The sequence below is a fragment of the Psychrobacter sp. 1044 genome, from assembly GCF_904846525.1.
Lineage (GTDB): Bacteria > Pseudomonadota > Gammaproteobacteria > Pseudomonadales > Moraxellaceae > Psychrobacter.
This window is the reverse complement of record NZ_CAJHAZ010000010.1, coordinates 57672-115342: the sequence shown is the minus strand read 5'-3', so window position 1 is coordinate 115342 and position 57671 is coordinate 57672. Positions and strand designations below refer to the sequence as shown.

Sequence of the window (57671 nt, the reverse complement as noted above, 5' to 3'; positions counted from 1 at the left end):
ATTGATAGCAGCTCTTTAGAGGGTGTTCCTGAGATTATTAAAGTGGTGACCGATCCTGAGCACTTTTTACGCAATGCCCAACAAGGCGGTGCAACCAAATCACCTAAGCAAGGCGTTAGTGAAATTTTTTATCATGGTCAGCCGATCGCGGTTGTCATTGCTGAGACGTTTGAGGCGGCGACCGAAGGTGCAAAAGCGCTCAAAGTGACTTATGAAGATGAGACTAATCAGGCGGCATTGAACTTTACGGCAGAGCTACCAAATGTTCATGACGTTAATGAAAAAAAAGGTTCGGATAAAAATTCAGAAAAGGGTAATCCAGAACAAAGCCTCGCAAATGCTGCGGTAACCCTTGACCGCTTTTATCATACGCCAAGTCAAAACAGCGCAGCGATGGAGCCTCATGCAACGCTTGCTCACTGGGAAGGTGAGAAGCTGATTATGTATTCGTCTAATCAAATGCTGTCCTCGTGCAAAAAGCAAATCGTGGATGCATTGGATTTGGATGCAGATAATGTGCAATTAATCGCTCGTTATGTCGGTGGCGGTTTTGGTAGCAAGCTTGGGATTTCTCCAGAATCGATAGCCGCCGCACTCGCCGCAAAGGACTTGGGTCGTCCCGTGTTAATTACCATGACGCGCCCGCAAGTGATGGAGGCGACGATTAGACGCTCAAACACGCGTCAACGCATCGCAATTGGCTGTAGTGAAGACGGTATTATTGACACCATGATTCATGAGACGGTCTCTAGTAATTTGCCAGGAGAAGCCTTTTTTGAGCCAGCAGCGCTCTCTACGCATTATCTGTATCGCGGCGACAATCGCCGAGTCAATTACCAACAAGTAGACATGAACCAAGTATTGTCAGGCTCGATGCGTGCCCCTGGCGAAGCAGTCGGACAGATTGCCCTTGAGTGTGCGATGGATGAATTGGCAGAGCAACTCAACCTAGACCCTGTCGAGCTGCGCCGTCGCAATGAGCCTGAGCAAGATCCTAGTAAAGACATTCCGTTTTCAACGCGTAAGCTTATCGCTTGTATCGATCAAGCGGCTGAACAGTTTGGCTGGAATCAACGCAATGCTAAGCCTGCCACTCGCTTAGAAGGTGATTGGTGGGTGGGTATGGGTATGGCAGCGGCAGCTCGCGGCAACAGCTTAGCGCCATCAGAAGCACGGGCGACCCTGCAAATAGATAACTCAAAAGCACTGGGCGTGAAGGCGGTAATCGAGACAGACATGACCGATATCGGTACAGGTTCTTATACCGTATTTACTCAGGTTGCTGCAGATTTATTAGGGCTACCAATAGATCATATTGAAATGAAGCTTGGTGATACCAGTTTGCCACCTGCGGTAGGCTCAGGGGGCAGTATGGGCGCTGCCAGTTCAGGCAGTAGTATTTATCTTGCTTGTCAGCAGCTACGTGAGATGATCGCAGAAAAAGTCGGTCTATACCCTGACACCATTCAGCTGGATAACGGTCAAATTAAGCAGATAGGTGAGCATGATGCTAATTTGGTAGAAACAGTGGTAGAAACCGTTATAGAAGCAGGAAAAGAAAAAGTAGCAGGTTTGGGCGATAACATCGTAGATAAAGTGGCTGATTTAAAAGATAAATTAGCTGAAATAACGGGAATCTCACTAACTGAATCGAAAGAATATGACTTTAGTAATTTCCAGACTCATTCATTAGCCGGTATTGTCGCTCAATATGATGACCAAAAAGTCAGTGCAAAAGGTCAAATTGCACCGGGTAAAAATGCAAAAAGTCATCGCCAAGCGTCATTTGGTGCTAACTTTGCCGAGGTCGCTGTACACCGAGTGACTGGTGAAATACGCGTTAAACGTATGATTGGTGCCTTTGCAGCAGGGCGTATCCTCAATCACAAAACTGCGACCTCACAGTGCTATGGCGGCATGGTATTTGGTATTGGTTCGGCATTGATGGAGCAGGTGATTCACGATAAGCGTGACGGTCGGCTATGTAATCATAATCTTGCAGAATACCATGTCCCAGTCAATGCGGATGTTCCTCAGCTTGATGTTATCTTGGTAGAAGAGGACGATCCGTACACCAATCCAATGCATATAAAAGGTATTGGGGAAACGGCGATTGCAGGTGCTGCCGCTGCTATTGCTAATGCCGTTTACAACGCCGTGGGTGTACGAGTTTATGACTTTCCTATTACCCTCGACAAATTACTTTATGAGCTACCAGAATAGGTTTTTAGTCAAATAGATGGACAATATAAACCCGCTAATTGTAGTCGTTAGCGGGTTTTATAAGTGGGCTATGATGGATATAGACCGTATATAGACATCAATGATAGAGAGTATATAAGAGGCGTTATGAATCAAATTGCTGATATTCTTAAGCTGGCACGCGAGGCTCAGCAACAACAGGTTGACGCTGTACTAGCAACCGTCGTGCGTACCGAAGGGTCAGCCTATCGCCTCGCAGGCGCGATGATGCTCATCTGTGAAGATGGTCGTTCGGTCGGGATGATTAGCGGCGGCTGCTTGGAGCCACATATTATCAAACGTGCTTTCTGGCTCACGCGTGATGGTGCAAACGTGCAAGTTTACCAAACGGGTGACGACATCGAATATGCTGAAAATGGTAATGTGCCAGCGAGCATATCAGAAGATGATTTTGACTTTGATAGAGGTAGTGATATTAAAGGCATAGATAATAAATACGATGAACAAGATATTGACTCGGACGAATTGAATTTTGGATTAGGCTGTAATGGGCGCGTACACGTGTTGTTTGAACGGTTGGCAACGGCAATGCCTTTGTTAAATGTCATCAGTCAGGTTCGTCAGTCTCAGCAGCCAGTAACGGTAGCAACTTTAATTCGCTCTACAATCCATTTTAATAACCAAAATAATCCAAACTCTGAACTTCAAATTGGTTTGCGTCTTAACCTAGACAATTATATCAAGTTAGGAAAACTCACCGCTATCGACGCTAATAATTCAGGTAAAGTGGTATCTAATGCTTCAAGCACAGTTATCCATGCTGTTGACGTATTAGCGAAATATCAAATATTTGATAATAGTGCTAAATATATTAAAGTGGATGGCGAAGACGGTACCACAGAGTGGTTTGTACAAAGACTGGAACCACAGATACGTTTGCTGATTTGTGGTGCTGGCAATGATGTGATGCCGCTAGTTACGATGGCAAAGCTACAAGATTGGCATGTGACAGTGGTAGACAGTCGAGTGCAATATGCCACGCAGCGGCGTTTTCCTCAGGCAGATAGAGTGATGGTACTGGCGTTAGATGATAGTGACACTTTACTAAAACTAAGTAAAAATACCGCCGTTGCTTTGATGTCGCATAGTCTCAGCCAAGACCGTGCTCGCCTTGGCGTATTATTAGAGCATGCTAATCACTATAAATATCTTGGACAACTAGGACCACGCTACCGTACCGAGCGCTTAATCGAAGAAATTAGTACAAAGCTTACAAATCCTGCCAGTTTAAACCTAGGTATCAAAAAACTGCATTATCCGATTGGTTATAAGCTGGGCGGAGATGGACCTGAAGCCTTAGCACTGGGTATCATGGCACAAGTCAATGCGGTCGTGCACAATCAAAACCTATCAGCAGAAAACTCAGACACTCATCTTTCAAATACTAACTTTACAACGCTGTTTTCTACGCATATTGATTCTATAGAGACGACTGCGACAAGTGCTCGTGCCGCGATAAATTTATCATGAGCCGCGACGCATCTATTTTAGCATCTACGCAACTAAAGCCAATAAATCTATCAAAGCCACCAAACCATGTGGTCATTATTTTGGCCAGTGGACTGAGCCTGCGTTTAGGTCAAGCAAAACAGTTACTGTGTAAAGATGGCGAACCCTTAATTTGCTTCATGACCAAACTCGCACTTTCTACAAAACCGCAAGCAATTATTATAGTCATTCCTGATAATCAACCATCAATAGCCAGTGCGATGAATGAATTGGCTTTTCAGTACTCTATGATTCAAATGGTCGTAAATCCCACGCCTGAAATAGGTATGGCGTATAGTTTGAATTTGGCTATTGAGGCGGTCACGCAGTTAACAAGCTCATTAATCGAGCGCGTCGTCATTATGGGTGTTGATCAAGTTTTACTCGATGAGCAGCATTTGGCAAAACTGCTGGCAGATAAGCGGTCTGTAGTGGCAAGTACTTATGGTAGCTGGCAGCATTCAAATAATATGAATTTAAATGAAACGTCTGCTGCCACTGCATTAAAGCAAAATATTATCGGACTACCTTTAACGATTGATTCTGATTTACTCAGAGAGTGGCAAGCATTGCTGGTAGGCGATAAAGGGCTGCGTTATTTAATTAGAGGTTTGCCGCCCAGTCAGATAAGTACCGTTGTTAGTAATCAACTGAGCTATGATATCGATACTCCTGAGCAACTTGCTCATGCCAAGCAACAAGGCTGGCTGGATAAATAGTATCAACAGTGTCAATCCATAAGTGATAAAAATGATAAATGTGATAGAAACAGAACGTCTTTACCTTAGGCAATGGCAAGCAAGTGACTTTGCTGTTTTTGCTGAAATAAATGCTGATCCTAAGGTAATGAAGTATTTCCCCAAGTTATTAACGCCTAAAGTAAGTGACATCATCGCTAGTAAATGCCAGCAGCTTATCGCTAATCAAGGCTGGGGACTTTGGGCAGTATGTTTAAAAAATAGCACCAAAACATATGATGATTTTATCGGTTTTGTTGGCTTGAATGATACTCACGCAGATATGTCTTTTGCCCCTGCTGTCGAGATTGCATGGCGACTACATAAAGATTATTGGGGACAGGGTTATGCTACCGAGGCGGCACGTGCGGCGCTGAATTTCGCTTTTACTGAGCTGTCGCTCGATGAGGTTGTGTCATTCACAGCGGTTATCAATAAGCGCTCGCAATTGGTTATGGAGCGCCTTGGCATGATGAATACCCGCTCCAACTTCTATCATCCAGCCCTTGACCCTAACCATCGGCTGGCTGAGCATGTACTTTATAACATGACGCGGCAACAGTGGAACAATCAGTTAGCAGGCTTGTGACCACAAATCAATGCCCACACTCTGATATTAACAGGACTACTCGAAGATATTACTACCGTTATACAACATAAGGTAAGGTTTGCGATATAATTTATTTTCTATTAAATGTAAAATAAGGTCGTCTTATGAATCGTACATTATGGTTAGTCATTGGCATCATTAGTATTCTTGGCGGTATCTTTGCATTTTTTAATCCTCTTAGCGCCACTTTGGCCGCTGAGCAGTTAGCAGGTTTTATCTTCCTTTTAGTGGGTGTTTTACAGTTTATTGCCTTGTTCCGAGCACATAGTACTACTGGAAAAGTGCTGGCTGCCATCGGCGGTGTACTTGGTGTATTGATTGGTATTGAATTATTACAAGATCCGTTGCAAGGCATATTAACCTTGACCATGGTAATTGCTATTTTATTTATGGCAACAGGTATAGTCAGAGTTGTTGTTGCTTTCGGTCTACGTCGGACAGTGGCTTTTGTCCCAATATTACTCTCAGGTCTGCTCTCGATTATATTGGCTATCATGATATTTACCAGTTATCCGCAGTCAGCGACGTATATTCTTGGCATACTGTTAGCCGTCGAGTTGATATCTAACGGCATATCATTAATTATGTATTCACGTATACAATCAATTGTGGTGCGCAATATATAAGTTTAGCTATATAGTCAGAGCATTTTTAAACCGCTACGGTGTTACCCGCTCTAGATGTACTCAGTGTACTATCTGCGGTCGGTCGCCTTGTAGCGATTCTAAAATTCCTTGACTATAGCAATAAACAAAAAAGACGCTATTTACAGCGTCTTTTTTTTATTTCATAATTTATTTGAATATGACATCTTAACCATGCGTAAAGCCTAAGTGCAATTTGTAATACCTTATCCTTGTATACAAATCGTATTAAATCGGCTACAGCAGAAGATGAAAGAAAAAAAGATATTGAAAGTAAAGCAGATGTGAGAGATTGAAAGAAGTGCGCTTAGTTTGATATAAGCGCACTGGTCAGCAGCGTGTCATATTGATATTTAATGGTATATCAAGTGGTTTGGTTGAATTAGCTAAGAAATCTTAAGCCCGACGTTTTCAATGCCCATACCATCTCAACAAAGGCGCGGCTATTAGTTAAAGGCTCGCCATCGATGATGAGGGCGTAACCTGAACCGTCAATCCATAAGAACACAAAGCTGGTCTCAGGAATCAATAAGTCAACTTGTTGAAAAAACGAGATGGCTTGGCTTTCAACCGCCCAGCCGCGTTGTTTTTGGCGAATCATAAAACCTGAAAAGTCAGCAGCTGCAACACTTAGCATGTCCGCTTCTTCTTGGCTGTAACCGATTCGTGCTAGGCAAAACCCTTCATCAGAGCCAATAGCGGCACGGCGTTTACCAGATAAGCTGGCAACCACATACGGTAAAAACTGGTCTAACGGCAGATTGGGTGCGGGTAAAAACAAAGATAGCTTTTCAATCCAGCCATGTTCTATAAAGCTCTGTAGCCATTCGTCAGAATAACGTTCAAGCCAATCAGCGGCGAGCAATGTCTGCCCATAGGACATTAAGTCTTGTAATGACAGCTGTTCATCAGTGGGCTCACTTTGTGAAAATGCCTCAAAAATACCGGCTGGAGTGAGGGTTAGATACGTTTTATCAGCATTTAAGTAAGAGGACATAGCGGCTACCATTGTGATGAAAGGGTTAAATCGGCGATAAATTAGGTCTTGATGGTCTGATCAAGATGCTGTTGACAGTTGTTCCAGCGCTCATCGAACTGCCAGTCGCTTTTACCCAAGCGAAACCATACTAACGAGAAGGCAAGTCGATCATTGCGAGCAATACAGTGAGCAAAGAATTCGTTTTCGATCTGCTCAATCGTGCCCCAATCCTTATCTTCACGCGCCTGCATGAGCTCAGCGGTGATGTCTTTGGATATTTCTTTGGCGTCATCGCTACTGATAAGCAATCGCTGTTTTTGCTCATTGAGAGACGGCGATATCAGGACACTCCAGCGAGTCGCCAGCATACTATTGCGTTGAATATATCGCTTCTTACTAATACAGTCGCGAAACCCTTGCTGGACATGAGGGTACAAGCGATCTTTAATACGCGTAAACAGGTTATTTACATCGTAAGGAATGTCATACCAACAGCCATAAAAGAAGTCTGCGACGGCACCTTGCAGCGGCTCTTTTTCGGTCAAAAGTAATGCGGCATTGATACGTTGTTCATGAAAATGACGGTTATTGGGTGCCAAAAACACTTTACGCGAATATAAACGAAATACTCGGCGCGCCTCCATCTCATTTTCTTTGATAAGGTCTAAATCAGACATAATAGTGTCCTTTAAGTCATAGTGTCTATTATATGGCTAACAGCTTATGGCTAACAGCTTATGGCTAATATCGTATGGTCAAAATGATATAGCCACTATTGAGTGACAATAGGCTATGACTTCACTAAGCGAAACGGTGCAACGTGCCAATTAATAAGTAATAATTAATCAAGTAAAGTTTGCATCAAATCTATCATAAATTCAGCATCTTCTTCGTCCATGGCTTCAAAACCTTGAGGCATGCCAAGTTCAGCCAATGCTTCTTTACCATCGTCATCATTATGCAAGTTCAGGATCGCATTCATGAATATTTCTGTATCAGGAAAGCCATCTTTAATCAGTAATACATGGCTAATATCTGCCAAATCACTTTCGATTAGCACTGACAGCTGAGTTTTGGTCAAGCGTGAAAAGCTATGAAAAATCTCTGCCAAGAAGAAAGCCGCTTGAGCATCACCTTTGATGACTTTACGGGCAGCTGCCTGATAAGTCTCAGTGATATCCCAGTTAAGATCAGACTCTTCTATATCCACAGCTTCTAGCAAGCGTAAGCCAATCAGCTTAACATCACGGTTGTCTGCCATTGCTACGGTCGCACCCGCTTTAATGTCTTCTAAGCGCTTGATATCACTGTTTGCCGCAGCAGCAATGACCATCTCATCCGATTTGCCGATAGGGCGTGCAACAGCGCGATAGCCTTGTTCACGGATCAAAGTAGCTGCATCAAATGGGTTGGCATAGATAACTTGAATGTCACCTGCCTCAATGATTTTCTCTTGTTCAGCATGTGAGGTAGGTATGTTCAGATGCATATTTAGGTTGGCACGTTTTTGAATCAAAATATTAAGCATGTGCCAGCCTGCAAAACGCTCAGGAGAAAAATCAGGGGCGATTAACATATTGTGTGTCGTCATGATTTAGCCTTCCTCATTTTGATTCATTTGGGCATACTGAGCCATAGCAGCTTCGATTTTGCTACGCGATGGCTTACGGCGTACCGAGGTATAACCCACTGTTTCGCCGCGACGAATGTTTGGCACAACGGTCGCATAGACCCAATAGTGACTACCATCTTTGCATAAATTCTTAACGTAGCCATGCCATTTTTGCCCAGCCGCTGCAGTATCCCATAAATCTTTATAAGCGGCTTTTGGCATATCAGGATGGCGCAAAATAGATTGTGGCTGACCAATAAGCTCATCAACGCTGTAGCCACTGATTTCGACAAAAGCATCGTTGACGTGAGTCAGCACACCATCCAAATCGGTGCGAGATACAATCAGCTTGCCATCAGGATAAGGGCGTTCAATACCAGTATCATAGACAGTCCGTGATGTACCATCATAATAAGTCAGAGTAATCTGCTCAGCGGGCATATCAGGCTTATGTGCATCAGGGATTGGAGAACCCATCGTAATCTCCTTTATTTATCGTTATATTTATAATGATTAAAAAGCCAATCTGGTGTGGTAGTTGTCGATAACATCAGGTTGCCTTTCAACTCAGTCGTCGTCCCAATATTTATCAGGCCATTATTCCATACAAATAATGTGTGCCATCTTAAATATTTTTTATGAGACAGTCACTTCATTTTGATTTAAAGTCATATTTATCAGTCGCGCTATGTGCTATATGACGTTAAATAATAAAAAATGTGTTATCGACAAAAATCCAAATTTATCAATTAGATAAGTTTTGCAAGGGCTTCTGAGGCACGCTTGATATCTAAGAATATCAAACCAAGTTTTGCATTTGGTTTTGCCATGATAGTAAGTACCGCTTCATCTCCAGATGAGGTCATAATCACGTAGCCTTTTTCACCTTGAATCATAATACGATCGATACTACCACGTGCCAACTCACGACCTGCGCGGTCACCCAATGACAATAAAGCCGCTGACATAGCGCCAACACGGTCTTCATCAACGCCCGTTGGTAGTGCTGAGGCAATCATCAGACCATCGTTAGAAATAAGGGCAGATGCTTCAACATCGGCTGATGAGCTGTTTAGGTCTTCCAAGATTTGCTGGAATGAATCTGTACGCATATCGCTTTCTCTATGACGGGTTATTAAATTGATAAAATAACAGTGAGTAATGGTGGAGAATAAATGTTGACTAAGTCGGCTATTATAAACCCTTGCTGTTAATATTGATATACATCAGCTCGAGCAAAAAGCCAAGTTTTTGGGTTTTTTATACCGTTTGGTGTTGATTATTGACCTTTCGTCTTTACTTAACGGTTATCAATACACAAATTTCCATTAATATTTGATTTATTGACCGATTAGAAAAACGAAAATTTTTTAGTAATACAGGACTATTTTTAGCACAATCAATGAGATCTGTAAGCTCATCAGTCGGCATCTCAAGGTGCTATGCAAAGGCGTACTCTAGACTGTACCAATAAAAATCGCTTATAACTTTTCATGATGGTGATATTTACTAGACTTATACGCCTCAAAAATGATATATATTATGAGATAAAAAATGTTCTTGTCTCTGAATGTGGCGTCTAGGCATAAATTCAGTCAGCTTTTTTAATCCCATTTGTCTCTACACAAGCCAGCGTGTCGGGGCAATTTCAGTTTTACACCAGTGTCTACAATCCTCTCGTTTGTTGTCATACGACGTGACATCGGTGTAAGTAAGCACGTTCACCATTTTTACCCTAAGGAAAAGATATGAGTATCAGTCAGGCCATCGAAAAAGTCGAAGCGCGTTATGCACATCAACCTGAATTCGTTCAAGCGGTAAAAGAAGTTGCAATTACGATTGCGCCGTTATACGACGCCCACCCAGAATATGATACTTTTAAAATATTTGAGCGCCTCGTTGAGCCTGACCGCGTTATTGCTTTTCGTATTAACTGGGAAAATGACCAAGGTGAAGTTCAGGTTAACCGCGGCTGGCGTGTCCAGTTCAGCAATGCCTTAGGTCCTTATAAAGGTGGCGTGAGATTTCATCCGACTGTCAACCAATCTGTGTTGAAGTTTTTAGGCTTTGAGCAAATTTTCAAAAACGCTTTGACTGGATTGCCAATGGGCGGCGGTAAAGGTGGCTCTGATTTTGATCCCAAAGGCAAAACAGACAGTGAAATCCGCCGTTTTTGCTATGCCTTTATGCGTGAGCTACATCACTATGTGAATAAAGACATCGATGTGCCCGCTGGTGACATTGGCGTGGGTGGGCGTGAAGTCAGCTATATGTTTGCTATGTATAAGAATTTAACGCATGAATACGGCGGCGTTTTGACCGGTAAAGGCGTTGGCTTCGGTGGGAGCTTGATGCGTACTGAGGCGACAGGTTATGGCGCGGTGTATTTCTTAGAAAACATGCTTACGGCGCAAAATGACGATATCAAAGGTAAGAGAGTATTGGTTTCAGGTGCTGGTAACGTCTCATTACATGCTGCTGAAAAAGCCCATATGCTGGGTGGCATCGTCGTTACTGTGTCAGACTCACAAGGGACTTTGTATGATGAAGCGGGTCTAAATCAAGAAAAAATTGATTGGCTCAAGGCGCAAAAAGCAAAAAGCAAACCGTTGGCTGAGTACGTCGATGTTTATGGTGGAGAGTGGTTTGCGAAGCAAAAGCCGTGGCAATTCAAAGGTGACATCGCGATTCCATCAGCGACGCAAAACGAAGTCAATGAAGAAGATGCCAAGCTCATGGTTGAAAATGGCATCACATACGTTGTCGAAGGTGCCAACATGCCATTGACTGCTGAAGCCATCGACTATATTCGTTTGCACCGGGTGCATTATGCCCCAGGTAAAGCCGCCAACGCGGGCGGTGTAGCAGTCTCTGCGCTTGAGATGTCACAAAACTCAGTCCGTCAGTATAAGAGCTTTGAGCAAATCGACTTGCGCCTCAAAAATATCATGAGAAATATCCATGACTGCGCAGCTGATGCCTCAGAACAGTATGGTCAAACGGATAATGGCTATATCAACTATATGGCTGGTGCAAATATCGTTGGCTTTAAACGAGTTGCTGATGCATTGGTTGCTTACGGTATTTTAAACTAAGCACTTTTATCATAGCCACCTATTAACGAATAACGCGTCTGTTTTAACGATAGGCGCGTTTTTTATGGATTAACTCTACCGTGAATAGTCAAAGTGGTTTTTATGAAGTGATACGATTGACCTATTGATAATGTGTGTTTTTTAAAAGATAATAATTTTAGAACACTCAATAAGATTAATTTTGTGGAGACCGTTATGAGCAAGATTTTCAAGCCATTTTCGCTAACGACTTTGGGTACTCATGCTGCAGTAGTAGTGGGTGCGGCTATGTTAACTACGACAATCTATGCATCTACGCAGCAACCGCTAGCAAGTGAGGTGCAAGCCGCCAAAGCCAGTAGAATAAGCTTACAACAAGCAATAAATATTGCGGCGAAAAAGTCATCTGGTCTATTGATGAGTGCCAGCTTTGATCACGATGATGATAAAGCGCAAGGCGGTGTGTATGAGATGGAATTTGTAACCAGTAGCCGAAACTATGAAATCAAAATTGACGCCATGAATGGTAGAGTGATTAGTACGGATGTGGAACGATTAGACAGTGATGATCTGGTAGATTATAAGGCACTTAAACAAGCGAAGATTGATGTTAAACAGGCAATGAAAATTGCTGAAAAACAATCGGGCGGGCGTGTTATCGAGATTGAGTTTAAAAACGACCGAGATTATAGTGATCATGCGTCCTATTATGAAGCTGATATCCTCAAAGGTAATAGTATCATTTGGCTAAATGTTGATGCCAATACTGGCAGTGTATTTAACAATAAGTTTAAGAAATAGCTAAGTAAGTTAGACAGATAGATAGATAGATATGATAGGTATCGCTAATAGTCGTTTTTCTCGCTACTCAGTTTTTTTGAAAATGGGATAGCAAAGCTGTGCATTTATTATTAAAAAAGCCCCAATCATTCAATGACTGGGGCTTTTTTAATGTGAGTAGTTAGATAAATTCGCTATACTGTCTCACGCCACTTGCCTTGAACCATAATGCCGTTAATAGGGTTTAGTCCCATCTGATAAGCCAAATCCGCAGGGCGGGCGATATCCCATAGGACTAAATCTGCATCACAGCCAACTTCTATTTTACCTTTATTAGATAGCCCCAGCGCTTGTGCTGCATAAACGGTTGAGCCTGCCAGTACCTCTTCAGTCGTTAAGTAAAATAGCGTACAGCCCATGTTCATCGCAAGCAATAATGAGGTAAGCGGTGAGGTGCCAGGATTGCAGTCAGTTGAAATAGCCATAGGTACTTGGTGCCTGCGTAATGCCTCAATGGGTGGCAACTTAGTGTCACGTAGCGTATAAAATGCACCGGGCAATAGAACTGCAACGGTATTGCTTGCTGCCATTTTTTTAATGTCGTATTCTGATACATGCTCTAAATGGTCGCTTGATAAACCCTTATATTCAGCAACCAAGGCGCTGCCACCTATGTCAGATAATTGCTCAGAATGTAGTTTGACTGGTAGGTTTAATGAGCGTGCCACCTCAAAAACGCGTCTGATTTGATCGCTACTAAAGGCAATATTTTCACAAAAGCCATCGACCGCATCGACTAAGCCTTCTGAATGCAAGATGGGTAGCCACTCGCAGACTTGCTCGATGTATTCGTCTGTGCGGTCCTGCACGTGAGACTTGTATTCAGGTGGTAGGGCGTGCGCCGCTAGATACGTGGTGCTCACATGGATATTGTGCTTGTCACCAAGTTGGCGGGCAACCGTGAGCATTTTACGTTCGGTGTCTAAATCTAAACCGTAGCCCGATTTGATTTCGATACTGGTGACACCCTCTTTCATGAGTGCGATTAAGCGTTTTTCACTTTGTGCAAATAGCGATTCAATATCGGCAGCGCGGGTGGCAGTGACAGTTGAGACAATGCCGCCGCCTTGTGCCGCAATGTCTTGATAACTAGCACCTTGCAAACGTGCCTCGAACTCGTTACTGCGATTGCCACCATAAACGATGTGAGTGTGACAGTCGATAAGTCCAGGAGTTATCCATTTACCATCTACGTCTGTGATTTGGTGGTCTTGATAGTGAGTCAGATGAGCAGTGATTTGATTGTGCTCACCAATCCAAGCAATGCTGCCATTTTTAATACCGATAGCAGCATTGTTTAATTGACCATATGGGATGCTATTTGCATGTTCATCTGTATACATGCCAAAACTATACTGCGCTGAAAAAGTCGCAAGATTGGCATTGATAAAAATATGATCAAATGATGCCATGCTAGCATCGTCGAGCGTGATCTCTGTCGTATTATTGGAATCATCCATAATGTTCTCCTGATTATTTTGCAGGCAGTGATTTTTGTTAGTAAGACTTAGATGACCAGTAAATGCTGCTCTATAATAGTCGCTAATAGTCTTGCCGCAACTTTACAGCTACGTGCATCAATATCAAAGGTGGGATTAATCTCGGCAATGTCGGCCATTTTTACTTTACCAGTAGCCATAATAGTTTTTACCATGCGTTCAACAAAACCAAGCCCAATACCATAAGCCGCTGGGGCACTCACACCGGGTACAACACTGGCAGGCAAGCAGTCCATATCGATGGTCAGATAGACCACATCGACCTGATTGATAAAGCTGATAACCTGATCAGCAAGTATCTGCCAAGGCTGATAGTGACAGTCTTCATCACTGATAACATGCACACCCAATTGCTCAGCGCGATCGAAAAGCGCCGCCGTGTTAGAGAAGCGACTGACGCCAATACAGCAATAATGAAAGGGCTGACCATGTGCATCAAGGTGCTCGGCAATTTGGCGAAACGGTGTCCCAGAGGTCGCTACATCAGACTGACGAATATCAAGGTGGGCATCAAAATTAATAATTCCGATAGTAGGTGCTGTATGTGTGCTGATAGTTGTATCGTTTTGACTTTCTAAAGCCTGCCATAACCCTAAAAAGCTGCCGTAAGCGATGGCATGATCACCGCCCAATCCGATAGGCAAACCGCCTTGCTTGACGATAGCGCTCACTTCCTCAGCATATTTAATCTGAGCTTGTTCAAGAGTATTCGTGGCAAAGTCATCATCGTCGTGACAATGAATGTCACCAGCATCACCCAATAAGGTTGATAATTGTCCATCAAAGCGCTGTTGCAATTCAGCGATGACTGGCAGCGTAGCAAATGCTCGACGAATTAATGGCGGGGCTGCTCTAGCACCCACGCGGCCTTGATTACGTCTGACCCCTTGATCACATGCAAAGCCAATTAGCCCAATATTTTGACTCTCATAAGGCTGAGCAAGCTGATACCAATAGCGGGCGCGTACCGTCTCAAATGGCTCGGCGCGCCCTGTCCATTGGGTCATATCAGCAGGGGTGTGGCCAATGTGAGTGGTAGTCGTTGCTGTTGTTCTCGCTATTGTCATCGCTGTTCTCTGCCCATTAATATTTATTTAGACTCGTACCAATCGCTGCGTAGTGACTGCCAATGTTCAGCAAGCGTACCGTCTAATACCAACTGCTTGGCCGCTTCAATATCTGGGGCGAGGTAGCGATCTTTATCATAGAAAGTCACTTGCTCACGTAGTTTTTGATGCGCCACAGTCAAGGGCTCTGACGTATCTAATCCACGATGGAAATCGATACCTTGACCAGCAGCTAATAGCTCAATGCCAATGATGGTCGCGGTGTTTTGCGCCATCTCGTATAGGCGGCGTGCGCAATAGGTGGCCATCGATACATGGTCTTCTTGATTGGCAGAGGTTGGGATACTGTCGACACTGCCTGGGTGAGCGATAGATTTATTCTCTGATGCCAGCGCGGCTGCGGTCACATGGGCGATCATAAAGCCTGAGTTGACCCCAGCGTTATCAACCAAGAATGGCGGCAGACCACCTGACAGCGTCGCATCGATAAGTAAGGCCACACGGCGCTCAGACATAGAACCAATCTCGGCAATTGCCAAGGCTAAAATATCAGCGGCAAAAGCGACTGGCTCAGCATGGAAGTTACCACCTGATATAGCCACTGGGCCATCTTCGTTATTAAAAATTAGCGGATTGTCAGTGACGGCATTGGATTCGATTAGTAGCGTTTTACCTGCTTGATTGATGATATCAAGACAGGCACCCATGACTTGCGGCTGACAACGCAAGCAGTAAGGGTCTTGAACTCTATCGTCTTGCTCGCCATCATGTGAGGCACGAATGGCACTGCCTTTGATTAGCTGACGGTGTGCTTTGGCGATTTCGATTTGACCATGATGACCACGCACTTCATGAATACGCGCATCAAATGGTGAGTCCGATCCTTTGGCAGCATCAATTGATAGGGAGCCAACGATAGTTGCTGTCTCCAGCAAATCACGCGCTAAGAAATAACCCCGTAATGCCAATGCGGTTGAGACTTGCGTGCCATTGATAAGCGCAAGGCCTTCTTTGGCTGCTAGGGTAATTGGCTCAAGTCCATGCTGTGCTAGCGCGTCTGCTGCAGGCACTTTTTTGCCAGCGACAAACACGTCACCTTCACCCATCATTGCAAGCGTCATGTGTGATAAAGGCGCTAAATCACCAGAAGCACCAACAGACCCTTTTGCCGGAATATTTGGCGTGATTTGATTATTGATTAAGGCAAGTAAGCTGTCCACTACCTCGCGGCGTACGCCTGATACACCTTGTGCTAGGCTGGCCACTTTCATCACCATAATCAGTCGTACCACGCCAGCAGGAAGTGCTTCACCAGTACCTACTGAGTGAGAAACAATCAAGTTGCGCTGAAGTAGCTCAAGCTGATCATCACTGATACGGGTCTTTGCTAACAGGCCAAAACCAGTATTGATTCCATAAGCGCTTTTGTCTCTGGCAATAATCGTACGCACATCTTCGTGTGAGGCATCGATAGCTTTATAAGCACTCTCAGGTAATGTCAATATGACAGGTTGCTCATAGATATCACGTAGCATCTTAAAGCTAAGCTGGCGAGGGTGTAGCGTTAATTTTTTGATATCGTTCATAGGGTGATCCTAGTATTGTAAGACATATGGGTTATATTATTTTTGATTCATGTCTTTGTTGAAATGACGTTTTTTAAATGTTTTTAGTTAACGTAATACCTGTTATTAAATTTGTTTCTTTAGCCAATCCAGTTGAAGTACATGGCTAGATGTCCGAATGCCGCAGCCAATAAAATACTGAGTACCACGCGCTCGAACCAGATAATGACCATTTTGCCGACAGATAATGGTATTTCAGTGGCAAGTACACAAGGAATCATGGCAGAGAAAAACAACACGCTGCTAATAGAGATGACCCCTGCAACATAGCGAGTCAATATATCAGCCTCACTGAGGAGTAGTGCTGGCAAGAACATTTCAGCCAATCCCGCTGACATACCTTTGGCGGCAACCAGAGGCTCTGGTAAGCCGCTAAGCCATGTAAATGGATAAAGAAGCAAGCCTAAAGCATCGAATACAGGCGTATACTTTGCTAATATCAATCCTGTCAAGCCAACCGCGATGATAGAAGGCACAATCGCCGCTGCCATCGTCAGCCCATCGCGAAAGTTAGACCATAAGATTTGTTTTAGGTCAGTGGCACGGCGCGAAGTGGACAAACCTAAATCAAATGCTGCCGCCAGACGTGTACCACGTCTATGGTCTAAAGCGGGACGTTCAACGCTATCATCAACAAGGCTAATGGGTGGAATACGAGCAGTAATCGCAGTAACGATAAAGGTAATCACTAGCGTAGACCAAAAAAATAGGTTCCAAAACTCCATCAGACCAAGCGTTTTGGCAACAATGACCATAAATGCCGCTGATACGGTCGAAAATCCAGTCGCAATGATAATGGCTTCGCGCGCTGAATATTGCTTTTGCAAATACACGCGATTAGTAATGAGCAGCCCGATAGAGTAGCTACCAACAAAGGATGCGACGGCATCAATCGCTGATGAACCTGGGGTTTTCCAGATAGGTTTCATGATCGGCTGCATGAGCACACCGACCATCTCGAGCAAACCAAAACCCACCAAAAATGCTAAAATTAATGCCCCAAGCGGTACAATCATACCAACTGGTAATGCCAGTTTTTCAAACAAAAACGGCAGCATGTCCTTTTCCATCATAAAGGCAGGCGCTACGTCAGCAACATACATCACTGCCAGTATCAGACCAATGATTTTAAAAACAGTCATGATTATATGGGTGATGTTTTTACGCCATGAGCCGTCTATAAATGGCTTGCTTACCCCAAAGATCATCAGTAAAAACAATAACGTCACAGACAATGTATGCTGCTGATTGACCAGATAAGTTGCCCCATGATCGAACAAAATCGTGCTTTTCTCACCAATGGTAAATGGCACAAAAAACATGACCAAACCGATAGCACTAAAGACTATCAACTGCAGTAACGCTACAGGTTTAGACAGTAGTGCTTCAGTTGGTGTCGCTGCTGCATCCTTGAGATTTAGTGTCGTATTTTGCTCAATCATATTATCCTCCTTGATAAAATGTCGATGATATCCTTATGTCAAGTAATCACTTATAAGGATAAAGGGTATGCTACTTAATCATCGGCAAATTTAGACCATAATCTTTCGCTGTTTTGATCGCTAGCTCATAACCTGCATCCGCATGACGCATAACGCCTGAGCCGCAATCATTGACCAGTACCCGCGCCAAGCGTTTGGCAGCGGCATCAGTGCCATCTGCGACAATGACCATACCTGAGTGCTGCGAGTAACCCATGCCAACGCCGCCGCCATGATGCAGCGATACCCAAGTTGCGCCGCCTGCGACGTTGAGCATACCATTCAATAATGCCCAATCAGATACCGCATCTGAACCATCTTTCATACTTTCTGTTTCGCGATTTGGACTAGCCACTGAGCCTGTGTCTAAATGGTCACGACCAATGACGATAGGGCCTTTTAGCTCGCCGTTTTTGACCATTTCATTGAATGCTAAGCCAGCTTTATCGCGTTCACCAAGACCTAACCAGCAAATACGGGCAGGCAAACCCTGAAACTGAATACGCTCTTTTGCCATATCTAACCAGCGATGGATATGTTGGTTTTCAGGGAACAGCTCTTTGATTTTTTGATCGGTCTTATAGATATCTTCTGGATCACCTGACAGCGCCACCCAGCGGAATGGGCCTTTACCTTGGCAGAACAGCGGACGAATATAAGCGGGGACAAAACCTGGGAAATTAAAGGCATCTTTAACGCCTTCATCAAAAGCCACTTGACGAATGTTATTGCCATAATCGGTCGTTGGAATGTCCATCGCTTGTAGATCTAGCATCGCCTGTACGTGTACGGCACAAGACTGAGCGGCTGCTTTGGTGAGTGCTGAATGTTGCTCTGAATCCTCTTGCGCAGCTTTCCATTCTTCTACTGTCCAGCCAACTGGCAAGTAACCATTGATCAAGTCATGTGCTGAGGTTTGGTCAGTGACCAAATCAGGCTTCATGCCACCATCGTGCGCACGCTTGACCATTTCAGGTAGGATATCTGCGGCATTACCAAGTAGGGCAATAGAGACCGCTTCACCTGCGTCGGTATGCTGTTTGATCAATTCATAAGCATGGTCGAGATCATCGGCTTGCTTATCGACATAACCAGTACGCAAGCGGAAATCGATACTAGACTGTTGGCACTCAATGTTCAGTGAAGTTGCCCCTGCAAAAGTAGCCGCAAGTGGCTGCGCGCCGCCCATACCGCCCAGACCCGCGGTTAAAATCCAACGTCCTGCCCAGCTACCATCATAATGCTGACGACCTGCTTCTACAAAGGTCTCGTAAGTACCTTGGACGATGCCTTGCGTGCCAATATAAATCCAGCTACCCGCGGTCATTTGACCATACATCATCAAGTCTTTGCGATCGAGCTCGTTAAAGTGCTCCCACGTGGCCCAGCGTGGTACAAGGTTAGAGTTTGCAATCAATACACGCGGGGCATTTTCGTGCGTTTGAAACACGCCAACTGGCTTGCCTGATTGCACGAGCAACGTCTCATCGTCTTCCAATTCTTTTAATGACGCTAAGATTTGATCGTAGCTTTCCCAATTGCGGGCTGCGCGTCCGATACCACCGTAGACGACTAAGCTTTTTGGGTTTTCGGCCACATCAGGATGCAAATTGTTTTGCAGCATACGATAAGGCGCTTCGGTTAGCCAGCTTTTACAATGTAGAGTACTGCCAGTGGGCGCGGCGATTTCGCGGCTCTCATCACGGCGAGTCAGCTTAGTCTCTTTATTGGTTCCATGGTCAGTAGTCATTATCATATCCTTGTGATATCTGTTAAGACGATAAAGTAATCAAAGTAAGTGTTTTACAGTCAGTCTATAAATTCAGCGAAACATCGATTAGATGACGCAGATTTTTTAGCACTGTCGTAAAGTTGTATATACAAATTATCAAAGATACTTTTTTCATGCAAGCAATATTTTATGAATGACTCAATTATTTTTGTGAGGGTTTTGGTAGATAGATAAATGTCACAGTATTTTGCCAAGGTTCATGACGTTATCTCGTGATAGTATGGCGCTACTATTATTGGTAAAACTAACGGTTAAACACGGACATGACAAAGACGATTCCGGCATATCAGCGCATAAAAAACGCCATATTAGACAATATTCACTCGGGTAAATGGCAAGCGGGCAATGCAATTTCTACAGAAATGGCGTTGGCAAAAGAGTTTGGCGTATCGCGTATGACGGTCAATCGCGCCCTAAAAGAGCTGAGCGAAGAGCGAGTGCTAGAGCGCCGGCAAGGGTCGGGGACGTTTGTCGCCCAGCAGCAGTTCAATCATACCTTTGTAGAAGTGCGCAATATCGCGCAGGATTTAAAATCTGCCAATCGTGATTATCAGGCGCAAGTGGTGAGTAAACGCATACTTACGGCTGCGATGTTGGATGATGAATTACGGCGTAAATTTGATATTAATAAAGTAGCTGTGTCTTCTAATACAAGCGCTGATACAAGCGCTGATACAACCGTAATGGATGACAGTACTGGCGCAGATAGTAGTAGCGACGTTGCTGTTTTATACGAGGTAAAAATCATTCACTTTGCGGATGGTCAGCCCATACAGTTTGAAGAGCGCTGGGTGGATGCGCAAAAAGTGCCAGAATTTATTGAGCAGGATTTTAGTGTGGTCAACACCAGTGATTATCTCATTGCCAAAAGTCCACTAGAGCGCGGTAGCTATACCATTCGTGCACTGGCGGCACCAGATGAGATAGCCGCGCTACTGCAAATCGCACCGCAGTCGCCGACATTGGTATTGCGTCGTCAGACGTATTCAGCAGGTCGAGTATTGACCTTTGTGAAGATGTGGCATGCAGGCGATCGTTATCAATTCTCCGGTGAACTATAATAGTCTTACGCATGCTCACTGTTTTTGTACGTTTATTATTTCTGAAGTGCGCTAGTATATGAATAAATGGCTATTTAATAGGCAATAATAACGTTAAGATCTACCTAAAAAATGTCCAAAAATTCAAAGATAATATAGAAACAGTATTGAAAAATATGCTGAGCATCCTCAAATCGAGCAGCCAAAGCTAAATAATGCGGCGCAAGTACTTTATTATAGTATTTGCCTGTGCTGGTCTTATCCTTATTTGTTGCTATGGTTTTATTGGCACGATACCTTTTTGCATTATTCATTCACTCTTATAAGGACGTCTTATGAAACGTCGTACTCTTTTAGCACTTGCCGCCAGTACTATGCTACTTGCCGCTTGTGGTCAGTCTCCTACCAATGAAGCAGAAACCAATGCGACAGACAGTGCCGCGACGGGTGGCTCTGATTTGCTGCAACGTATCAATAATGGTGGCACCATCAACGTCGGTACAGAGGGTACTTATCCGCCATTCACTTATCATGATGAGAGTGGCAAGCTAACTGGCTATGATGTCGAAGTGACACGTGCGGTTGCGGATAAACTGGGCGTAGACGTCGAATTTAAAGAGACCCAGTGGGATGCTATGCTGGCAGGTCTTGACTCAAAACGCTTCGATATGGTGGCAAATCAAGTAAGCTTGACCACGCCTGAGCGTTTGGCTAAGTATGACAAAGCCATGCCATATAGCTGGTCGGGCGCGGTTGTACTAGCACCGACTGATGACAATCGTTATAGCTCGTGGGAAGGTTTAAAAGGTCTGCGTACTGCGCAATCACTGAGCAGCAACTATGGTGAGCTTGCAGAACGCTACGGCGCAGAAATCGTCCCTGTCGATGGTATGGCGCAAGCGATTCAACTGGTTAAGCAAGACCGTGCTGACTTCACGATGAATGACAATCTGGCAGTATTGGATTATCTCAAAAAATTCCCAGATGCAGCACTTGAGATCAAGCTGACAGCGCCTGCGAGTGAGCAGACTGGTTCAGGTCTAGTACTCATCAAAGGGGATGACGCTGTGGTGGCAAAATTGAATGAAGCAATGGTCGCATTAGCAGCTGATGGGACGCTGACCAAGCTTAGCGAAGAGTTCTTTGGTGCTGATATAAGTCAACAAAAATAATGCTAGCGTCTATCACGTCAATGCTAGCTGAGTTACTGGCACTACTACCATTTATGGATCCTGCGCGGGCGCAAATTGTCATCAATTCATTTTGGCCAATGCTTAAAGGCGGTATTTATTATTCGATACCGCTGGCGTTGATCTCATTTGCGATTGGTATGGCTATTGCGCTGATAGTGGCGCTGATTCGTATCGTACCGCGTGCTGGCTGGTTCCATGAAATCATATACAGACTTGCGCGTATTTATGTGTCCGCCATTCGCGGGACACCAATGCTGGTTCAGCTATTTATTATTTTCTATGGCTTGCCAAGTATCGGGGTAAAGCTTGATCCTTTTCCCTCAGCGATTATTGCCTTTTCGCTAAATATTGGCGCTTATGCATCGGAGACGGTGCGTGCCTCTATTTTGTCCATTCCAAAAGGGCAGTGGGAAGCAGGCTCGACCGTAGGCTTGACGTATCTACAAACCTTTCGCCATGTCATTTTGCCGCAAGCACTTCGGGTGTCAGTACCCCCGTTATCCAATACCTTTATTAGCCTAGTAAAAGACACGTCTTTGGCGTCATTGGTATTGGTAACCGAGCTATTTAAACAGGCGCAAATCATCACGGCACGTAACTATGAATTTATGTTGGTCTACACCGAAGCGGCGATTATTTATTGGGGTATTTGTCTGTTCTTAACCTTTATTCAAGGTAAGCTTGAAACCAGACTTGATCGCTACGTGGCGAAATAAACCCTTGATAATTTGGACAGCATAGGATGGTAATGCCGCGTCGATAAGCGTGTGTTATTAGCAAACAGATATCAGTACAACAGGAAGCTTTATGATTCAAGTCACTAATATTCACAAAGCTTTTGGTGGCAATCAAGTGCTTAAAGGCATCGACTTGACCATCGAAAAAGGCAAGGTAGTGGTGATATTAGGACCGTCAGGGTCTGGTAAAACCACTTTTTTACGCTGCTTGAATGCGCTGGAAATTCCTGATCAAGGCATCATTGCTTTTGATGATGGTAGCTTAACGGTTGATTTCGCTACCAAGCCTAAGAAAAAAACATTGCTGGCGCTGCAGCGTAAATCAGGCATGGTATTTCAGTCTTATAACTTGTTTCCACACAAGACCGCGATTGAGAATTTAATGCTTGGGCCGACGGTAGTGCAAGGGCAAACTAAGGCGCAAGCCCGCGAACAGGCACTGGCATTACTTGATAAAGTAGGCTTATCGGATAAGGCAGATCTGTATCCGTTCCAGCTCTCTGGTGGTCAGCAGCAACGTATTGGCATTGCTCGTGCACTGGCTATCGAGCCGTCATTATTATTATTTGATGAGCCAACGTCTGCGCTCGATCCTGAATTGGTACAAGATGTACTGGGCACGATGAAGCAACTGGCATCTGAAGGCTGGACGATGGTCGTTGTGACTCATGAGATTAAATTTGCTCGTGATGTGGCGGATCATGTGGTGTTAATTGAGGATGGTCATGTGGTCGAAGAAGGTAGCGCTAAGCAGATGTTTGAAGTGTCTACTCATCCACGTACGCAGGCCTTTTTGCAGCGTATTGAACAGTAATATTATCAAGACAATCCAAGTTATTTAGCAACTGTCTATGGTGTCAATGCTTTGCTCTAAAGTAACGTTCCAATAAAAAATCTCCAGCTATTAATTATAGTTGGGGATTTTTTTCGTTTGATAATACAGATATAAAACTATTTAAAACAATCAAAAGTCACCACTAAATTCTTTGTCGTCTTTTTAGCCAGCGTGGTACGCGAGTGGCAGTGCCGTTTAATATGGCATTAAATAAAGCTGCCAGTAAGATTAACACCACGCCCACATATTGAATCCAAGATAAGGATTGATGCAGTAATAGTATGGCAAGGGCAATGGCAGTCAATGGCTCAAAAATCGTAAATACTGATGCACGAGTGGCAGGTAATTTCTCTAATGCTTTCATATAAAGGGCAAAGGGCACGACGGTTCCAATCAAAGACAACCCTAAAGCATAGCCCCACGTATGTAAAGGTAAGCTCAATAACCGCCCATAGGTTTGATAGGTTTCAGGTAATAAGAGCAGTACACCAGCACTGATGATAATAGAGGTAAAAAACACCAAAGGCGCAGGGTGAGCATCGTGCATCGCGCGCTTGCCCAGTACCCCGTATAAGGAATAACAGACGCCTGCTAGCAGTCCTAATAGGATGCCCCAGTTGACTTGCGCTTGCTCACCAAGCATCGTCAATCCAACACCAAATACCGCCATGAGCGCCAGTAATGCCGACTGGCGAGTGATAGATTCATCAAGCAAGAATGCGGAAAACAATAAGCTAAATACAGGCGCAGTATAAAGCAAGGCAACCGCAGGGCCAGCACCGACATAGATCACAGCAAAAAAGTAGCATACCGACATACCAAGTACGCCAATCAAAGACTGCAATGCCAGCCCAAGCCACTGCTTTCGACGAAGCTTGATAAGATGCGGCCATAATTTTGGTAGCATGACAAGAATAAGAAAAGCCGCGGTCACGATACGTAAGATCGTAATCTGCCAGCCACTAAAGCCGATTTGATTGAGGTAGGTCGAGAATATCCCCAAGGTACCCCAGCAGACAGCGGCTGTGATAATTTGAATGGTGCCTATCCATGACTGACGTGCTGACATTACGCCATCGGTATTTGCCATATAGCTCTCTATTTTTATGTTATATCAAAACCTATGCCCAAACTCAAAACCTCAAACTTTCCAAGCCTTGTAGCTAATGGCGTCATACAATACTGAAATAAGAAAAAGACAACCCGAGTAAGGGCTGTCTTTTGTTTGTTTTTTCAGTCTATCATTAAAGCGTTAATTAAGTTCGAACACAAGTCAGTTAGACATAAAATTCAATTTATTTGAGTTAGAGGTACGCTTGTTTTTAGCTTATGTCTTTAGCTTATCACCCTTTGGTGTCATATCCCCCAAACTTAAGCATCAAGATTTACACTTGTAGTAAAAAATTCGTCAGCAAGCGTTTGGCACCTTCCGTCGCAAATGACTCTGGGTGAAACTGCACACCTTGAATGGGATAGTCTTTATGCTGTAGTCCCATAATCTCCTCACCTGCTAGCGCAGATTCGGTTAGGCTGAACTCAGCATGAGCATTATTGGCGACGACAGCTGTGACAGTCAAGCAATCTGGTAAGGTATCCGCTTTTACCATCAAGGAGTGGTAACGCATGATTTCAATCTCTTGTGGCAAGCCTTGATAGACACCCGCGCCATCATGGCGAATGGAGGATACCTTGCCATGCATCGGCACGCTCGCTCGTACCACATCGCCGCCGAACACATGCGCAATCCCTTGCATACCTAAGCAGACACCTAGTAGCGGCGTCGTCTTACCCATGACTTCAATTACTTCGGCACAAATACCGAAGTAGGTGGGGTCGTCAGGGGCACCAGGACCCGGTGAGATGATAATGCGGTCAAGATTCATTGCCTGTACATCTGCTAACGTTATCTCATTATTACGTTTAACCATGACGTTCGCGGCTTTATCGCCGTCCATCGTCTGCAAAATCTCGCCGATATATTGGTAAAGATTAAAGGTAAAGGAGTCGTAGTTATCTATAATTAAAACATTCATGGGTTATCAACTCTTTGGCAAAATATAAGCAATTTACGGGTTCATAAAACTGTCTAATACCACTTTCATAGCAGACAATTTACGCTGAATTTCTAGATATTCATCAGCAGGATTGGAGTCATAAACATTACCACCACAGGTTTGCGCATAAGCGGATTCGCCGTTGATGAATAGGCTGCGAATAGGAATGGCAAAAATACAATCGCCATTGAAATTAAACGATCCAAGCGCACCACCATAAGCACCGCGACCATCTGGTTCTAGCTCATTGATGACTTTAATCGCTTCAACTTTTGGCGCGCCTGACAAAGTACCGGCGGGGAAGTTGCTGGCAAGGGCGCTAAACATATCTTCATTAGGATGCAAGATTCCGACGATCTCAGACGAGATATGTTGCACATGAGAAAAGCGTTTGATATCCATGAGACTACGTACTTTGACGGTGCCAAATTGTGCCACACGGCCAATGTCATTGCGATGCAAATCGACTAGCATATTGTGCTCGGCAATTTCTTTGGCATCGTTGAGCAATGCACGGGCAAGCTGTCGGTCTTCGATGACATCGACACCGCGCTTGGCAGTACCTGCCAGTGGATAGGTTTCCATCTCACCTTGACGCAAGCGAAATAGCAGCTCTGGTGACGCTCCAATGATGCATTGCTGGGCAAATTTCATAAAATACATGTGCGGCGATGGATTGACCGAACGCAATTTCTCATAAATGGGCATTTTATCGCCGGCAATGCGGTATTTGGATTTAAAGCCAACCTCACACTGAAAGATACGCCCTGAGATGATGTCTTCTTTGACTTGCATGACAACTTTAGCATGCTGTTCTTGGCTCATACCATCACCTAAAAACGCAACCGTCGGTGGCTCATAGCTTGGAATTTGTTCATCAAGTAGCGCTTTGATTTGCTCGATGCGATTTTCTTGCTGTGCAGTTGGATAGTAAAAGTAGAAAATCTCACCGGTCATCTTATCGAGCGTTAGACCATCCAAATATACGCCAAATTTAAACGGTTCAAAGTCATCGCTCGCTTTAGCATTGAGACTGGGTTCAAAGAAATTGACACTGTCGTAACCCAAATAACCGACAAGACCACCGCTTTGGTCGCGAGCAATTACGTGCTGCGGCGTAATTTTGCGCAGTAGCTCGTAAGGATTATCCGTTTGATAATGAGTGGTTTCAGCAGTTTTATTATCAGTAATCGCGAGGGTTGCACGATCGATGGCAGCAATGGTCATCACTGGATCAAAACCAATCGCATGATGCCGCGCCATATGTCCATCTTCGCCCAATGATTCAAGCAGATAACAGGTCTCAAAAGCGCGCTCAATACGTTTGAACAACGCAAAAAAATCAATATCCTGCGTGAGTTTAATGCGCTGTGGTTTACTAGGGATATCAATAGCAGCAGGTTGGTTAGGTTTTGAATTAGGAGAGGTCATAACAATATCCAAATTGGTTCAATGGTTGATCAAATAAAAAGTAAGAGAATTTAAAACTCTAGTTTCTGATTAATTAGGCGGCCTTTTCAGCTGTGTCTTTTATGAATGTTTTCTATGAGTCATGTCTATGAGTCATTAGTAAGGCACTCACATCGTGAACTTGCATGGCTTTGGCGCCGCGCGAGACGGTAGCGATACCGACACCTAGCTGCTCAGATATCTCGCGCTGGGTGACACCGCGCTCAAGCAAGTCAAAAATGCGGATACGATTGGCGATTTCCTGCTGCTCTTTTTCCGTCAATAGCGCACTGAATAGCAGGTCGATAGCGGTGATGTCATGACAACTGGCTAAATGGCTTAATAAGCTTTGATAAGGGTCTGTGCTCATAACATTCATCTTAATGGAAAAGAAAAGGGAAGCTTACTTCGTTTCAGCATTCTAGTACGATAGTACATAAAAGGCAAGTAGCCTATGCAGATGTTTTGCTACTGCTGTTAAATGGGCACTGTGTTTTGGAAGATGATTATTTATATAGGATGGATCCCAAATTTATAAACATAAAGCCAGCTAATCTTTATTAACTGGCTTTATATTTATAAATGGTTAACAGCTCGTTTACAGACCCTAATTAAACGGAAGAGTGCTCACTGGCAAGTTCAATTTGCACCTGCCAATCCTCTATATCTAGCTCATAACAGTTTTTGCCTTCGCCATTGATACGATCTATCACCAAAAAATCAGAGTCACAACCGAGGGCAAGTAGCGGATGATGCCAGACATTGGCATCGTATTGCACACCTTGATGAGATTGGACATAAAACACGGTCAAATCATCCGCAGACTGTGGCGGCGCACCAGCAGGCGCAACGATGACGATATAATCCTGACCATTCATTGAAAAAAATGCTTGCGTGCCAAACGGATGATATTCCATGACCGATAAGGCAATAGGGAACTCACGCTTTTTGGCGCGGAAGATACTCATGCCGACATCGCCGCCGTCCAGTTTGGCTTCAGCGATGGCGTGATGGCGGCAGGCATAGCCTTTATTGATATGGTAGCTATTTTCAGGCGTCTGTGCTTCCTTGTCATAGGGTTCGATTACGGTGCCGTAGGGCGCAAACTCAGCTTTGGTTAAAGGTCTTGCAACGATCGTAGTCTTCATAAGAGTACTCATGACTTTGCCTTACTTTTGGTGATCACTGTTTATAATTGCTATGAGCCACTTTGCCATAAGCCCGTACGCGAATTAAATCAACATCTGGGAATAAATGACATATTCGAATGAACGATTATGCCGCTATATTGCTCATCGTTCTGAATGCTTTGTTGTTCTGGTTATTATTTATTGCGCAGGGCTTATCGTGCTGGGCGAATAAATGGCATATGTCTATTCACGTCTTTGTATAGTAAATATCTAAATGGACCCGGTCCGCCGGCGTAACAAGATTGTGGGCAAAATGCGCGTAGCCACATAAAGTCGCCCGCTTCCACTTCTACCCATTCACCATTTAAGTGGTAGACGGCTTTACCTTCTAGGACATACAAACCATGTTCCATCACATGCGTTTCATCAAATGGAATCACGCCACCTGGTTGGAAAGTCACGATATTCACATGCATGTCGTGACGCATATCCGACTGCTCGGTAAATCTGGTGGTTGCCCATACGCCATCAGTACCCGGCATCTCAATCGCTTCAACATCATGATCGCTGGTTACAAAGGCTTCAGGCACATCAATTCCTTCACAGTGTTGATAAGCTTTACGAATCCAATGGAATTTAACGTGCTTGTCGCTATTGTTTTTCAATGACCATTTGCAGCTAGGTGGTAAGAAAGCATAACCGCCCGATTCAAGATGATGCGATACGCCTTCAATAGTAATATCCATTTCACCTTCAACGATGAATATAACCCCTTCAGCGTTTGCATCTAGCTCAGGCTTTTCTGAGCCGCCATTAGGCTCAACTTCGACGATATACTGTGAAAAAGTCTCAGAGAAACCTGAAAGTGGGCGTGCAAGCACCCACATGCGCATACCTGTCCAAAACGGCAGATAGCTAATAACAATGTCGGTCAGTACACGTTTGGGAATAATGGCATAAGCTTCGGTGAAGATAGCGCGATCAGATAGCAGTTGTGTTTGTGGAGGCAATCCGCCAGTTGGTGCGTAATAAGTACTCTTTGTTGACATTGTTGATGTTCCTTAGTGGTGTTGTGCCGCAATAAATTTGTGTCTAAACGTATGGTTACATCCAGTTTGCAGTGTTATCGGCTGTGGCTGGATGGTTTTTATACCAGTGTTTGGCAATGTCATCACGGCGGCATACCCACACATCGGGCTTGCTGGTGATATATTGCAAAAACTTTTTGAGGGCAACGATGCGACCGGCGCGACCAATGATGCGGCAGTGCAAACCGATTGTCAGCATCTTGGGTGTGTGTGCGCCTTCCTCGTATAAGGTATCAAAGCTGTCTTTTAAGTATTGATAAAAAGGCTCGGCGTTGGTAAAGCCTGGGCTTGATGCAAAGCGCATGTCATTGGTCTCTAAGGTATAGGGAATGACCAAATGCGGCTTACGAGCGATTTTGTTACCGTCTTCTACTTTGACATTGAGCCAGTAAGGGAGCTCATCCGCGTAAGAGTCTGAGTCATAAATATAGCCACCTTGTTCGGCGACCAACTCACGAGTATTCGGGCTATCTCGTCCCGTGTACCAACCAAGCGGCTGACCACCGATCATGCGTTCGAATATTTCAGTGGCACGGCGCACATGCTCGCGCTCGGTCTCGCGGTACATATTTTGATAAGTAATCCAGCGTAGACCGTGACTGGCGATTTCGTGCCCATCTTCTAATACTCGCTTGATAATATGCGGTGTTTTTTCGGCAGCAGCAGCGCAAGTGAAGGTCGTAATAGGCAAACCATATTCTTTAAAAGTGTCTAATACTCGCCAAACACCCACACGGCTACCATACTCAAATGCCGACTCAATCGACTGATGACGATTGTTAAACTCTGGCGTACCCAAGACATCCGATAAAAACTGCTCTGATTGACCGTCACCATGAATCACGCTATTTTCTGCGCCTTCTTCGATATTGAGGACGAACTGTACAGCGATTTTAGCGCTGCCTGGCCAGCTGGCTTTTGGCGGCTTGTCAGCATAGCCTTTTAAGTCGCGAGGGTAGGCGTCTTGATTGAAATCGCTGATTATTTTTTTGGTCATTGTCAATATATCCTAAATATTTTAAAGCAACTTAAGTCAATTAAAGCAAAATAAGGCGTAACTTTGGATCCATATAATATTTATCTACGGCCTTTATTTATAACCCTGATGCATAAGCCACCATTTGCTGACGTTCTTCATCCGTCAATTTTGTGAGATTACCCAGTGGCATATAGCCTGTTTGTACAGCAGTGACGATTTTTGCTTTATGAGTTTTCATGTCGGTTGGTGTCTGCAAGATGATACCAGCTGGCGGCGCGGCAAATCCTTGCTGAGTAGGCTGAGCGGCATGGCACGTGCTACAGCGCGTGTGCACGACATCCATAATGGCATCATCAGCAGAGGCAGTTACTGGCACGACGTCGGCAGTGATATTTTCATTTGAGGCTGCATCAGTGCTTATAGTAGAATCGTCGACTGCACTAGCAGTAGTTGTTGGTGGCACATTATCTGGTGTCGCCGTTTCAGCAGCGGCTGCAGCAGTGACAGCAGTGACAGCAGTGACAGCAGGTAATGGCTCAATTGGTTCTGGGCGCATCCAAATAATTAACAATACGGTTAAGACAGCAGGGATGACCAAATAACGCGGCTTATGATTGTCTAAATGCTTTTGGTTAAAATAGTGACGTACAATAGCCGTGATGATACCCACAAATACCAATACCAACCAGCCGTGAGCATGAGAGTACATCATCGGATAATGATTGCTAATCATGGTAAAGATCAGCGGTAAGGTAAAATAGTTGTTCATCAGCGAGCGGTTTTTTGCTTGTAGTGCCAAGTCCGCTACTTCTTTGCCTGGTTTTTCGCCACGCCTCACGCATTCTACCAGCGCTCGTTGAGCGGGCATGATGCCAAAGAACACATTACCTGCCATCACCGTACCTAAGATAGCACCGATATGAATGAACGAAGCACGGTCACTAAATAGCTGATAAGAACCCCAGCAGGCGATGATTAATAGGATAAAAATAATGGTGCTAAAAATAAACGAGTTTTTGCCCAAATGGCTGCGGACAATCACTTCATAAATGAAATAGCTGCCGAATAAAAATAACAAACTGGTCGAGATGGCACCGATACTACTACCAAAATCGACTTTGCTGGGATCAATCAAGTAGGCAGTCGCATTGGCATAATAGACGATAGAGAGCATCGCCATACCTGTCAGCCAAGTAGTATAAGCTTCCCATTTAAACCAGTGCAGGGTCTTTGGCATCTCTTCGGGCTCAAGCTTGTATTTGGCAATTTCATAAAAGCCGCCACCATGTACCGCCCATAAGTCGCCTGAAATTCCTTTGTCAGCCTTCCACTGTGGTGGTTTACGTAAACTAAGATCTAGCCAAACAAAGTAAAAAGACGCACCAATCCATGCCACGCCAGCGATGACGTGGAACCAGCGAAAAAATAAGTTAAACCAATCGAGATAATAAGCGCCCATGTTGCAAATGTCCTTTTTACAATTTTCTTTTGTTCAGCTTTTTTCAATCTTTCGACGCGTTTTGCTATGGCGACGTTCTTTTATGAGGTTCTTTTATATGGTGATGCTACATAACTACATAACTACATAACTAAGAGCCGCGATATGTGCTGTAGCCATGTGCGCTAAGCAGTAGCGGTACATGATAGTGACCGTTATCACTTATCATAAAATCGATGACTACTTGTGGATAAAAAGCCGTGAGATTTTGTGCATCGAAATAAGACTGCGTATCAAAGGTTAAGGTATAACGACCAACATCTAAATGATATTCAGCAATATCAATCGTTGGGTCAAACGACCAGCTATCTGGTGCCACGCGTCCATCCGCATTGGTGACGCCATTGGCTAATAGAGAAGCCTCGCCACTTGTGCTCACGCGATCTAGCGTCACGGCAATACCAGCGGCGGGTTTGCCCAGATGGGTATCTAGAATATGGGATGAGAGAGTGCCTGACATAATAATTCCTTTTATATAAATGAGTCAGATGGGCTGAATGCGTTAAGCGTCACTCAGCAGTTTCTGTAAACGTAAGCGGGTGATTTTATTTTGCTCAGCTGCCGCATTGACCAGCTCAGTAGCGCGATCATTGGGCAAGCGTGCTAACAATAAATCGAGCATTTGCTGCGCGCTCTTACCAGTGGCAAACACGATGAAGATAAAGCCAAATTTATCAAGGTAGTCTTGATTGCCTTGTGCCAAAGCTTCAATCACCTCGTCATTGGCATCATTGGCACCTGACTGCTCATGGGCAGCACTGTCTTGAGTGTTGCGGTATTTTTCTTTTAATGAGTCAACGTTGCCGATTTGTGGATGACCATCAAAAGCCTCTAGTAACTGGGCTTCTGCTGTCTGTGCTTGTGCCCAAGCATCATCACTATGAGCAAGTAATGTAGATATATCAGCGAAAGGACGTTTTTTTTCTAAAGTCTGCGCCCAATGGGTGCTGGTACAGCAGGTCAATAGATGTGAAATTGCCTCAGTTGTTGAGAGCTCATTAAACTGCTGTAAAGATAATTTCACTATGACATCCTTTTCTTTGCTGACAAAAGCGGTGGAGTAACATTTCTCGATAACATCTCATGCTAAAGTAGTATTTATCGAATAATAATTGGTTTACTATGAGCTATTCTGCTTAAACCTGACCATTTGGTCAACTACTTTATGCAAATATTTTATTTAGACTGGTGATATTTCATAAAAATTAGCATATGAATCCAGTTATTGGCTGGGATATGGCTCTTTATTCATCACAATAATGACAGGTAACATTTATCATGACTCAACATAACGATATAGAACCACAAGCCGCGTCTGACGCGCCTGTACAGCGCAATCAGCAAGATATCCGCGCCCACAATCAAACCGTTATCTTGGCGGCGGCAGAAGAGGAGTTCGTGCTGCAAGGTTTTCGCGGTGCGACGATGCAAGGTATTGCCGATAGAGCCGAGCTGCCAAAAGCCAACGTGCATTACTACTTTAAGAATAAAAAAAATCTGTACCAAGCAGTGCTGCATTCTATTATTCAAGAGTGGAACGATGGCTTGGTCGCTATGAGTGTCGATAGTGACCCTAAAACGGTCATCGAAAAGTTTGTCCGTACCAAATTGCATCAAGCATTTGCTCATCCCAATCGCCATAAATTATTTGCGCTGGAAGTCATCGGCGGTGCCCCGCACCTGCATGAATTTATGTCGGCGACCATGAAGGCGTGGGCGCTAGACAAGGCGCAAGTGATGAAAACTTGGCATGAGCAAGGCAAAATTGGCATCGCTGACCCTTTACAGCTATTGATTTTGATTTGGGCAACGACGCAGCGATATGCAGAATTTGAGACAGAAATCGTCGGTTTGATGGAAAAGAGTGAGTACGATCAGCAGGATGAAGCGCGGGCGGCAGACTTTTTAGTGCCGTTTATTTTGCGTGGCTGTGGTCTTGAGTAATGCTTATTTATCATTATTTTACGTCTATAACATGCCATTAATACGAAAGCATTCTGAATGATTTCGTATTAATGAGCGCTAAAAGAGTCAATGTTCAGAACCAGAACTAGAACCAAGGGCAGCAATGCTGATTGGTAAAGAATTTGACTATCCTAACGTACGTTTAAGAAGCCTTTTGTCTAAGAGGCTTTAGACCGTCATCCAGATGCTGTTCTACCGTATCAAATTCGACACCGTAGTTTTTGGGCAAAATCATATCGAGAGTAATGGCCACAATACCTGACATAGTAACCGCCGAACCAAAGATATTACGGAAAAGCTGAGGCGCTTGTGCGAATACATCAGGAACAAAAGCCACGCCCATGGACAGACCTAGCGAAGTGGCAATGATTAAGATATTACGATGGGTAAAGTTGACCGTTGATAGGATGCGAATACCAGCAGTCGCTACCGTTGCAAACATCAATAACGTCACACCGCCAACAACTGGTTTTGGCAATTGGGTAAAGATAGCACCCAAAATAGGGAATAGCCCCATAGTGAACAAGATAGCCCCGACATAGAAGCCCACATAGCGACTGGCAATACCAGTCATCTGAATAACGCCGTTGTTTTGGCTAAAAGTCGTTACAGGGAACGTGTTAAACACCGCCGCAATTAATGAGTTGACACCGTCTCCCAATACGCCACCTTTAATACGTTTCTCGTATAAAGGTCCTTTGATGGGTTCGCCCGATATCATCGAAGTCGCCGTCAAATCACCAGAGGTTTCAATACTGGTAATGACATACATAAAGGCGATAGGAATAAAAGCCTGCCAATCAAACCCAAAGCCAAACTTGAATGGCACAGGTAGCGTAAAGATAGGGGCATCAGAGACCAAAGAGAAATCAATACGTCCCATAAGAATGGCTGCGATCAGACCAAGCATCAACCCTATAAAAATAGCACTGGAGCGAATGACTTTATTATTAACAATACTAATCAACACCACACTGACCAAGACTCCGCCACCGAGCAGCAGATTCTGTATACTCCCGAAATCTTCAGCGCCCACGCCGCCTGCCAAATCCGTCAGACCAACCTTGGTTAATGACAGACCGATGGTCACAATCACACAACCAGTAACGATAGGGCTCATCAAGGATTTGAGTTTGGTGATGAATTGACTTAAGAAAATCTCAACGAAGGCACCAAGAAAGGAGACGCCAAAGATAACAGAGAGAATCTCCTCCGGACTCCCGCCTTTGTTTTTTACCACAAAACCTGCTGCCAATACCGCGGCCAAGAAGCCAAAACTGGTTCCTTGTAACGCCATAAGACCTGAACCTACCGGTCCAACTTTATGCGTCTGAATAAAGGTAGCGACCCCTGATACCATCAATGACATGCTGATGAGATAAGGGATGTGTTCCCCCAAACCCAAGACGCCGCCTATGATTAATGAGGGGGTGATGATACCGACAAAGCTGGCAAGTACGTGTTGTACTGCGCCCAAAAAGGCTTTTGTAGGGGTAGGGCGGTCATGCAATCCGTATAGTAAATCGGGATTCCCTTGAATGTGTTCGCTCATCTTGGCTTCCTCCTAAAGTGACTTTTAGTCCAAGCTCTGTGGAGAGAGCTAAGCAGTGTGATGAGTTTAGAGATGGATATCGACACACCGTTTATCTTCATATTGCTTAGTTGTCTCACAAAGAGTCGCACTTATCCTTGTGCTAATAAATATCAGCAGCTAGCTATTATTTATCAATATGACTAATAGTCGTAGGTTTAAACCTGACTAATTGGTCAACTATATAAGGGTATAGTGAAAGGGTTGGCTATTGCAATGTTTTTTTTCATGTTGATGGCTTTATTTCTTAAATAATAACAGTCTATTAGACGAACATAGCGCAGCGGATTTGGTTTGCTCGCTATTTCTACTCGTCTAAAAACAGTAAGCAACAAAACGGAATAAGCCAGCCAGATTTAGCGCTATTTTTTAATATTAAATTTCTCGCATTAATTATTGCCAAATTGTTAATACTTCGTTATTATGCCTCTCATTATTTAAATGCTAACAATTATCATTAACATTGTTATTCGTATGAAAGACTTTGGCTTTGTCAAGACTCCAATCGTCTAAAAAATGGTTTTCAATAATAAGCGGTGCAACTGCCACAATCTGTGCTCAACAGTAAATAGCTCTTAAAAATTCTAATTTGTGATAGTCCATAAGGTGAGTGTGTTATGCGTGAAGTAAAGTTATCAAAACTATCTAGTCAAATGACGGTATTGTCCATGGGCGTGGCAGCGGTATTATGGTCACAAGCAGTCAGTGCAGCACCTGCAGAAGACATGCCAAGCACCACGTTGCAGACCATTACGGTGACAGCCAATAGCTCAGTACGTGATAAAGTGCAAACCGATTCTGTTTACATAGAAGACTATACGCCAGCGCAGCAAGCCAGCCATTTAAGCGATTTTTTGAATGTTGTTCCTGGAGTTACGGTAGGTGGTACCTCTGCGGTCAATCAGCGTATTCGTATTCGTGGTCTTGAAGACAGCAACCTAAAAGTCACTATCGATGGGGCGCGTCAAGAAGGCAAACTTTTTTATCATATGGGTGACATTACTATTGACCCTGACTTGCTTAAGCAAGCAGATGTGGCAGTCGGTAATAACTCAGTGACGCTAGGTAACGATGCCATTGGCGGGGCGGTGGCTTTTAAAACCGTTGATGCAGTGGATTTGCTGAAACCGGGTCAAAGAATAGGAGCGAAAGTTCACGCAGGCTATGCCAGTAATAATGACGAGCTACTAACGTCAACGACTGTATATGCCGCACCAACCGACAATGTTGACTTACTGGCTTACTATGGCAAGCGCGATAGCGATTCTGGCGAAGATGGTAACGGTCGTGAGCTGTTTGAAGACAGTAAAACTGAAAGCATCCTATTAAAGGCGGGTGCTTATATTGCCGATGACCATCATATTGGCGCAAATTTCAGCCAAACTGAAAAGAAAGGTATTTTCCCATTCCGTCCAGACTTCCCTAGCCGCTCTGAGCCTCCAATTCCGCAACAGGTGAAGCGCGATACTTATGGTATTGATTATAGCTTTAATCCTAGTAACCCCCTGATTGATGTAGATACCAACGTGTATCAAACCAAAACTCGCATTTTGCGTGATTCTGATTATATCAATGATCCAGGTTTTGATTTTAACGCTGAAGTTCAAACCACAGGCGCAAAAATCCAAAACACCAGTGACATTGCTACGAATGTTGGCACACACAAGCTTATCTCTGGGATTGAGCACTACAAAAAAGAATCGGAGATGGAGCGCGACTTCGTCAAAGCAGGGTCAGACGAGGCAACCAATACATCAGTATATCTAGAAGACCAATGGAAAAATGGTAAGCTCACTTTAACACCTGGTGTGCGTTATGACCGCTACAAATCTCCTGAGTTTATCTCTGGTGGCAAAACCTATGATAATGTCGTTGGTGCACTTGCCGCAAGCTATGAGATTGCACCATTGACGCAAGTATTTGCCAGCTACACGCAGTTATTTAATGGTCCTGACTTAAGCCAAACCATTTTTAATTCAAATGGTGACAAAACTTACGTTAATAATGACTTAAAAGCAGAAGAAGGGTCTAACGCTGAAGTAGGTATCGTTACAACGTTACGCGATCTAACGGTAGCCGGTGATGCACTACAACTAAGCGGTAAGTACTTTGAAACTGATATCGAAAACTACATCGAATTTGTTCGTTCCGGCGGAACTCGCGTTGGCTTAGACTGTGTCACTGGACAATTAGGTGGTGAATGTCAAGGCGTCATCAATAAAGATGAAGATTTTAAAATTAAAGGGGTTGAGCTCGCTGCCGACTATAAAATGAATAACTTTAGTATGGGTTTGAGCTATTCACGCGCACGCAGCGAAGGTGAAAAAACGGGCTACAGCATTCCTTCAGTGACTGGAAGCAGCTCAGAATCAGGCGATAAATATATGGTCAATCTGGCTTATGCCCCAACAGAGACCACAGATATCGGCTGGCGCAGTACGTATGTTGCTTCAGTGATGCCGAATACGTCTGAAAATGAGATTGAAAAACCAAGCTATAATGTTCATGATATCTTTATGAACTATTCGCCAAAACAAGTTGATGGATTAAAAGCCACGCTTGGCGTTTATAATCTTTTTGATGAAGCTTATGCGAGCCACTCATCTCGTCTAAATCCGATTGATGATGTTGCTACTGACTTTGAGAAAGGTCGTAATATCAAAGCGTCATTGACGTATCAGTTCTAATCTTATTGTCACTTGATGATAGATGAAAGGGCCAGCTGTCTGTATAGGATAGCTGGCTTTTTTATGGTCAGTAAATGGCGAAGCATGTGATAGCAATTACAACTTTTTTTAAATACCAATAAAAATAACCAATGAATAAAGAAACGATGAATAAAAAACCAATACTAATGACTTTATTTCCCCTTACGTTGCGTCAGAGCTGCTTATGGATTCATCGCTATACTGGGCTTGCGATGGCAGCTTTTTTGATCATTGCTGGTATCACGGGCACGCTATTGGCGTTTCATGATGAGCTAGATGATGTGTTCAATCACAAGCTGGCAAATATTGAGGCGCAACACAAGCCGCCACTACCGATCGCCTCACTGCATGATGCTGTTATCAGCGCCTATCCACAGTATCAATTTTCTAGTATGCCAACGTCAGTAGAGCTGAATAAATCAGCGGTTTTTTCGGTAGATAGAACGCGAGGTCAGGCAGCAGATAATGCTCCTAAAGCCCCATTTCAAGAAGTCTATGTCAATCCCTTTACGAGTGAAATCATCGGTACACGTGATAAAGAGGTGTGGGCATGGCGCAATACGATGTACAAGGTATTCTGGTTGCACCGAGATTTATTGCTAGGTGATATCGGCAAATTAATACTGGGTATCGTGTCTTTAATCTGGACGATTAATTGCTTTATTGGCTTTTATTTAACCTTTCCAAGAGCAGTTAATGCCAATAAATCTCAACAAACCGCATTGAGAAAATCATCTGGCAAACCCCGCGCTTCATTTTTTAAACGCTGGCTACCTGCTTGGAAAATCCGCCGTAAGACCAATACTTTTAAGCTCAATTATGATTTGCATCATGCGTTTGGCTTATGGCTCTGGCTCATATTGTTTGTCATTGCGTGGTCGAGTGTTGGTTTTAATTTAAAATCGGTATATCAGCCTGTAATGCAAGCGCTAGTAGGACTTGAAGGTAGAGATGAAGGCAAAGAAAAGAAACAAAATAAGCCTGCGATAAATACTGAATCTAGTAGTGATGAGGCGACTACTATTGGCACTAATATGAACAGTACTAATAAGGTAGACAAGGCTAATAGTATTGCTTATTTAAGCAGGCAGGCAGAGATCGCCGCGCAAAAAAATGGCGTCAGCGTCCAGCAGCTATTGGGAGTGCGTTGGGTAGAAGAGGACAATCAATGGCAAATGCGCTTTAAAACCAATAAAGATATCGGTAAAAAAGGCGGTGCGTCATCTATCACGGTTGACGCCGCAACAGGCAATGTCGAGCGTGTTAATTTTGGGTATCAAAGCTCATTTGGTAATCAAGCTGATCAATGGATGGCAACGCTACACATGGGTCATATCAGCCATGGCGTAGGTCATTTATTGTATCAAATATTTTTAGCATTGACGGGGTTAGCCGTGGCGGTATTGTCTGGCACAGGTGTTTATCTGTGGGTCAAAGGGCGTCAAAGTCGGTTAAAGCAAAGGCAAAAATTGACGGTTAAAGACAACTCTTTGAAGCGATTACGCGAAACCAGCCATTAAAGAGCAACTATAAGATATGCTGTACTTAAACCGCATCGACAATCACTGGGCGACCTTGATGACTGAGCACGGTAACATCGACGTTATACAGATCCTTCATGGTTGCTTGGGTGATGACCTCTGCAGGTTGACCGACAGCCATCACCTGACCCTCTTTCATAGTGACCACGGTATCGGCAAATTGTGCGGCTTGATTGATATCGTGCAGCACTATGACCACCGTTTTTTGCTGGCTATGGCTTAACTCACGCAGCTCACGCATCAGGCGACCAGCATGATACATATCCAAATTATTGAGCGGCTCATCGAGTAATAAATACGGCGTATCTTGGCAAACAATCATCGCAATTAACACCCGCTGACGCTGACCACCCGATAGTGTCGATAAAAAACGCTCGGCTAATGGCGCAAGCTCAAAACGTTCGATAATTTCTTGCACTTTTTGCTGATCATCAGCCGTCGGCTGTCCTTGATGATAAGGGTAACGACCAAACATCAGCAGCTCATGTACGCGCAATCGCCCTTGTACTTGGTTGTCTTGTCCAAGCATCGCCACAGTTTTGGACAAGGTTCGCGCATGACAGCTAACAATATCACGTTCCTCATTATCTACGGCAAAACTGACCTGTCCCGACTGTAGCGGTTGCAAGCGTGCCATGACCGAAAATAAAGTAGATTTACCCGCGCCATTGGGACCAATCAGGGCAATCACTTGGGCGCTTGGTAACGACAATGTAATGTTATGAAGAATTTGCTGTTTGCCAATATGGTGCGAGATGTTATTGAGTTTAATCATAGTGGTTCTTATTTTTACAAAGGATCTGATTTTTCATTACTATATCAATGGTTTTTAGATGATTGGCTACTAGGTCAATGATTATTAGATAAGCGTGGTATTAACGACGCTGAGTCATAAAAATCAATATTAAGAATACCAAACCACCAGCCAATTCAATGACCACCGATAGTACCCCTGCCATGCCCAATAGTTGCTCAAATATCGTCTGACCGAGTACCAAGCAAATCATCGCCACCAAACAGACCAATATCAGACGCTCGCTGTGATACATATGGCGAGCGATACGATTGGTTAGCGCACAAACTAACAGACCAAAGAAAGTCACTGGACCGACCAATGAGGTTGCCGTGGCGACCAATACCGCAATGACCGTTAATAGTCCAAACGCTAGGCGTTGATAATTGATACCGAGGTTAATGGCTTGTGATTTGCCAAGCATCAATACGTCACATTGATAACGCCAGCGCCAGATAAATAGCGCGCTAATGGCACAGATAACAATGCTGATACCAAGCAGCTGCGGATTGACCGTATTAAATTGCGCGTAACTGGCAGATTGCACGACGACGAAATCATCAGGATTGATCAATCTGGCAATCAGGGCTGATAAGCTACGAAACAATACCCCAAAGATAACGCCGACCAATATTAGTCGTGTCAAATCTTGACTGCTTTTTGAAAACAGCAGCTTAAATAATAATAATGACGCGCCAAACATTAAAACAATTTCAAGGGTGAATTTGGCAAGAGGATTGATACTGGTAAAACTTATTGCACCCAAAAAGAAAACCAACAGGCTTTGTAATAAAACGTATAGCGAGTCAAAACCCAACAGTGATGGCGTCAGGATAGGGTTGTGGGTCAAGGTTTGAAACAATAAGGTCGATACGCCAATCGCATAACCGACGACCATTAACGCCAGTAATTTCTTACCTCGAAGTGGTAGCGCAAAGTCCCAATGGCCGTTGACATTGACTGTCAAAAATAGGATGGCTGAGATCAGCAATATGATAGCGGCTATGGATTTTGGGTGACTGACTATAAATGTCCAGAGTCGCGCAAGACAACTTTGTCCAAAAGTAGTTTTGTCGTTATTTTCTGAAGCACTGTCATCTAGAGTGTTATTGGCTGCGGCGCTAGGCTTAGACGGTGAAAACATGCGTAAATCCTATAGTGCTAGGCTTATCTAATCAGACAAAACAACGATAAAAGAAAGAGAAGAGGCAAAGAGGTTTAATCAGTCATTATGAATAAAAAACTTTATAGCGAGTTATTTTATTGTTCAGCAGGCGCACGTAATAATAGCCATAAAAACAGTACCGTACCGACCACCCCAAAAACCGTCGCCACAGGCACTTCAAATGGATAGCGAATCGAGCGTCCAATAATATCGCACAATAGCACTGCCGAAGCGCCCAATAATGCCACCGCTGGTAAGCTACGGCGCAATTTATCCCCCATCAATCGGCTGACGATATTAGGCACGACCAAACCAATAAAAGGAATCATGCCAACGGTGACAACGACAACCGCACTCATCATCGCCACCATGCCAACGCCAACCCATGTCACTTGTCGTTTGCTGATGCCTAAATTGAGCGCGATATTGTCACCCAAACCGACGATAGTCAGTTTGTCAGCAATGATATACGCCAGCACGCACAGTCCGCCTGTCAGCCACAGCAGCTCGTAACGACCTGCTAAGACGCCAGAGAAATCACCAAATTGCCAGACGCTGAGCATCTGTAACGATTCTGTTTGATAGGCGATAAAAGTCGTCACTGCCTCAATGATACCGCCAAAGACGATACCAATCAGTGGGATCATCAAAAAATCCGTCGGCGGAATACGATGAATCAGTAGCATAAACAGCATCATGCCAAATACCGCGGCGATGGTAGCTACACCCATTTTGACAATGAGCGCACTGGCTGGAAATAGTAGGCTAACCACCAGTAATCCCAGTGCGGCGCTTTGAGTTGCACCGACCATCGATGGCTCAACGAAGCGGTTTTTGAGCACCACTTGAATAATCATCCCAGCAACTGCCATGGAAACACCGGTCAAGATAATAGCGATGGTACGCGGTAGGCGACTGACCAGTAGCAGTGAGCTGTCGGAGTTGGCGCTATGGTTGATAAGGCTGTGAAATATACCTGACCACGAAAAATCAGCCACACCAATTGATAAGCTTAATAACACCAAAAGCCCCATAATAATGAGGCTGCCCGTGTTGATGAGCCACGGCGGTATAGAAGCACGGCGATTTTTAGAACTTAGACCACGGCTTGCGCTTTTTTGCCAACTCGTTGATGCGGCTGGTAAAGTAGGGCGGGCTTTGACGCTGGTCTGCGCACGAGAGGAAAATAACGGCATATCAGCTACTGGCTTAAAGTGAGGGTTGGCAACTGACAGTGATGACAGTTGCCTAAAAATGAATGACGCTCATTTAACGCATCATCTATTTAGCGTTAGCAAAAGCCTCTTTAATGGTCGTCAAATCCTGCATCCATTGATAATAACCGCCAAAGGCAAGATATGAGTCTGGGCTAAGGTAAACCACTTGATTTTTACTCCATGCGTTGGTTTGCGCGACCAATGGATTGTCCAATACGGCTTTGGCACCAGCACCATCTTCACCAATGGCGGCACTGCGATCGACGACGAATAACCAGTCTGGATTGGTTTTTTGTATGTATTCAAACGAGATTGGCTGACCGTGGCGCGCATCGGCGATTTGGTCATCTGCCATTGGAATATCCAGCACGGTATGGATGAAACCGTAGCGTGATTTGTCGCCGTAGGCAGACAGCTTATTGCCATTGACCATGACCACTAAGCCTTTACCTTTATCTTTGGTTAATGTTTTAGTCTCATCAATGAGCCCGTCGATATTGCCTTGCAGTTTCGCTGCTTGAGCACTTTTACCGAACAATGCACCCAAATCATGCAAACGCTGCTTGCTCGATTCATAGATATTTGCCGTATCAATCGTCATGTCGAGCGTTGGCGCAATACTGGATAGCGCATCATATTTTTCTGCCATGCGTGAGCCGACCAAGATAGCTTGCGGCTGCATCGCGTTCAACGCCTCAAGATATGGCTCAAATACGGTGCCGACTGTTTTTGGTTCAGGCTGTGTTTTAGAGTGTAAATTGTCTAATTTTAGACCGCTTGGCATGCCATCGACAGCAACATCAAGCGCGGCCAAATCCTGCATCAATGTCATATCATAGACCACCAACGGCGATGGATTCATTGCCAAGTCGACATTACCTTTTACCGTGTCGACCGTGATTTTTTCAACAGAGACCGCATCGTTATTAGCGACATTCGAGGCATGATCTGCTGTTTGATTTTCAGTCTTAGCGTCAGCGGGCTCGGAGTCGTTAGATTCAGGTGAGCTACAACCTGTCACACTGATCGTAGCAACCAGTGCGGTCATCATAGCAGTCAGTAAAGAGCGTTTGAAAAAAGGAGTAGAGCGGTTAGGCAATAAAATAATAGACATAAATAACTCAGTATATCAGCTGGTTGGACAAAGGATGTATCAAATAATCGGTCATATAAAAGTAAAAAGAACTTCATCGATGTGATGCTTCACACCATACAATGCTCGACGGTATTACTTTTGACGTTATGATTTTTCATTGGTTGTTTTACGCTTAGCTATTGAGATGTTCAACATGCCTTAATATCTTGAGATTTTGTAATCTTAAAGATTCGCAGTCGATTAGGGGCTATGATAAATTAATTGAGACTCATTATCAATACAAATGATAATGGTTTTTATTACGTCACCGTATTCATGGGGTTTGACTGCCTTGGCACAATAAGTCTGTATAGCGATATTCGAGATAGAATGGTCGAATGACTAAGCAGATTTTGCTTATTAATAACGCTAAATGATTAGCCGATTATTTGCCTGATAAGCAAAATTATTATAAATTTATTATTGATAATAATTATCGTTTGCATTATTATCTACGCCATTCTACCTCGGTTAATGAATATTAGGGTGTTATGAGTTCAACGGATTTAGACGCGCCACCACTTAAATTGATACTCGCAGCTATTATTATAGTGGTGGGCTTGCACGTGCTGACGGCAGTCGCATTGGTGGCGATCAAGACGCCTGAGATAAAAGTTGAACCAAAAAAAAACACGCCACCTATCGAGATAGAGATGGTGACGTTACCTGTCAAAACAGCCGTCCCTGAAGTAGAAAAAGTTCAGGAAGTAACGCCCAAAAAAGCAGTGCCTAAAACAGAGTCAAAACCTGAACCTAAAAAACAAGCACCGTCAAAACCTAAAGCAGCTCCAGTAGTGAAGGCTAAGCAAAATACACCAGAAAAACCGGTGGTAAAAGCCAAAAAGGCTGATATAGCACCTGTCGTAAAAGTAGAAAAAAAGAAGCCGGATATTATTAAAAAAGAGGTGTCGAAAAAGCCAATAGTAGAATCGAAAGTCGATACCTCAATGGCTGATAGTCAACGTGAAGCTGAAGAACGACGTAAGATTCTAGCAGCAGAATCACAAAAGGCCGCTCAAGAAGCCCATGATAGAGCAGTGCAAGACGCTAAGAGAATAGCCGATGCCAAGGCTGCCCGAGAAGCTCAAGCCGAAGCGAATGCCAGAAAAGCAGCAGAAGACAAAGCGGCTAAAGATGCCGCGCAAAAAGCAGCAGCCGCTGCAAGTAATGAACCTGTGAGCTTTACTGCTAGTGCTGCAGACTGGGCATCAGCGCCAAACTTTAGCTTTCCTACTCGCGCCGCTCGTAGAGCATCTTCGGGTGATACATTCAAAGTGGTATTGATATTAAGAGTGAATAAGCAGGGCGGTATTGATAGTGCCCGCGTTGCTCAATCTTCAGGCAATTCAATAGTAGATAAAGAGGCGCAGCGTCAAGTAAGCTCTGGAAAATTCAGACCTTTTACTAAAAATGGCGTGCCAGTCGTCGGTAATGTGACATTACCTGTTACTTATAATGTGCCATAAATACATGGTTATTAGTACCAAGCATTGGCGCAATCGCAAATAATCGAACAATGGTAATAAAATACAAAGGAGTCTGACATGGACTTTATGCAATACTGGCAAATCAGCGACATGGTGACAAAAACTTTGTTCTTTTTGTTGCTTGCTTTATCTATTCTTTCTTGGGTGACAGGCATCATTCGTGTGCTACAAAGCCGCAAATTGGCCGCCAATGTTGCAGATGATTTGAGTCAGCAGATTCAAGTAAAACAGGCTGAGATGATAGCAGCAGATGCCACTACTCGCCGTTTGGTTACTGAGCAGGTCTTGCTCAAGCATATTGGTCGTTACCGTTTTGCCAGCGAGCGCGGTTTACCTATTCTTGGGACGACAGCCGCAATTGCGCCATTTATCGGTTTGTTTGGGACGGTATGGGGAATTTTTCATGCGCTACATAACATTGGCATGAGTGGGCAAGCAGGCTTGGGACAAGTAGCAGGGCCAGTCGGTGAGGCACTTATCATGACAGGTTTGGGGATCGCCGTGGCGATTCCAGCCGTGGTATTTTATAACCTTGCAGTGCGTATCAATCGCCGTGTGATGTATCACGCCAACGATAGAGCGCATGACTTATTGGCACGTTCTGCCGAAATGGTCGTTACCCAGCAGCCGTTAACGGACAGCAAATCGACTGTTACCCAAGATTCGTTAGCAAAGGGTATGCACTCAAACACAGCAGATGCTCAGCAAGTGACTCATTATCATAGTTCAGCCGCGTCGCAGCCTTAACGATTATCCATTGATGGGGCAGTTCGTTAGGCGATAGTCAAGCGAGCTATATTGCGAATAACCAAATGTATTGAGAGTAATTATGGCATTTCAATTGGGTGATGATGACAGTCAAAGTATGAGTGAGATGAACCTCATTCCGCTTATCGACATCATGCTGGTATTGATGATTATATTTCTATTGACGGCGACCGTACTGAATCCGACAGTGCCACTAGAGTTACCGAAGACCAGCGCTGCGTTAAATGAGGCGCCACCAGAGGCTATTCAAATTAGCATCGATAAAGACGCAGGGATATTTTGGGACAGCGATGCGATTAGTATGGAGGAGTTAGAGGCACGGTTACAGCAGCAAAGTGCTGGAGGTAAAGACCCTTCTGTACAATTGCGTGCTGACAAAGACAGTAAGTATGACACGGTCGCTCAAGTGCTAGCCGCTGCCAGTCAAGCAGGACTTACGAAGATAGCCTTTGTCAATGAATAAGGCGAGTCTATAAAAGACATGATTATCATATGATGTTCGCTAGATAGCCAACCAACCATCAAAAAGGTAGCTAATATAATAATAAAACAAAAATAATAAACTTTTCTCCAGCCTCAATGAGTACTTAAACCTCAAATTAAGTACTCATTGGGGTTTTCTTTTTACCAGCCATAGCCAAAGGGATGATAGCCGTAACCAAAGCGCCCAGGCCCGTAGCCAAACGGATAAGGCGAACGTAGGTAATCGAGATCACGTTGGCGGATATAGTAGTAACGTCCTTGCGCGTAAGCTTCTTCTAGCTTTTCGATGCCTTCGAGCGGACAAACGGGCTGCCAGTCGTAGCCTTCGCGACCAAGTTTATAAGCATTGAGCTCGGTGCAGTAGCTTTTGAGACCTTGCTGTCGCCCTTGCTCCCATTGTATGCGGTTGGGTATGGGACCACCTACCTTTGCGCAGCTATCGGCATAGTGACCAAAATAAGCACCTGAACGCCCTTGCAAGCCATCAGCATAGCCGACTTCTTGCCAGTTGCTTTCCTGACATTGCTGCGGAGTGAGACTTTGCGTCGTTGCACAGCCTGATAGGGTAAATAAGGCAGCGCCTACTAGCGAGAGGGTAAGCCCAGTTTTACTCATGAGTTTATGGACACATTTGCTCGCTAGTGAAGCGGTCGATGAGTTTCGCTTAAGAAGATAATTCATAATAAACCTGCGCGCGTTTAAAATTATGGTTTATCATAGCACTTTTTGATGCTGACAACTTTTTGTATCTCGTTTTTATGCTGTTTTTTATTCGAGCTAAGTGTTTGATCTATTAGCACATATAGCCAAGCCATCGAGATTCGAAAACGTGAGTGGTTGGTGATTATCAACTTATCATGCTTGATTTTTAACGGTTCGTGCTCATTATAAGCTTCTATATAGTAGCCAGTATTTAGACAATCATTCGTGAAACAGCCGCTCATTAGAACGCTACTGGTTAGAAAATGACTGGTTAAAAAGTTACTGCTCAAACAATCGATGATTGCTTTTTTATAGTTAGCTGGGTAATCACTGTCTTTGTTTTAGCCTGTTGTATAGATAGTAGCGGTTTTATTTTTTAGTACATTTTCATTTATCCAAAAGGTCGGACCATCATGGGAACATTCATTGGCGTTATCATTGTACTATTTGTATTAGGGAGTATGATGGCGCTCAAACCTAACGGTATCGATCAGCGTTTGGATAAGCTGCGCATGACCGCGCGTCGTTTACAATTGAATCCAAAGCTGGTGAGTTGTCCTGATTGGATCAAAGGTAAAGACAACGAATATGGGCGTGGAATGTTAGGTCAATACTGTTTAGTGTTAGATGATGTGCAGCTGCCGCACACGCGCTATCAAGTGATTGATGGGCAATGGCGACCAGATAGTAGTTTTGTTGATACAAGCAAAAATGATGTTAAGCTCACGATTCCAAGTGCGATTCGTGCTAATAACAGCACTAATAATACGATTATCAAGAAGACCAATTTTAGCTTGGATAAAGCGCCGCTAGACTTGCCAGTCAGTATTGAGCCGTTTGTTAAAGGTTTGCTGACTAAGGCGAATAGTATCGTGATTTATTGGGAAGATATCGCTTATGTGCGTCCTTCATCCAATCCTGCTTATCAGCAAAAATTGATTGAAGCAGATTTATTGGTGCTCAAAAAACAGCTTGAACAATGGGCGTCAGAGATGCAAAAGCGCCTATAAAACAGCTACAAGGTAGAAAATCATTTTTTAATCTCCATTTATAAGCAATATGCAAGCACTTTTGGCAAACTCTCAGTCATTTACAGTTGACAGTGTAACGCTTAGCAGTGTAACGTCTTTATAACTGACTCTTTATCTTATGGTTATTGTTTGTTTTATAAACGTTTTTTTAAGCAGCTATTACTATAATGATTCACCGCGCTACTATAACTCACAATTATAAATTGCCATGCTGCTGTATTTATTCTTACTTTTAATTTACTCATATAATAATGGTGTCGTCACATATGGCAAAAACCGCAACCAAAAAAAGTCCAGGGCCCGCTTCTGGTAATCCCAAAGGCAGTCCAAAGGGCAAGTCTTTGGTGATTGTAGAATCACCTGCCAAGGCAAAAACAATCAATAAATACCTTGGCGATGACTTTATCGTGCGCTCCAGTATTGGTCATGTCCGTGATCTACCAGTTGGCGCAAGCAAAAGTGCAAAAAAACCAACAACGACCAAAAAAGATGACAGTCTAAGCAAGGAAGAAAAAACCCAGCAAGCCTTGGTACGGCGCATGGGCGTCGATCCAGAACATGATTGGGCAGCAGTTTATGAAGTATTACCCAATAAAACTAAGGTTATTAAAGAGCTGAAAGCTTTAGCCAAAGACGCTGACAAAATCTATTTGGCAACGGATATGGATAGAGAGGGGGAGGCGATTGCGTGGCATCTTAAAGAAGTCATCGGTGGTCCAGACAGTAAATATGAGCGTGTGGTTTTTAACGAGATTACCAAATCCGCCATTCAAAATGCCTTTAAGCAGCCCTCCAAACTTGATATCGATCGTGTCAATGCTCAGCAAGCGCGGCGCTTTTTAGACCGTGTCGTTGGCTTCATGGTATCGCCGCTGCTGTGGCAAAAGGTTGCTCGCGGTCTCTCTGCAGGTCGCGTCCAGTCCGTTGCTATGCGTCTGGTCGTAGAAAGAGAACATGAAATCCGCGCCTTTATACCAGAAGAGTATTGGCAAATTCATGCCGATACTCACGTTGCCAGTAGCAAAGAGGACTCTGAGCAAATTGCGATTCGCTTAGAGGCGACCAAGCAAGGCGGCAAAACGCTTAAGCTCGTTAATAAAGAGCAGACAGATAAAGTCTTAGAAATTCTTAACTCAAGTGACTTTATCGTCAAAGAGCGTGAAGAGAAGCCTACGCAATCGCGTCCGAGTGCGCCATTTATCACCTCGACATTGCAGCAAGCAGCCAGCACACGATTGGGCTTTTCAGTTAAAAAGACCATGATTTTGGCACAGCGCTTATATGAAGCGGGTCATATTACTTATATGCGTACCGATTCGACTTTCTTATCTGGTGATGCACTTGCTGCGGTACGTGGCTATATCGAAGACAGCTATGGCGCAAAATACGTACCAGAAAAGCCAAATTTCTACGGCAACAAACAAGGCGCACAAGAGGCGCATGAGGCGATTCGTCCATCTAACGTCAATATGAAGTCAACGCAGCTTAAAGGGGTTGAGCGTGATGCCATCCGCCTGTACGAGCTGATTTGGCGGCAGTTTGTCGCTTGTCAGATGCTGCCAGCAAAATACTTGTCAGTGAATCTATTCGTCGCTGCCAATGATGTCGAGCTAAAAGCACGTGGTCGTACGTTAGTATTTGATGGTTACACCAAGGTTATGCCACCGGCAAAAACTGACGATACCTTATTACCAGATGTGAAAAAAGGCGATAAATTAATACTAGATAAGCTCGATCCGAGTCAGCATTTCACCAAGCCGCCACCGCGCTATACCGAGGCAAGTTTGGTGAAAGAGCTTGAGAAAAAAGGCATCGGTCGTCCATCAACTTATGCGTCTATCATCTCGACCATTCAAGATCGCGGCTATGTGAAGCTTGAGAACAAGCGCTTATTTGCTGAAAAAATGGGTGATATCGTCACCGACAGACTGACTGCAAGCTTTCCAGATTTGATGGATTATACCTTTACCGCCGCGCTAGAGGACAAGCTTGATCATGTCGCAGAAGGCGATACAGATTGGAAAGATGTCCTCGATAATTTCTATGGCGACTTCAAAACAACGCTTGATCGCGCCAAAGAAAAAGACGGCATGCGTCCAAATGATCCCACTGACGTACCAGACGTGCATTGCGATCTTTGCGATCGTCCAATGCAATTACGTACTGGCTCAACGGGTGTATTCTTAGGTTGTACTGGCTATAATTTACCGCCAAAAGAGCGCTGTAAAGGCACTAAGAATTTAATGCCCGTCGAAGCTTTTGCCAATCTTGATGAGGCAGAAGGTGATGATGAAGCGGCAGAAGTTCGCGATTTGATGGAGAAAAAGCGTTGCCCGAAATGTAGCACGGCAATGAATGGTTATATCGTCGATGGCGGTCTGAAACTGCATGTGTGTGGTAACAATCCTGATTGTGATGGTTATGTCTTAGAAGAAGGCAAGTTCGAAGTGCCTGGCTCTGATTCTCCAACCATTGACTGTAATAAGTGCGATGGACAAATGGAGCTAAAGACGGGACGTTTTGGTCCTTACTTCGCTTGTCAGCAATGTGATAATACGCGTAAAGTGCTAAAAACAGGCGAAGCCGCACCGCCGCGCATGGATCCTATTCATCTACCAGAGCTGAAATCAACCAAGCACGATGATTACTTTATCTTGCGTGAAGGAGCAGCTGGGATGTTCTTGGCGGCGTCTAAATTCCCGAAAGTACGCGAGACACGCGCACCAAAGCTGGCTGAGCTACGCGAAATCAAAGATAAAATGGAAGATAAATTCCAGTATCTTTTTGAAGGTCCAGATGAAGATCCAGATGGTAATCCAACTATTCTACGCTGGTCACGTAAGAAGAAGGAGCAATATATTGGCTCTGAGAAAAACGGTAAGGCCACACGTTGGGGTGTGTATTGGCGTAATGGCAAATGGGTAGAGGAGTAAGTCTCCTTTACCTTTTATATTGGTGATTGATTGTTAATATATGAGCTTCTGTATCACCAATATTGTTTTAAGCTATAAAATTTTAAATAAAAAAACCTCTTAGATTCTAAGAGGTTTTTTTGTGCTATTCATATTTGTGATATCAATAACAGCTAAGTTCAGATGCTATTAGTTCTTTTCGATGATACCGCAAGCAACGCGGTCGCCTGCATTACCAGCTGGTTGGCTAGTATAGTCGTCAGCACCGCTATGCACGATAAAGGCTAGACGATTAACGCTATATTTACCAGCATCAGCGACAGAGATTTTCTTATTCACATAGTTAATAGTAGCCACGCCATCTGCATTGGCAGTCAGGTTAGGCAAGTCGCCAGCATGACCATTCATGTCGTCAGGGTTAGAGTGTGGTTTATTATCTGGATTAAAGTGACCACCTGCCGCTTTACCCATATCAGCACAGCTGCCTGTTTCGTGAATATGTAGTGATACCGTTTTGCCTGGCTGCAAATTCATCAGCTTACCGTAGACTTGTACGCCGCCATCAACTGGACGTAAAAATACTTGACCCACTTCATTTTTATTACCAGCGACTGCATTGATAGTCGACTTTAGCGCAGGTTGGCTCAGTGGATTGCCGGTTTGCATTTGACCTTCGACGGTTTGACAACCCGTCATTACCAACGTTGAACCACATAATAGCGCACTTGCAAGCATCGTCTTATTCATTATTATCTCCAATTATTTTTAATATTTAGTTATTTTTGATAAAAAGCTAACTCTTGAAGGTTTATAGATAAATACCTTTTGATTTCTATAAACATTCGTTAATGTCGTCATCAGTATAGCTAAGGATTAGATATAGTTATTCATCAAATGCGCAACAATCGGTTAATAAATGTAAGTATCGTATGGGTTTGAAAATTGTTTACGGTATTTTCTTTACTTCGTTTTGCCATACTAGAGTTTCGCCAGTCTCCATCGTTTGCAATAAATTATAGCGAGGCATATCAGTCTGATTATCTGCTGTTGGCGATATTGATTGTGAAGGTTGCAAACTCAAACTAAGAATGCTTTTGCTATTCCTGATAAGCTTAGCAAGCTCGCCCTCAATTCTATTACCAGTAACACCGCAGCCCATGAGCGTTTGTGGTCCCGAGCCAACTATCAATGTATAATCTTTCATCAAAATATAAGGACCACCGATACCATTGCAGCCAGAACTAAAAAATGCGTATTGACTATCGTCATACCCTCTAAATTTTAGCGACACTGGAAACTCTGGATGATAAAAATAACCAATAGACTGTCGAGATATTACCTGCCCTTTGTCATTAATGGTATTACGAACGGCGCTAACCAGTCGCCAGTCATAGCGCTCTAACAATGCTTTATCAATAGGCAGTCCAGTCGGTTCTTTAAATGTCCTAGGTGTACCATCAAATGTTAACGTATTGCCATTTTCGATTTTAACGACCAAGTTTTTTGATACAATCTGAGTATTAACGAGTTTGCTTTTTGCGACTGGTAATAGCTCAACATCTAACTTAATAATATTATTATCGTTAGGAAATAACTTTTTGATATTTGCTTCATTTGCTTCATTTGCTTTGTTTTCAGGAGCATTTTTGCAGGTCGAGGGTCTTTCTCTGAGCTCGCTACCATACTCAAAAGGCGGTGCGGACATCCATACGAATCTGATAGCAAAATGTTGGCAGCCTTGAAACAAGCTTAACGAACTGGGCGCTACTTCTAAAGTAATCGGCGCGTCAGTGTTAATATTAATAGCGTTGCTTTTTTTGTCTTCAACTTGTGTTAACTGCCAATGATAATTACTTGCCCATTGCAGCGTCGTAACTTCGTTAGCTGTTTCATCAGCTACCACTACAATTTTTTCTTCCAGCTTTTCAGTTTTTATGATGGGCTGATATGATATTGGGGTAGAAGTGCTAAAGCCAGTCATCATTGAGTTAGTAGGTATAGAGTTATCTTTTGCAATATTGGACTGACAGCCTATTAGCGCTGCTGGAAAAGAGATAGCGAGCAATAAAGATAGAGTTAAGCGGTTTAAAGTCATTTTCGTTACTACATCAACATTTGTCTAAAATATAGCATAAGGTATTATTAAGAGTGTTCTTTATTTTTGCCAAAAAAAAAGCCGCCCATCGTTATGATGAGCGGCTTTCTGATTTATAAGACTGGATTAGTAACTAATCAGATTAATTATGCAGCGCTTTCCCTGCAGTTTTATCGACCGTCACTTTCGCAGGCTTAAGCGGAACTGGCATACTGACCAAGGCAACCTTCAATATCTCATCAATCGTTGCCACTGGCTGAATGGTCAGACCAGCTTTAACGTTATCAGGAATATCGGCCAAATCACGCTCATTAGTCGCCGGAATCAACACATGCTTGATACCGCCTCGATGAGCAGCTAGCAGCTTCTCTTTTAGACCACCGATACGCAGGATTTTACCGCGTAAGGTAATCTCGCCTGTCATCGCAATATCTGGACGAATAGCAATACCAGTTAAAGCGGATACTAACGCTGTCGTTAGCGCACCACCAGCAGAGGGACCATCTTTCGGTGTGGCGCCCTCTGGCATATGCACATGGACGTCAGTAGTCTTAAAGGTCTCGTAATCGATACCTAAGCTATCGCCGCGAGCACGTACCACGCTCATAGCAGCGCGAATCGACTCTTTCATGACATCGCCAAGTGAACCGGTAAAGCTCAACTCGCCTTTACCTTTCATCGCCACCGCTTCGATGGTTAATAGCTCGCCACCGACTTGTGTCCAAGCAAGACCCGTAATACGACCAATCTCAGGCTCTTCTTCTGCTAGACCGTAGTCGTACTGATGCACACCTAGATAGTCATCGATGTTTTTGTCATCGACCACGATTAGCTGACGTTCTGCTTTCTTCGGAGCACGTGCGCCATGGGTTTCAACCGAACCGCGAACGACTTTACGGCAGATTTTATTGACTTCACGCTCAAGGTTACGCACACCGGCTTCACGGGTATAGCTACGCACGATGCTATGCAATGCCGCCTCAACAATCTCAATTTCACCTTCTTTGAGACCGTTGTTTTTAATCGCTTTTGGCACGAGATATTTCTGGGCGATATTGACCTTTTCTTCTTCGGTATAACCCGGTAAACGAATGACTTCCATACGGTCAAGCAGGGCAGGCGGAATATCCATGCTGTTAGCGGTACAGATAAACATCACTTGTGATAAATCTAAGTCCATATCTAAATAATGGTCGTTAAAAGTATCGTTCTGTGAGGGATCTAACACTTCAAGCAATGCTGATGCTGGATCACCGCGGAAGTCTTGCGCCATCTTATCGATTTCATCTAATAAAAATAGCGGGTTTTTAACTTCGACTTTAGCCAGTGATTGGACAATTTTACCCGGCATCGCACCGATATAAGTACGGCGATGACCACGGATTTCCGCTTCATCACGCACGCCGCCAAGCGCCATACGTACAAATTTACGACCAGTCGCACGGGCAATAGACTCGCCTAATGAGGTTTTACCAACACCCGGAGGACCGACTAGGCAAAGAATAGGGCCACGGAGTTTTTTCACTCGTGACTGTACGGCGAGGTATTCTAAGATGCGATCTTTCACATCTTGCAAGCCATAATGATCTTCGTCTAATACCGTTTTTGCTTTTTCTAAATTAATCGAAACCTTGGTTGTGGCATTCCACGGTGTGTCCAAAATCCATTCAATATAGTTGCGCACCACGGAAGACTCTGATGAGGCAGGTGGCATCATTTTGAGCTTTTTCAGCTCCTGATCCGCTTTTTTGCGCACATCTTCTGGCAAGTCGGCATCTTCTAGACGCTGCTCTAGCTCAGCCACATCATCTTCGCCATCGAACGCACCGTCATTCATATCTGACAGCTCATTTTTAATGGCTTTCATCTTCTCGTTTAAGAAGTATTCGCGCTGATTGTCTTCCATTTGCTGACGGACCGCTTCTTGGATATCTTGCTCGATATTTTGTTCAGCACTCTGCTTAACCAAATATTCGGTTAAGGTGTTGATATGGGTTTTAAGGTCATCATTTTCTAAGAATGATTGCTTAATATCTAAATCCATCGACACACGGGTCGATATGAAATAAACCAACTCAAGCAAGTCATCGATACGTTTTGCCACACGAGTCAGCTCACGAGCATTACGCAGACGCGCATCGGCATAGCTTTCAAACAATGTGGTTAATGCTTGAATCGTGTTTTTCTGCTGGCTCTCATTCATACTGACATCAAGGTCAGCACGCTCAAAGCTTGCCATCAATAATGTGTCGTGATTTTCTATATTATCAACGCGCGCACGATATTGACCTTCGATCAATACTTTGATGCAATTCTCATCACTGTCATGCGGCATGGTACTGACGATGCGGCAAACCGTACCGTATTGATACAAGTTATCTTGATCAATGTCTTCGGTTAGCGAGTCTTTTTGTGCCACGACCAAGACTTTATTGCCATACTCAGCCTGTGCCAACTCAACGGCCTTTACCGATGGCTCACGACCGACGAACAAGGCAATCTGCATGTGCGGATAAACGACAACATCGCGCAATGCCAGTAGTGGTAAATAGTTTTCTGTACCGTCACCTTTTATACTATCGTCTTTTGCGTCATCGTCTTCAATAGTGTTGTCCTTGTCATCATTATCTTTATCATCACTATCTTTGCTATCACCATCTTCAACGCGATCAGCTGTTACAGCTACATCACCTGTCGTATCGTCAGGCGCGTTGTCTCGCTCTTGATCATCAGCAATAGTAGATGAAACGTCGACATCGATGTCGATATTGTCTTGGGCAATTTTATGTTCACTCATATATTCTTCCTCGTTCACCAGACTTGTAAAGTCAAGTTCGTGGTTCATGTTTAGATAAATGGTGCTCACCGATAAAATTGCAAGGCTTGTGGGCAAAGTCACACGCTTATCTGCGCAAAATAGTTATATCTATCTAAAGACTGCGAGTCATATTGTTATTCATAATTTTAAATAACAGGTGACATTCAATGTGTACAGAGCATGGATAAGAAGTGCCTAGCTAACACCTATTGGGTTCTGTGCGTAGGATTTGTGTGCAAAATAAGGTAAACTGACGCGCGTCTTAAACGGTAGTTTTAGCGTCAAGTGGTTTAGAGACAAGGGTGATATCTATCGTCCATGAGATATTAATAGGTCTTAATCAGGCTATAGCAGACAGAATAAGAGGCAATATATGACCATCAATGCGGTACTGCTGGCAGTCATCATCATGCTAGGGCTGTCTTTGGCGCGTGTACACGTGGTACTCAGCTTATTAATCGGTGCGCTGGCAGGCGGACTCATCGCTGGTTTGGGTATGACCGATACTTTGAATGCCTTTCAAGAAGGTATCCGTAATGGCGCACAAATTGCGCTGTCCTATGCGCTACTTGGTGCTTTTGCAGTGGCGATTGCGCATTCAGGATTGCCACAGTCACTGGCAGGGGCGGTGATCAAACGCATTGATGCGGGCGGCACCAGTGGCATGATTAAATACATGCTGTTTGCAGGTTTAATCACCATGAGCTGCTTTAGCCAAAACTTAATTCCCATTCATATTGCCTTTATTCCATTGCTGGTACCGCCATTATTGCTCGCCTTCAATCGCATGCACATCGATAGACGTTTAATTGCTTGTTTGCTGACTTTTGGTCTCGTGACTACTTACATGTTTATTCCGTATGGCTTTGGCGATATTTATCTCAATCAAATCATGCTGAAAAACGTCGGTGAAGCAGGCATTGATATCAGTAACATCTCAGTCACCAAAGCCATGGCAATTCCGGCTTTGGGTATGTTTGTAGGCTTGCTCGTCGCCGTATTTATCAGTTACCGTAAACCGCGCCAGTATCAGCAGCTAGCAATTGATAAAGCTGCGCATGATGAAGTATTAGAGGGTGATGCGTTAAGCAAAACCGCGGCTAGTGCGCAAACACAAAGCAAGATGAAAACGTTGGTGGCGCTTGCCGCGATTGTGACGGCATTTGTGGTGCAGATGTATACCGACTCACTCTTGCTTGGTTCAATGTTTGGCTTTGGCGTCTTTATGGCAACGGGCGTCGTTAAATGGAGTGAAGCCGATACAGTCTTTAATGATGGTATCAAATTGATGGCAATGATTGGCTTTATTATGATTACTGCGCAAGGCTTTGCGGAAGTGATGAAAGCAACTGAGCAGATTCAGCCATTGGTTGATGGTGCTGCGTCATTATTCGCAGGTAATAAAGCGATAGCTGCATTTATTATGCTGTTAATTGGTTTAATTGTGACTATGGGTATTGGTTCGTCATTCTCAACCATTCCTATTTTGGCCGCGATTTATGTGCCGCTATGTATCTCGTTAGGGTTTTCGCCATTGGCAACCGTGG

49 protein-coding genes (2 of these 49 cut by a window edge) are annotated in these 57671 nt (G+C 44.0%); 20 read left to right on the top strand and 29 right to left on the bottom strand.

The genetic code is table 11. From position 1 onward, the window contains the following. From JMX82_RS08785 to JMX82_RS08765, 5 genes are all read left to right on the top strand, one after another. A protein-coding gene (locus JMX82_RS08785; protein ID WP_201540241.1) for a xanthine dehydrogenase family protein molybdopterin-binding subunit crosses the window boundary here: on the top strand, positions 1-2223 show its 3' portion. The gene continues 237 nt to the left of window position 1, outside the view; only the last 2223 of its 2460 coding nucleotides appear in the window; its start codon lies off the left edge, out of view; its stop codon occupies positions 2221-2223. A 126-nt stretch (positions 2224-2349) separates the two neighbouring features. Then, entirely contained in the window at positions 2350-3732 is a 1383-nt protein-coding gene (locus JMX82_RS08780) for an XdhC family protein (protein WP_201540240.1), read from the top strand. Further along, complete coding sequence (locus tag JMX82_RS08775) at positions 3729-4469, top strand: NTP transferase domain-containing protein (RefSeq protein WP_201540239.1); 741 nt, start codon at positions 3729-3731, stop codon at positions 4467-4469. Before JMX82_RS08780 ends, JMX82_RS08775 begins: the two co-directional genes overlap by 4 nt. 31 nt (positions 4470-4500) lie before the next feature. Next, positions 4501-5076 (top strand): GNAT family N-acetyltransferase, encoded by a 576-nt coding sequence (locus tag JMX82_RS08770; RefSeq protein WP_201540238.1) that lies wholly within the window; start codon positions 4501-4503, stop codon positions 5074-5076. A gap of 125 nt (positions 5077-5201) precedes the next feature. After that, entirely contained in the window at positions 5202-5723 is a 522-nt protein-coding gene (locus JMX82_RS08765) for an HdeD family acid-resistance protein (RefSeq protein WP_087814292.1), read from the top strand. 400 nt (positions 5724-6123) lie between these two features. Here JMX82_RS08765 and JMX82_RS08760 read toward each other — a convergent pair whose 3' ends face one another. The 5 genes from JMX82_RS08760 to JMX82_RS08740 all read right to left on the bottom strand — a co-directional run bounded on the left by JMX82_RS08760 (position 6124) and on the right by JMX82_RS08740 (position 9444). Beyond that, a complete protein-coding gene (locus JMX82_RS08760; RefSeq protein WP_201540237.1) occupies positions 6124-6738 on the bottom strand; it encodes a hypothetical protein in 615 nt (204 codons plus the stop codon). 41 nt (positions 6739-6779) lie between these two features. After that, positions 6780-7397 carry a hypothetical protein gene (locus JMX82_RS08755; protein ID WP_060491697.1) on the bottom strand — a complete coding sequence of 206 codons (618 nt, stop codon included), beginning with the start codon at positions 7395-7397 and terminating at the stop codon, positions 6780-6782. A 164-nt stretch (positions 7398-7561) separates the two neighbouring features. Continuing rightward, positions 7562-8311: a PhnD/SsuA/transferrin family substrate-binding protein gene (locus JMX82_RS08750; protein ID WP_201540236.1), complete on the bottom strand. Its 750-nt coding sequence runs from the start codon at positions 8309-8311 to the stop codon at positions 7562-7564. 3 nt (positions 8312-8314) lie between these two features. Continuing rightward, complete coding sequence (locus tag JMX82_RS08745; protein ID WP_055124629.1) at positions 8315-8809, bottom strand: PAS domain-containing protein; 495 nt, start codon at positions 8807-8809, stop codon at positions 8315-8317. Positions 8810-9081: 272 nt separating this feature from the next. Beyond that, positions 9082-9444 (bottom strand): roadblock/LC7 domain-containing protein, encoded by a 363-nt coding sequence (locus JMX82_RS08740; protein WP_010201036.1) that lies wholly within the window; start codon positions 9442-9444, stop codon positions 9082-9084. A 636-nt stretch (positions 9445-10080) separates the two neighbouring features. Here JMX82_RS08740 and gdhA point away from each other — a divergent pair. Further along, positions 10081-11427 (top strand): NADP-specific glutamate dehydrogenase, encoded by a 1347-nt coding sequence (gene gdhA / locus JMX82_RS08735; protein ID WP_055124628.1) that lies wholly within the window; start codon positions 10081-10083, stop codon positions 11425-11427. A 195-nt stretch (positions 11428-11622) separates the two neighbouring features. Beyond that, positions 11623-12207 (top strand): PepSY domain-containing protein, encoded by a 585-nt coding sequence (locus JMX82_RS08730; protein ID WP_201540235.1) that lies wholly within the window; start codon positions 11623-11625, stop codon positions 12205-12207. A 173-nt stretch (positions 12208-12380) separates the two neighbouring features. Here the strand turns inward: JMX82_RS08730 and hutI are convergent, their stop codons facing one another. The 5 genes from hutI to hutU all read right to left on the bottom strand — a co-directional run bounded on the left by hutI (position 12381) and on the right by hutU (position 19668). Next, positions 12381-13706 (bottom strand): imidazolonepropionase, encoded by a 1326-nt coding sequence (hutI, locus tag JMX82_RS08725; RefSeq protein ID WP_201540234.1) that lies wholly within the window; start codon positions 13704-13706, stop codon positions 12381-12383. 47 nt (positions 13707-13753) lie between these two features. Continuing rightward, positions 13754-14812, bottom strand: coding sequence for a formimidoylglutamase (gene hutG, locus JMX82_RS08720; RefSeq protein ID WP_201540233.1), 1059 nt, complete (start codon positions 14810-14812; stop codon positions 13754-13756). Between the two features lie 23 nt (positions 14813-14835). Next, positions 14836-16398: a histidine ammonia-lyase gene (gene hutH, locus JMX82_RS08715; protein ID WP_201540232.1), complete on the bottom strand. Its 1563-nt coding sequence runs from the start codon at positions 16396-16398 to the stop codon at positions 14836-14838. Between the two features lie 119 nt (positions 16399-16517). Beyond that, entirely contained in the window at positions 16518-17879 is a 1362-nt protein-coding gene (locus tag JMX82_RS08710; RefSeq protein ID WP_201540231.1) for a YjiH family protein, read from the bottom strand. 70 nt (positions 17880-17949) lie between these two features. Beyond that, positions 17950-19668 carry a urocanate hydratase gene (gene hutU / locus JMX82_RS08705; protein ID WP_201540230.1) on the bottom strand — a complete coding sequence of 573 codons (1719 nt, stop codon included), beginning with the start codon at positions 19666-19668 and terminating at the stop codon, positions 17950-17952. A 305-nt stretch (positions 19669-19973) separates the two neighbouring features. On the opposite strand from hutU, the gene JMX82_RS08700 reads away from it, so the two are divergent. The 4 genes from JMX82_RS08700 (at position 19974) to JMX82_RS08685 (ending at position 23494) form a co-directional block, all read left to right on the top strand. Then, entirely contained in the window at positions 19974-20771 is a 798-nt protein-coding gene (locus tag JMX82_RS08700; protein WP_201540229.1) for a UTRA domain-containing protein, read from the top strand. A 314-nt stretch (positions 20772-21085) separates the two neighbouring features. Next, positions 21086-21922 (top strand): amino acid ABC transporter substrate-binding protein, encoded by an 837-nt coding sequence (locus JMX82_RS08695; protein WP_201540228.1) that lies wholly within the window; start codon positions 21086-21088, stop codon positions 21920-21922. Positions 21923-21975: 53 nt separating this feature from the next. Next, complete coding sequence (locus JMX82_RS08690) at positions 21976-22659, top strand: amino acid ABC transporter permease (RefSeq protein WP_201540277.1); 684 nt, start codon at positions 21976-21978, stop codon at positions 22657-22659. A 91-nt stretch (positions 22660-22750) separates the two neighbouring features. Beyond that, positions 22751-23494, top strand: coding sequence for an amino acid ABC transporter ATP-binding protein (locus JMX82_RS08685; protein WP_060491687.1), 744 nt, complete (start codon positions 22751-22753; stop codon positions 23492-23494). A gap of 163 nt (positions 23495-23657) precedes the next feature. On the opposite strand, the gene JMX82_RS08680 is transcribed toward JMX82_RS08685, so the two are convergent. The 10 genes from JMX82_RS08680 to uraD form a co-directional block, all read right to left on the bottom strand. Beyond that, positions 23658-24605 carry a DMT family transporter gene (locus JMX82_RS08680; protein WP_060491686.1) on the bottom strand — a complete coding sequence of 316 codons (948 nt, stop codon included), beginning with the start codon at positions 24603-24605 and terminating at the stop codon, positions 23658-23660. Positions 24606-24900: 295 nt separating this feature from the next. After that, on the bottom strand, positions 24901-25548 hold the full coding sequence (locus JMX82_RS08675) for an anthranilate synthase component II (protein ID WP_201540227.1): 648 nt from the start codon (positions 25546-25548) through the stop codon (positions 24901-24903). Positions 25549-25581: 33 nt separating this feature from the next. Beyond that, positions 25582-27000 (bottom strand): anthranilate synthase component I family protein, encoded by a 1419-nt coding sequence (locus JMX82_RS08670; protein ID WP_201540226.1) that lies wholly within the window; start codon positions 26998-27000, stop codon positions 25582-25584. A 112-nt stretch (positions 27001-27112) separates the two neighbouring features. Next, entirely contained in the window at positions 27113-27388 is a 276-nt protein-coding gene (locus JMX82_RS08665) for a Trp family transcriptional regulator (RefSeq protein WP_201540225.1), read from the bottom strand. Between the two features lie 241 nt (positions 27389-27629). Beyond that, a complete protein-coding gene (locus JMX82_RS08660) occupies positions 27630-28178 on the bottom strand; it encodes an ureidoglycolate lyase (protein WP_227676499.1) in 549 nt (182 codons plus the stop codon). A gap of 182 nt (positions 28179-28360) precedes the next feature. Continuing rightward, the gene (locus JMX82_RS08655) at positions 28361-29197 is read right to left on the bottom strand and encodes a bifunctional allantoicase/(S)-ureidoglycine aminohydrolase (protein WP_201540224.1); all 837 of its coding nucleotides are present in this window, start codon (positions 29195-29197) and stop codon (positions 28361-28363) included. A gap of 55 nt (positions 29198-29252) precedes the next feature. Further along, on the bottom strand, positions 29253-30233 hold the full coding sequence (gene puuE, locus JMX82_RS08650; RefSeq protein ID WP_201540223.1) for an allantoinase PuuE: 981 nt from the start codon (positions 30231-30233) through the stop codon (positions 29253-29255). A 97-nt stretch (positions 30234-30330) separates the two neighbouring features. Then, positions 30331-31674, bottom strand: coding sequence for a urate hydroxylase PuuD (locus JMX82_RS08645; protein WP_201540222.1), 1344 nt, complete (start codon positions 31672-31674; stop codon positions 30331-30333). Positions 31675-31804: 130 nt separating this feature from the next. Continuing rightward, complete coding sequence (uraH, locus tag JMX82_RS08640) at positions 31805-32173, bottom strand: hydroxyisourate hydrolase (protein WP_201540221.1); 369 nt, start codon at positions 32171-32173, stop codon at positions 31805-31807. A gap of 42 nt (positions 32174-32215) precedes the next feature. Beyond that, positions 32216-32737, bottom strand: coding sequence for a 2-oxo-4-hydroxy-4-carboxy-5-ureidoimidazoline decarboxylase (gene uraD, locus JMX82_RS08635; protein WP_201502718.1), 522 nt, complete (start codon positions 32735-32737; stop codon positions 32216-32218). A 254-nt stretch (positions 32738-32991) separates the two neighbouring features. On the opposite strand from uraD, the gene JMX82_RS08630 reads away from it, so the two are divergent. Beyond that, a complete protein-coding gene (locus tag JMX82_RS08630) occupies positions 32992-33657 on the top strand; it encodes a TetR/AcrR family transcriptional regulator (protein WP_201540220.1) in 666 nt (221 codons plus the stop codon). Positions 33658-33820: 163 nt separating this feature from the next. On the opposite strand, the gene JMX82_RS08625 is transcribed toward JMX82_RS08630, so the two are convergent. Continuing rightward, the gene (locus tag JMX82_RS08625) at positions 33821-35230 is read right to left on the bottom strand and encodes a uracil-xanthine permease family protein (RefSeq protein WP_198329387.1); all 1410 of its coding nucleotides are present in this window, start codon (positions 35228-35230) and stop codon (positions 33821-33823) included. 656 nt (positions 35231-35886) lie between these two features. Between JMX82_RS08625 and JMX82_RS08620 the strand changes: the two genes are divergently transcribed. Together JMX82_RS08620 and JMX82_RS08615 are read left to right on the top strand one after the other, a co-directional pair. Further along, positions 35887-37956 carry a TonB-dependent receptor domain-containing protein gene (locus JMX82_RS08620; RefSeq protein ID WP_201540219.1) on the top strand — a complete coding sequence of 690 codons (2070 nt, stop codon included), beginning with the start codon at positions 35887-35889 and terminating at the stop codon, positions 37954-37956. Between the two features lie 146 nt (positions 37957-38102). Continuing rightward, a complete protein-coding gene (locus JMX82_RS08615; RefSeq protein ID WP_227676497.1) occupies positions 38103-39497 on the top strand; it encodes a PepSY-associated TM helix domain-containing protein in 1395 nt (464 codons plus the stop codon). A 25-nt stretch (positions 39498-39522) separates the two neighbouring features. On the opposite strand, the gene JMX82_RS08610 is transcribed toward JMX82_RS08615, so the two are convergent. The 4 genes from JMX82_RS08610 to JMX82_RS08595 form a co-directional block, all read right to left on the bottom strand. Further along, a complete protein-coding gene (locus JMX82_RS08610; RefSeq protein WP_201540218.1) occupies positions 39523-40293 on the bottom strand; it encodes an ABC transporter ATP-binding protein in 771 nt (256 codons plus the stop codon). Positions 40294-40393: 100 nt separating this feature from the next. Further along, a complete protein-coding gene (locus JMX82_RS08605; RefSeq protein WP_201540217.1) occupies positions 40394-41455 on the bottom strand; it encodes an iron chelate uptake ABC transporter family permease subunit in 1062 nt (353 codons plus the stop codon). Positions 41456-41571: 116 nt separating this feature from the next. Further along, on the bottom strand, positions 41572-42672 hold the full coding sequence (locus JMX82_RS08600; protein ID WP_201540216.1) for an ABC transporter permease: 1101 nt from the start codon (positions 42670-42672) through the stop codon (positions 41572-41574). An 85-nt stretch (positions 42673-42757) separates the two neighbouring features. Further along, positions 42758-43807, bottom strand: coding sequence for a siderophore ABC transporter substrate-binding protein (locus tag JMX82_RS08595; RefSeq protein WP_201540215.1), 1050 nt, complete (start codon positions 43805-43807; stop codon positions 42758-42760). Between the two features lie 512 nt (positions 43808-44319). Here JMX82_RS08595 and JMX82_RS08590 point away from each other — a divergent pair. The 3 genes from JMX82_RS08590 to JMX82_RS08580 all read left to right on the top strand — a co-directional run bounded on the left by JMX82_RS08590 (position 44320) and on the right by JMX82_RS08580 (position 46546). Beyond that, entirely contained in the window at positions 44320-45294 is a 975-nt protein-coding gene (locus JMX82_RS08590) for an energy transducer TonB (RefSeq protein ID WP_201540214.1), read from the top strand. Positions 45295-45372: 78 nt separating this feature from the next. Beyond that, a complete protein-coding gene (locus JMX82_RS08585; protein WP_201540213.1) occupies positions 45373-46062 on the top strand; it encodes a MotA/TolQ/ExbB proton channel family protein in 690 nt (229 codons plus the stop codon). Between the two features lie 82 nt (positions 46063-46144). Continuing rightward, complete coding sequence (locus JMX82_RS08580; protein WP_045444454.1) at positions 46145-46546, top strand: ExbD/TolR family protein; 402 nt, start codon at positions 46145-46147, stop codon at positions 46544-46546. A 161-nt stretch (positions 46547-46707) separates the two neighbouring features. On the opposite strand, the gene JMX82_RS08575 is transcribed toward JMX82_RS08580, so the two are convergent. Next, a complete protein-coding gene (locus JMX82_RS08575; protein WP_201540212.1) occupies positions 46708-47181 on the bottom strand; it encodes a DUF2799 domain-containing protein in 474 nt (157 codons plus the stop codon). Between the two features lie 500 nt (positions 47182-47681). Here JMX82_RS08575 and JMX82_RS08570 point away from each other — a divergent pair, with 500 nt between their 5' ends. Both JMX82_RS08570 and topA read left to right on the top strand, forming a co-directional pair. Then, positions 47682-48278, top strand: a complete 597-nt coding sequence (locus JMX82_RS08570) for a hypothetical protein (RefSeq protein WP_201540211.1) — start codon at positions 47682-47684, stop codon at positions 48276-48278. Positions 48279-48565: 287 nt separating this feature from the next. Then, positions 48566-51232 carry a type I DNA topoisomerase gene (topA, locus tag JMX82_RS08565; RefSeq protein WP_201540210.1) on the top strand — a complete coding sequence of 889 codons (2667 nt, stop codon included), beginning with the start codon at positions 48566-48568 and terminating at the stop codon, positions 51230-51232. 168 nt (positions 51233-51400) lie between these two features. Here topA and JMX82_RS08560 read toward each other — a convergent pair whose 3' ends face one another. From JMX82_RS08560 to lon, 3 genes are all read right to left on the bottom strand, one after another. Beyond that, positions 51401-51958, bottom strand: a complete 558-nt coding sequence (locus tag JMX82_RS08560) for a superoxide dismutase family protein (RefSeq protein ID WP_198329377.1) — start codon at positions 51956-51958, stop codon at positions 51401-51403. 199 nt (positions 51959-52157) lie between these two features. Beyond that, the gene (locus tag JMX82_RS08555) at positions 52158-53306 is read right to left on the bottom strand and encodes a hypothetical protein (protein WP_201540209.1); all 1149 of its coding nucleotides are present in this window, start codon (positions 53304-53306) and stop codon (positions 52158-52160) included. 142 nt (positions 53307-53448) lie between these two features. Further along, positions 53449-55881, bottom strand: coding sequence for an endopeptidase La (gene lon / locus JMX82_RS08550; RefSeq protein ID WP_201540275.1), 2433 nt, complete (start codon positions 55879-55881; stop codon positions 53449-53451). A 616-nt stretch (positions 55882-56497) separates the two neighbouring features. Between lon and JMX82_RS08545 the strand changes: the two genes are divergently transcribed. After that, positions 56498-57671, top strand: partial view of a Na+/H+ antiporter family protein gene (locus JMX82_RS08545; protein ID WP_201540208.1) — the 5' portion only. 188 nt of this gene lie beyond the right edge of the window; only the first 1174 of its 1362 coding nucleotides appear in the window; the start codon lies at positions 56498-56500; the stop codon falls past the right edge of the window.

What these genes read in the sequence shown, in the direction of transcription:
- JMX82_RS08755 (WP_060491697.1), bottom strand. Translation starts at nt 7,397, where the DNA reads ATGTCTGATTTAGACCTTATCAAAGAAAATGAGATGGAGGCGCGCCGA.
- JMX82_RS08780 (WP_201540240.1), top strand. Translation starts at nt 2,350, where the DNA reads ATGAATCAAATTGCTGATATTCTTAAGCTGGCACGCGAGGCTCAGCAA.
- puuE (WP_201540223.1), bottom strand. Translation starts at nt 30,233, where the DNA reads ATGACCAAAAAAATAATCAGCGATTTCAATCAAGACGCCTACCCTCGC.
- JMX82_RS08695 (WP_201540228.1), top strand. Translation starts at nt 21,086, where the DNA reads ATGAAACGTCGTACTCTTTTAGCACTTGCCGCCAGTACTATGCTACTT.
- JMX82_RS08730 (WP_201540235.1), top strand. Translation starts at nt 11,623, where the DNA reads ATGAGCAAGATTTTCAAGCCATTTTCGCTAACGACTTTGGGTACTCAT.
- JMX82_RS08660 (WP_227676499.1), bottom strand. Translation starts at nt 28,178, where the DNA reads ATGAGTACTCTTATGAAGACTACGATCGTTGCAAGACCTTTAACCAAA.
- JMX82_RS08615 (WP_227676497.1), top strand. Translation starts at nt 38,103, where the DNA reads ATGAATAAAAAACCAATACTAATGACTTTATTTCCCCTTACGTTGCGT.
- JMX82_RS08570 (WP_201540211.1), top strand. Translation starts at nt 47,682, where the DNA reads ATGGGAACATTCATTGGCGTTATCATTGTACTATTTGTATTAGGGAGT.
- JMX82_RS08555 (WP_201540209.1), bottom strand. Translation starts at nt 53,306, where the DNA reads ATGACTTTAAACCGCTTAACTCTATCTTTATTGCTCGCTATCTCTTTT.
- JMX82_RS08560 (WP_198329377.1), bottom strand. Translation starts at nt 51,958, where the DNA reads ATGAATAAGACGATGCTTGCAAGTGCGCTATTATGTGGTTCAACGTTG.
- JMX82_RS08765 (WP_087814292.1), top strand. Translation starts at nt 5,202, where the DNA reads ATGAATCGTACATTATGGTTAGTCATTGGCATCATTAGTATTCTTGGC.
- JMX82_RS08710 (WP_201540231.1), bottom strand. Translation starts at nt 17,879, where the DNA reads ATGATTGAGCAAAATACGACACTAAATCTCAAGGATGCAGCAGCGACA.
- JMX82_RS08740 (WP_010201036.1), bottom strand. Translation starts at nt 9,444, where the DNA reads ATGCGTACAGATTCATTCCAGCAAATCTTGGAAGACCTAAACAGCTCA.
- JMX82_RS08690 (WP_201540277.1), top strand. Translation starts at nt 21,976, where the DNA reads ATGGATCCTGCGCGGGCGCAAATTGTCATCAATTCATTTTGGCCAATG.
- JMX82_RS08590 (WP_201540214.1), top strand. Translation starts at nt 44,320, where the DNA reads ATGAGTTCAACGGATTTAGACGCGCCACCACTTAAATTGATACTCGCA.
- hutH (WP_201540232.1), bottom strand. Translation starts at nt 16,398, where the DNA reads ATGAACGATATCAAAAAATTAACGCTACACCCTCGCCAGCTTAGCTTT.
- hutU (WP_201540230.1), bottom strand. Translation starts at nt 19,668, where the DNA reads ATGACTACTGACCATGGAACCAATAAAGAGACTAAGCTGACTCGCCGT.
- JMX82_RS08675 (WP_201540227.1), bottom strand. Translation starts at nt 25,548, where the DNA reads ATGAATGTTTTAATTATAGATAACTACGACTCCTTTACCTTTAATCTT.
- JMX82_RS08685 (WP_060491687.1), top strand. Translation starts at nt 22,751, where the DNA reads ATGATTCAAGTCACTAATATTCACAAAGCTTTTGGTGGCAATCAAGTG.
- JMX82_RS08700 (WP_201540229.1), top strand. Translation starts at nt 19,974, where the DNA reads ATGACAAAGACGATTCCGGCATATCAGCGCATAAAAAACGCCATATTA.
- JMX82_RS08645 (WP_201540222.1), bottom strand. Translation starts at nt 31,674, where the DNA reads ATGGGCGCTTATTATCTCGATTGGTTTAACTTATTTTTTCGCTGGTTC.
- JMX82_RS08585 (WP_201540213.1), top strand. Translation starts at nt 45,373, where the DNA reads ATGGACTTTATGCAATACTGGCAAATCAGCGACATGGTGACAAAAACT.
- uraH (WP_201540221.1), bottom strand. Translation starts at nt 32,173, where the DNA reads ATGTCAGGCACTCTCTCATCCCATATTCTAGATACCCATCTGGGCAAA.
- JMX82_RS08760 (WP_201540237.1), bottom strand. Translation starts at nt 6,738, where the DNA reads ATGTCCTCTTACTTAAATGCTGATAAAACGTATCTAACCCTCACTCCA.
- JMX82_RS08580 (WP_045444454.1), top strand. Translation starts at nt 46,145, where the DNA reads ATGGCATTTCAATTGGGTGATGATGACAGTCAAAGTATGAGTGAGATG.
- JMX82_RS08775 (WP_201540239.1), top strand. Translation starts at nt 3,729, where the DNA reads ATGAGCCGCGACGCATCTATTTTAGCATCTACGCAACTAAAGCCAATA.
- JMX82_RS08750 (WP_201540236.1), bottom strand. Translation starts at nt 8,311, where the DNA reads ATGACGACACACAATATGTTAATCGCCCCTGATTTTTCTCCTGAGCGT.
- JMX82_RS08745 (WP_055124629.1), bottom strand. Translation starts at nt 8,809, where the DNA reads ATGGGTTCTCCAATCCCTGATGCACATAAGCCTGATATGCCCGCTGAG.
- gdhA (WP_055124628.1), top strand. Translation starts at nt 10,081, where the DNA reads ATGAGTATCAGTCAGGCCATCGAAAAAGTCGAAGCGCGTTATGCACAT.
- hutI (WP_201540234.1), bottom strand. Translation starts at nt 13,706, where the DNA reads ATGGATGATTCCAATAATACGACAGAGATCACGCTCGACGATGCTAGC.
- JMX82_RS08625 (WP_198329387.1), bottom strand. Translation starts at nt 35,230, where the DNA reads ATGAGCGAACACATTCAAGGGAATCCCGATTTACTATACGGATTGCAT.
- JMX82_RS08575 (WP_201540212.1), bottom strand. Translation starts at nt 47,181, where the DNA reads ATGAGTAAAACTGGGCTTACCCTCTCGCTAGTAGGCGCTGCCTTATTT.
- JMX82_RS08680 (WP_060491686.1), bottom strand. Translation starts at nt 24,605, where the DNA reads ATGGCAAATACCGATGGCGTAATGTCAGCACGTCAGTCATGGATAGGC.
- JMX82_RS08610 (WP_201540218.1), bottom strand. Translation starts at nt 40,293, where the DNA reads ATGATTAAACTCAATAACATCTCGCACCATATTGGCAAACAGCAAATT.
- JMX82_RS08605 (WP_201540217.1), bottom strand. Translation starts at nt 41,455, where the DNA reads ATGTTTTCACCGTCTAAGCCTAGCGCCGCAGCCAATAACACTCTAGAT.
- hutG (WP_201540233.1), bottom strand. Translation starts at nt 14,812, where the DNA reads ATGACAATAGCGAGAACAACAGCAACGACTACCACTCACATTGGCCAC.
- JMX82_RS08670 (WP_201540226.1), bottom strand. Translation starts at nt 27,000, where the DNA reads ATGACCTCTCCTAATTCAAAACCTAACCAACCTGCTGCTATTGATATC.
- JMX82_RS08595 (WP_201540215.1), bottom strand. Translation starts at nt 43,807, where the DNA reads ATGTCTATTATTTTATTGCCTAACCGCTCTACTCCTTTTTTCAAACGC.
- topA (WP_201540210.1), top strand. Translation starts at nt 48,566, where the DNA reads ATGGCAAAAACCGCAACCAAAAAAAGTCCAGGGCCCGCTTCTGGTAAT.
- JMX82_RS08665 (WP_201540225.1), bottom strand. Translation starts at nt 27,388, where the DNA reads ATGAGCACAGACCCTTATCAAAGCTTATTAAGCCATTTAGCCAGTTGT.
- JMX82_RS08630 (WP_201540220.1), top strand. Translation starts at nt 32,992, where the DNA reads ATGACTCAACATAACGATATAGAACCACAAGCCGCGTCTGACGCGCCT.
- JMX82_RS08655 (WP_201540224.1), bottom strand. Translation starts at nt 29,197, where the DNA reads ATGTCAACAAAGAGTACTTATTACGCACCAACTGGCGGATTGCCTCCA.
- JMX82_RS08620 (WP_201540219.1), top strand. Translation starts at nt 35,887, where the DNA reads ATGCGTGAAGTAAAGTTATCAAAACTATCTAGTCAAATGACGGTATTG.
- JMX82_RS08600 (WP_201540216.1), bottom strand. Translation starts at nt 42,672, where the DNA reads ATGCCGTTATTTTCCTCTCGTGCGCAGACCAGCGTCAAAGCCCGCCCT.
- JMX82_RS08770 (WP_201540238.1), top strand. Translation starts at nt 4,501, where the DNA reads ATGATAAATGTGATAGAAACAGAACGTCTTTACCTTAGGCAATGGCAA.